Annotated in this window: 47 protein-coding genes (2 of these 47 only partly in view); 20 read left to right on the top strand and 27 right to left on the bottom strand. The window is 70.5% G+C overall.

Annotation, left to right across the window (positions count from 1 at the left end; translation table 11 throughout):
* The 3 genes in view from PPSIR1_RS03425 to PPSIR1_RS03415 are tightly spaced (at most 30 nt apart) and all read right to left on the bottom strand, a layout consistent with a single transcriptional unit that may run on beyond the window.
* Positions 1–773, bottom strand: partial view of a PAS domain-containing protein gene (locus PPSIR1_RS03425; protein WP_006969587.1) — the 5' portion only. Its footprint begins 121 nt before the window's first position; only the first 773 of its 894 coding nucleotides appear in the window; the start codon lies at positions 771–773; the stop codon falls past the left edge of the window.
* A complete protein-coding gene (locus tag PPSIR1_RS03420) occupies positions 770–1186 on the bottom strand; it encodes an STAS domain-containing protein (protein ID WP_006969586.1) in 417 nt (138 codons plus the stop codon). Before PPSIR1_RS03420 ends, PPSIR1_RS03425 begins: the two co-directional genes overlap by 4 nt.
* A gap of 30 nt (positions 1187–1216) precedes the next feature.
* Entirely contained in the window at positions 1217–1627 is a 411-nt protein-coding gene (locus PPSIR1_RS03415) for an ATP-binding protein (RefSeq protein ID WP_006969585.1), read from the bottom strand.
* A 315-nt stretch (positions 1628–1942) separates the two neighbouring features.
* Here PPSIR1_RS03415 and PPSIR1_RS47325 point away from each other — a divergent pair, with 315 nt between their 5' ends.
* Positions 1943–3754 (top strand): IgGFc-binding protein, encoded by a 1812-nt coding sequence (locus PPSIR1_RS47325; protein ID WP_006969584.1) that lies wholly within the window; start codon positions 1943–1945, stop codon positions 3752–3754.
* A gap of 102 nt (positions 3755–3856) precedes the next feature.
* On the opposite strand, the gene trxA is transcribed toward PPSIR1_RS47325, so the two are convergent.
* Positions 3857–4231 carry a thioredoxin gene (trxA, locus tag PPSIR1_RS03405; protein ID WP_006969583.1) on the bottom strand — a complete coding sequence of 125 codons (375 nt, stop codon included), beginning with the start codon at positions 4229–4231 and terminating at the stop codon, positions 3857–3859.
* 111 nt (positions 4232–4342) lie between these two features.
* Here trxA and PPSIR1_RS03400 point away from each other — a divergent pair, with 111 nt between their 5' ends.
* Together PPSIR1_RS03400 and PPSIR1_RS03395 are read left to right on the top strand one after the other, a co-directional pair.
* Positions 4343–6028, top strand: a complete 1686-nt coding sequence (locus PPSIR1_RS03400; RefSeq protein ID WP_006969582.1) for an acyl-CoA dehydrogenase family protein — start codon at positions 4343–4345, stop codon at positions 6026–6028.
* 202 nt (positions 6029–6230) lie between these two features.
* On the top strand, positions 6231–7373 hold the full coding sequence (locus tag PPSIR1_RS03395) for a vWA domain-containing protein (protein WP_157595161.1): 1143 nt from the start codon (positions 6231–6233) through the stop codon (positions 7371–7373).
* On the opposite strand, the gene PPSIR1_RS03390 is transcribed toward PPSIR1_RS03395, so the two are convergent.
* The 3 genes from PPSIR1_RS03390 to PPSIR1_RS03380 all read right to left on the bottom strand — a co-directional run bounded on the left by PPSIR1_RS03390 (position 7360) and on the right by PPSIR1_RS03380 (position 10497).
* Complete coding sequence (locus PPSIR1_RS03390) at positions 7360–8253, bottom strand: STAS domain-containing protein (protein WP_006969580.1); 894 nt, start codon at positions 8251–8253, stop codon at positions 7360–7362. The two genes, PPSIR1_RS03395 and PPSIR1_RS03390, sit on opposite strands and share 14 nt — an antisense overlap.
* Positions 8254–8388: 135 nt before the next feature.
* Positions 8389–9303, bottom strand: coding sequence for a hypothetical protein (locus PPSIR1_RS03385; protein ID WP_157595160.1), 915 nt, complete (start codon positions 9301–9303; stop codon positions 8389–8391).
* A gap of 228 nt (positions 9304–9531) precedes the next feature.
* Complete coding sequence (locus PPSIR1_RS03380) at positions 9532–10497, bottom strand: ferritin-like domain-containing protein (RefSeq protein ID WP_006969578.1); 966 nt, start codon at positions 10495–10497, stop codon at positions 9532–9534.
* A gap of 62 nt (positions 10498–10559) precedes the next feature.
* Between PPSIR1_RS03380 and PPSIR1_RS03375 the strand changes: the two genes are divergently transcribed.
* Complete coding sequence (locus PPSIR1_RS03375; protein WP_006969577.1) at positions 10560–11423, top strand: MBL fold metallo-hydrolase; 864 nt, start codon at positions 10560–10562, stop codon at positions 11421–11423.
* A 15-nt stretch (positions 11424–11438) separates the two neighbouring features.
* On the opposite strand, the gene PPSIR1_RS03370 is transcribed toward PPSIR1_RS03375, so the two are convergent.
* The gene (locus PPSIR1_RS03370) at positions 11439–12788 is read right to left on the bottom strand and encodes a S41 family peptidase (RefSeq protein WP_006969576.1); all 1350 of its coding nucleotides are present in this window, start codon (positions 12786–12788) and stop codon (positions 11439–11441) included.
* 488 nt (positions 12789–13276) lie between these two features.
* Here PPSIR1_RS03370 and PPSIR1_RS03365 point away from each other — a divergent pair, with 488 nt between their 5' ends.
* Both PPSIR1_RS03365 and PPSIR1_RS03360 read left to right on the top strand, forming a co-directional pair.
* On the top strand, positions 13277–13792 hold the full coding sequence (locus PPSIR1_RS03365) for a phage tail protein (RefSeq protein WP_045115294.1): 516 nt from the start codon (positions 13277–13279) through the stop codon (positions 13790–13792).
* 15 nt (positions 13793–13807) lie between these two features.
* The gene (locus tag PPSIR1_RS03360) at positions 13808–14323 is read left to right on the top strand and encodes a phage tail protein (RefSeq protein WP_006969574.1); all 516 of its coding nucleotides are present in this window, start codon (positions 13808–13810) and stop codon (positions 14321–14323) included.
* On the opposite strand, the gene PPSIR1_RS03355 is transcribed toward PPSIR1_RS03360, so the two are convergent.
* The 3 genes from PPSIR1_RS03355 to msrA are packed head-to-tail and all read right to left on the bottom strand — an operon-like array spanning position 14320 to position 16643.
* Entirely contained in the window at positions 14320–15246 is a 927-nt protein-coding gene (locus tag PPSIR1_RS03355) for an NAD-dependent protein deacetylase (RefSeq protein WP_086000975.1), read from the bottom strand. The two genes, PPSIR1_RS03360 and PPSIR1_RS03355, sit on opposite strands and share 4 nt — an antisense overlap.
* A 9-nt stretch (positions 15247–15255) precedes the next feature.
* Positions 15256–15960, bottom strand: coding sequence for an NADPH-dependent F420 reductase (locus PPSIR1_RS03350; RefSeq protein WP_006969572.1), 705 nt, complete (start codon positions 15958–15960; stop codon positions 15256–15258).
* Positions 15961–15986: 26 nt separating this feature from the next.
* Entirely contained in the window at positions 15987–16643 is a 657-nt protein-coding gene (msrA, locus tag PPSIR1_RS03345) for a peptide-methionine (S)-S-oxide reductase MsrA (protein ID WP_045115315.1), read from the bottom strand.
* Between the two features lie 117 nt (positions 16644–16760).
* On the opposite strand from msrA, the gene PPSIR1_RS03340 reads away from it, so the two are divergent.
* The gene (locus PPSIR1_RS03340; RefSeq protein ID WP_006969570.1) at positions 16761–18032 is read left to right on the top strand and encodes a hypothetical protein; all 1272 of its coding nucleotides are present in this window, start codon (positions 16761–16763) and stop codon (positions 18030–18032) included.
* Between the two features lie 15 nt (positions 18033–18047).
* Here PPSIR1_RS03340 and PPSIR1_RS03335 read toward each other — a convergent pair whose 3' ends face one another.
* Positions 18048–19301: a DUF4215 domain-containing protein gene (locus PPSIR1_RS03335; protein WP_157595159.1), complete on the bottom strand. Its 1254-nt coding sequence runs from the start codon at positions 19299–19301 to the stop codon at positions 18048–18050.
* A gap of 152 nt (positions 19302–19453) precedes the next feature.
* On the opposite strand from PPSIR1_RS03335, the gene PPSIR1_RS03330 reads away from it, so the two are divergent.
* Both PPSIR1_RS03330 and PPSIR1_RS03320 read left to right on the top strand, forming a co-directional pair.
* Positions 19454–20149, top strand: a complete 696-nt coding sequence (locus PPSIR1_RS03330) for a hypothetical protein (protein WP_006969568.1) — start codon at positions 19454–19456, stop codon at positions 20147–20149.
* A gap of 77 nt (positions 20150–20226) precedes the next feature.
* The gene (locus PPSIR1_RS03320; protein WP_086000974.1) at positions 20227–20964 is read left to right on the top strand and encodes an acyl-CoA thioesterase; all 738 of its coding nucleotides are present in this window, start codon (positions 20227–20229) and stop codon (positions 20962–20964) included.
* 12 nt (positions 20965–20976) lie between these two features.
* On the opposite strand, the gene PPSIR1_RS03315 is transcribed toward PPSIR1_RS03320, so the two are convergent.
* The 3 genes from PPSIR1_RS03315 to PPSIR1_RS03305 all read right to left on the bottom strand — a co-directional run bounded on the left by PPSIR1_RS03315 (position 20977) and on the right by PPSIR1_RS03305 (position 23722).
* On the bottom strand, positions 20977–22515 hold the full coding sequence (locus PPSIR1_RS03315; RefSeq protein ID WP_006969565.1) for a hybrid sensor histidine kinase/response regulator: 1539 nt from the start codon (positions 22513–22515) through the stop codon (positions 20977–20979).
* Positions 22516–22747: 232 nt separating this feature from the next.
* Positions 22748–23011, bottom strand: a complete 264-nt coding sequence (locus tag PPSIR1_RS03310) for a bestrophin family protein (RefSeq protein ID WP_006969564.1) — start codon at positions 23009–23011, stop codon at positions 22748–22750.
* Positions 23012–23026: 15 nt separating this feature from the next.
* Positions 23027–23722, bottom strand: coding sequence for an NAD-dependent epimerase/dehydratase family protein (locus tag PPSIR1_RS03305; RefSeq protein ID WP_006969563.1), 696 nt, complete (start codon positions 23720–23722; stop codon positions 23027–23029).
* Between the two features lie 85 nt (positions 23723–23807).
* Between PPSIR1_RS03305 and PPSIR1_RS03300 the strand changes: the two genes are divergently transcribed.
* The 3 genes from PPSIR1_RS03300 to PPSIR1_RS03290 all read left to right on the top strand — a co-directional run bounded on the left by PPSIR1_RS03300 (position 23808) and on the right by PPSIR1_RS03290 (position 26487).
* Positions 23808–25109 carry an IS110 family RNA-guided transposase gene (locus PPSIR1_RS03300; protein ID WP_157595158.1) on the top strand — a complete coding sequence of 434 codons (1302 nt, stop codon included), beginning with the start codon at positions 23808–23810 and terminating at the stop codon, positions 25107–25109.
* A gap of 537 nt (positions 25110–25646) precedes the next feature.
* Positions 25647–25976 (top strand): hypothetical protein, encoded by a 330-nt coding sequence (locus tag PPSIR1_RS03295; RefSeq protein WP_006969561.1) that lies wholly within the window; start codon positions 25647–25649, stop codon positions 25974–25976.
* A 4-nt stretch (positions 25977–25980) separates the two neighbouring features.
* Positions 25981–26487 (top strand): GAF domain-containing protein, encoded by a 507-nt coding sequence (locus PPSIR1_RS03290; RefSeq protein WP_006969560.1) that lies wholly within the window; start codon positions 25981–25983, stop codon positions 26485–26487.
* A gap of 8 nt (positions 26488–26495) precedes the next feature.
* On the opposite strand, the gene xdhB is transcribed toward PPSIR1_RS03290, so the two are convergent.
* Together xdhB and xdhA are read right to left on the bottom strand one after the other, a co-directional pair.
* Positions 26496–28892, bottom strand: a complete 2397-nt coding sequence (xdhB, locus tag PPSIR1_RS03285) for a xanthine dehydrogenase molybdopterin binding subunit (protein WP_006969559.1) — start codon at positions 28890–28892, stop codon at positions 26496–26498.
* The gene (gene xdhA / locus PPSIR1_RS03280; protein WP_198154445.1) at positions 28889–30448 is read right to left on the bottom strand and encodes a xanthine dehydrogenase small subunit; all 1560 of its coding nucleotides are present in this window, start codon (positions 30446–30448) and stop codon (positions 28889–28891) included. The genes xdhB and xdhA overlap by 4 nt, the downstream gene beginning before the upstream one ends.
* Positions 30449–31088: 640 nt before the next feature.
* On the opposite strand from xdhA, the gene PPSIR1_RS03275 reads away from it, so the two are divergent.
* Complete coding sequence (locus PPSIR1_RS03275; RefSeq protein WP_006969557.1) at positions 31089–36431, top strand: HEAT repeat domain-containing protein; 5343 nt, start codon at positions 31089–31091, stop codon at positions 36429–36431.
* Here the strand turns inward: PPSIR1_RS03275 and PPSIR1_RS03270 are convergent.
* On the bottom strand, positions 36423–37787 hold the full coding sequence (locus tag PPSIR1_RS03270; RefSeq protein ID WP_006969556.1) for an MATE family efflux transporter: 1365 nt from the start codon (positions 37785–37787) through the stop codon (positions 36423–36425). The two genes, PPSIR1_RS03275 and PPSIR1_RS03270, sit on opposite strands and share 9 nt — an antisense overlap.
* A 174-nt stretch (positions 37788–37961) precedes the next feature.
* Between PPSIR1_RS03270 and PPSIR1_RS49065 the strand changes: the two genes are divergently transcribed.
* Both PPSIR1_RS49065 and PPSIR1_RS47320 read left to right on the top strand, forming a co-directional pair.
* On the top strand, positions 37962–38699 hold the full coding sequence (locus tag PPSIR1_RS49065; protein ID WP_053335307.1) for a hypothetical protein: 738 nt from the start codon (positions 37962–37964) through the stop codon (positions 38697–38699).
* A 698-nt stretch (positions 38700–39397) separates the two neighbouring features.
* Positions 39398–39985 carry a hypothetical protein gene (locus PPSIR1_RS47320; protein WP_006969554.1) on the top strand — a complete coding sequence of 196 codons (588 nt, stop codon included), beginning with the start codon at positions 39398–39400 and terminating at the stop codon, positions 39983–39985.
* Here PPSIR1_RS47320 and ltrA read toward each other — a convergent pair.
* The 5 genes from ltrA to PPSIR1_RS03240 form a co-directional block, all read right to left on the bottom strand.
* Positions 39874–41175 (bottom strand): group II intron reverse transcriptase/maturase, encoded by a 1302-nt coding sequence (gene ltrA / locus PPSIR1_RS45545; protein WP_086000970.1) that lies wholly within the window; start codon positions 41173–41175, stop codon positions 39874–39876. The genes PPSIR1_RS47320 and ltrA overlap by 112 nt on opposite strands.
* Before the next feature lie 801 nt (positions 41176–41976).
* Positions 41977–44703: a M48 family metalloprotease gene (locus tag PPSIR1_RS03255; RefSeq protein ID WP_006969552.1), complete on the bottom strand. Its 2727-nt coding sequence runs from the start codon at positions 44701–44703 to the stop codon at positions 41977–41979.
* A 2-nt stretch (positions 44704–44705) separates the two neighbouring features.
* Entirely contained in the window at positions 44706–45377 is a 672-nt protein-coding gene (locus PPSIR1_RS03250; RefSeq protein WP_157595157.1) for a hypothetical protein, read from the bottom strand.
* Between the two features lie 54 nt (positions 45378–45431).
* Entirely contained in the window at positions 45432–45875 is a 444-nt protein-coding gene (locus tag PPSIR1_RS03245) for an SPOR domain-containing protein (RefSeq protein WP_006969550.1), read from the bottom strand.
* 308 nt (positions 45876–46183) lie between these two features.
* Positions 46184–46636 carry a hypothetical protein gene (locus PPSIR1_RS03240; protein ID WP_045115291.1) on the bottom strand — a complete coding sequence of 151 codons (453 nt, stop codon included), beginning with the start codon at positions 46634–46636 and terminating at the stop codon, positions 46184–46186.
* A 169-nt stretch (positions 46637–46805) separates the two neighbouring features.
* Between PPSIR1_RS03240 and hemB the strand changes: the two genes are divergently transcribed.
* From hemB to PPSIR1_RS03225, 3 genes are all read left to right on the top strand, one after another.
* Positions 46806–47792 (top strand): porphobilinogen synthase, encoded by a 987-nt coding sequence (gene hemB / locus PPSIR1_RS03235; protein ID WP_006969548.1) that lies wholly within the window; start codon positions 46806–46808, stop codon positions 47790–47792.
* A gap of 124 nt (positions 47793–47916) precedes the next feature.
* The gene (locus PPSIR1_RS03230) at positions 47917–49710 is read left to right on the top strand and encodes an AMP-dependent synthetase/ligase (RefSeq protein WP_053335306.1); all 1794 of its coding nucleotides are present in this window, start codon (positions 47917–47919) and stop codon (positions 49708–49710) included.
* A 113-nt stretch (positions 49711–49823) separates the two neighbouring features.
* Positions 49824–51248: an NYN domain-containing protein gene (locus PPSIR1_RS03225; protein WP_006969546.1), complete on the top strand. Its 1425-nt coding sequence runs from the start codon at positions 49824–49826 to the stop codon at positions 51246–51248.
* Positions 51249–51271: 23 nt separating this feature from the next.
* On the opposite strand, the gene PPSIR1_RS03220 is transcribed toward PPSIR1_RS03225, so the two are convergent.
* From PPSIR1_RS03220 to pip, 3 genes are all read right to left on the bottom strand, one after another.
* A complete protein-coding gene (locus PPSIR1_RS03220) occupies positions 51272–53335 on the bottom strand; it encodes a cation:proton antiporter domain-containing protein (RefSeq protein ID WP_006969545.1) in 2064 nt (687 codons plus the stop codon).
* A 322-nt stretch (positions 53336–53657) separates the two neighbouring features.
* Positions 53658–54029 carry a hypothetical protein gene (locus tag PPSIR1_RS03215; protein ID WP_006969544.1) on the bottom strand — a complete coding sequence of 124 codons (372 nt, stop codon included), beginning with the start codon at positions 54027–54029 and terminating at the stop codon, positions 53658–53660.
* 4 nt (positions 54030–54033) lie between these two features.
* Positions 54034–54984: a prolyl aminopeptidase gene (pip, locus tag PPSIR1_RS03210; protein WP_006969543.1), complete on the bottom strand. Its 951-nt coding sequence runs from the start codon at positions 54982–54984 to the stop codon at positions 54034–54036.
* 576 nt (positions 54985–55560) lie between these two features.
* Between pip and PPSIR1_RS03205 the strand changes: the two genes are divergently transcribed.
* A complete protein-coding gene (locus tag PPSIR1_RS03205; RefSeq protein WP_006969542.1) occupies positions 55561–56340 on the top strand; it encodes a hypothetical protein in 780 nt (259 codons plus the stop codon).
* A 4-nt stretch (positions 56341–56344) separates the two neighbouring features.
* Here the strand turns inward: PPSIR1_RS03205 and PPSIR1_RS03200 are convergent, their stop codons facing one another.
* On the bottom strand, positions 56345–56803 hold the full coding sequence (locus PPSIR1_RS03200) for a VOC family protein (RefSeq protein WP_006969541.1): 459 nt from the start codon (positions 56801–56803) through the stop codon (positions 56345–56347).
* Positions 56804–56945: 142 nt separating this feature from the next.
* Between PPSIR1_RS03200 and PPSIR1_RS03195 the strand changes: the two genes are divergently transcribed.
* Positions 56946–56986, top strand: the start of a protein-coding gene (locus PPSIR1_RS03195; RefSeq protein WP_006969540.1) for a hypothetical protein. It continues 205 nt past the right edge of the window; 41 of the gene's 246 nt are visible here — the first part of the coding sequence; its start codon is at positions 56946–56948; its stop codon lies off the right edge, out of view.

The raw sequence follows: 56986 nt of genomic DNA, 5'->3' as shown, positions 1-56986 counted from the left end.
CTGATGCCGCAGAAGATGATCCGCGTGCCGACGAGCAGCAGGGCGCGGTTCATCCGCGACAGGTGCTGGGCCGTCTGCGGGTGGAACTCGGCCGCGGTCAGGTCGAGGATCACGAACTGCGTCTCCGACTGGGTCACGCGCTCGAGCAAGGTCGAGATCATCGAGTTGGCGCGCTCGTCGTGGACGGCGCCGATGACCGGGAGGCACAAGATCCCCCGCCACACCTGGAGGATCGGCACGCCCAGCGCGTTGATGGTGTCGCGCTGCTCGGCGATCAGCGCCGCGGCCCGCTCGCGCTCCCGCTCTTGCAGGCGCCGCTCGGTCACGTCGGTGTGCGTGCCCGCCATCCGAATCGCCTGACCGTCCTCGTCCCACTCGCCCTGGCCGCGCGCGACGATCGTCCGCCAGACGCCGCCTTTGGACCGCATGCGGAACTCGACCTCGTAGGGCTCTCGCCGGCTCAGGTGGGCATCGATGGCGAGCTCGACCCGGGGCAGGTCCTCGGGGTGGACCCGGCCAAAGAAGCTGTCGGTGGTGTCGGGGAGCTCGTCCGCTTCGAAGCCGAGCATGCCCTTCCAGCGCGAGGAGAACTGGACCTCCCCGGTGTTCGGGTGCCAGTTCCACACGCCGTCATTGGTCGCCGCGAGGATCAGGTCGAAGCGGGTCTGAACTTCCTCGAACTCGGTGCGGAGCTGCTGGAGCTCCGCGTCACGTGCGGCGAGCTCCGCCCGCAGAGCCTCGAGCTCTGCCGCGTTCTCGCCGGAGGTGTTCAACCTTCGCGCTCTCCCAGCCGCTCGAGCCCGCTGCTCTTGTTGCTCTCGCGCGTGCGCGTGATGCCCATGGAGCTCAGGGCGTCCTCGAGGGTGGCGACGGTCTCGATGCCGCGCAGCTCGATTCCCATCGCCTCGAGGGTCATGGCGATCTCCGGGCGCATGCCCGAGAGCACCGTCTTGGCGCCCATCAAGCGCGCCGCCTGGGCCAGGCGCGCGAGCACCGAGCACAGGTAGCTGTCGAGGGTCCACACGCCGGACAGGTCGACGAGCACGCCAAAGCACTCGTCACGCTGGATCCGCTCGAGGACCTCCGTGACCAGGGCGTCGGCGTGGACGTCGCTGACGTCGCCGTGAAGGGGAACGAGGAGGCAATCCCAGAGCGGGATGCAGGTCACGCTTTCGCCCATGCTCATCGCCGAGTCTCCTCGCGGTGCAGATTCGAGTTACTTGCCATAGCGAAACTCCGCGCGCACATGGGTCCCCCGTGCGCTGGTTTGAATGTCGAAGTGGTCGGCGAGCTTGCGGCAGCCGATGAGTCCGCGACCCAGTCCGGTGCGGCTCTTGTAATTTCCGGCGAGGATCTCATCGAGGTTGGGGATCCCCGGGCCCTCGTCCTTCGCGACGATCACGATGCGCTGCTCGACGGTGTCGAGGGCGAAGCGCATCTCGCCCTTGCCCACGTAGCGGGCGATGTTGCGGGCGAGCTCGCTGACCGTGGTCACGACCTTCTGGGCGTCGTAGCCCCGCACCCCCACGAGCCCACACATCTGACGGATGACCGTGCGCGCGTGGCTGATGTCGGCGTCCGACTCGATCGGGAAGACGGAGTCCTCGTCGTCTTCGTATGCGGCCATGGCGGGGGGGAGAGCGGGCTGGAGTGAAGCGAGGCGCGGGGCTTTGCCGAACTCGGCGCCTAGCCAAAACACGGTACCACGGGGGACTGGACATGACAGCGTCCTTGGCCGCGCTCACTCGCTTTATGAGCCTTCCAGCGCGAAATCTCCCGCGTCTGTGATCTCCATCCCGACCCTTCGGTCGGGCGATCAGGGCAAACTGCCAAAAGCATCACAACGGATCTTTCTTTTCACATACCTGCCCGTAACAAACGTGCGTCTGCGTCGCTAAAAAGCTCCCTGCGCAATGCACTCGTCAGTGATAATGCCGGCGAGATGCGTAAGACCTGGCTCGAAATTAGTCTCCCCCTCCTTTCCATCGCCGCCCTGAGCACCGGCTGTACCGATGACGTCGTCGACGAGGCCGACGGCGGTCAAGACGAGATCGGTGCCACCGAGACCGTCGACGAATCTGCTGATGACACCACCACCGAGACCGGTGAGGAGTCCGGCACGATGGAAGGCAGCTCGGAAACGGCCGACGACACCACGGCTGACGACACCACCGCGGACACCACGGCCGACGATACCACCGCCGACGACACCACCGCGGACGACACCACCGCTGACGACACCACCGCGGACGACACCACCGCGGACACGACCGCCGACGACACCGCGGACACTACCGATACCACCACCGAGGACGAGGGCACCTTCTGCGAGCCCGGTCTGACGATCTGCTTCGACGCCGACAACACGCAGACCTGCGTCGACGACGGCTCGGAGTTCGGCGACCCCGTCCCCTGTGACCCGACCGAGACCTGTCAAAACGGCGTGTGCATCCCGCTGTGCGACGCGGTCGAGGCCGAGCCCAGCTCCATCGGCTGCTCCTTCTTCGCCAACCGCATGGACAACTACAACCCGGGCGACAACGACTCGCTCGTGGTCGGCAACATCGACTCGGTCAAGACCGTGTCGGCCCAGCTCTACTTCGTGCCCAACGGCTCGAACGTCGAGCAGGCCCAGGGCGCCCCGGTCAACATCCCGCCCGAGGGCACCTACACCTTCACCCTGACCAACGCGCAGATCGAGAGCCAGACCACGATCCGCAACGGCGGTGTCTACCGCGTCGAGACCGACATCCCGATCGTCGCCTACCAGCACTCGCCGATCGGCTCGGTGTTCACCAACGACGCGTCCATGCTGCTCCCCGAGCACGCCCTGACCGGCAACTACGTCGTCAACTCCTACCCCGCGACGGTCGGCAACTACCCCAGCTACTTCACGGCCATCGCGGTCACCGACGGCACCACGGTCAACTTCACCGTGCCCGAGGCCACCGCCGGCGGCGGCGGGGTCACGGCCCTCAACGCGGGCGGCAGCACCTCGGTGATGCTCAACCGCTACGACACCCTCAACGTCGTGGTCCAGCAGCAAAACGGCGGCGACGTCTCGGGCACCGTGGTCGAGTCGGACGGCCCGCTGTGGCTGGTCGGCGCGACCGAGTGCGCCAACGTGCCCAACAACGGCACCCTCTACTGCGACCACATGGAGGAGGCCAACCTGCCCCTCGAGTACTGGGGTCAGGAGTACGTCGGCGCCCACGTCCCCTACCGCTCGGGCAACGAGGACTTCCACTGGCGCGTCTACGGCGGTGAGGACGGCGTGCAGATCAACACCGACCCGGTCCAGGCTGGCTTCCCGCTGACCCTGAACAAGGGCGAGTGGTACCAGTTCTCGACCACCGAGAGCTTCATCATCTCGGGCGACGGTCCCTTCCTCCCGGTCCAGTACATGGAGGGCACCACGGGCGGCGCCGGCGACGGTGACCCCTCGCAGATCCAGTCCGTGCCCACGGAGCAGTTCCTCGACGCCTACGCCTTCGTGACCGGCACCGACTACCCCACGCACTACGTCCAGATCATCCGCCCCGCTGGCGGCGCGGACGTGCTCGTCGACGGCCAGGTCGTGGGCGACTACTACACCGTCGGCACCTTCGAGGTCGCCGACTACCCGCTCAACCAGGAAGGCACGCACTTCGCCAACTCGGACCAGCCCTTCGGCATCGTGTCCGTCGGCTACTCCCCGGCGACCAGCTACGGCTACCCCGGCGGCCTCAAGCTCCAGGTCATCAACCCGCAGTGAGCCCCGCGCCCGCTCCCGCTTCGGCGGTGGGCGGGCGACACGAAAAAAGGACCGGCCCTCGCGGCCGGTCCTTTTTGTTTGGGTGATGGCGAAGGCTCGGGCTCAGGCCTTCTCGGCGGCCTCTTGCTCGGCGATCTGCTTGTGGACCTCTTCCATGTCGAGCTCCTTGACCTGCTCGACCAGGCGGCGGAAGGCCGCGGGCGGCAGGGCGCCGGCTTGGTTGAAGACCAGGACCTTCTCGCGGAAGGCCATCAGCGTGGGGATGGCCTGGATGCCGAAGGAGGCGGCGAGCTCTTTTTGGGACTCGGTGTCGATCTTGCCGAACACGGCGTCCTCGTGCTTCTTGGACTCGGCCTCGAACACCGGCGCGAACTGGCGACAGGGCCCGCACCAGGTCGCCCAGAAGTCGACGAACACGATGTCGTTGTTGTCGATGGTCTCCTGGAAGTTTTCCTTGGTCAGTTCGATGGCGCTCATGGCGAGTTCTCCTTGTCGAGTTGTGGGCCTCGGGGGCAGGGCGGACTACGAGGTCCAGGGCGCGGGGTTACCCCCTCGGCGCGCCGAACACAAGGGGCGTACCATGGCCCCATGAGTCACCGGCGCCCGCTCACGCAGTTGCCCACCCACGCCGTCGCCAACCAACCCCCCGCCTTCGAGGGGGTCAACCTCTGGGCCAGTGATCGCGCCCTCCGCTCGGCCGTGGCGCGCGAGGGAGGAGCCGCGCACGCGGACGCGCTGCACGGCTTTGGCGCGCGGGTGGGCTCGGCCGAGGTCACCGCCTGGGGCTTCGAGGCCAACCGCGCCCGCCCCGAGCTGCTGACCTTCGATCGCTACGGCCAGCGCGTCGACGAGGTCCGCTACCACCCCAGCTACCACCGCCTCATGGCCCTCGCCGTCGAGGCGGGCATGCCCTCGGTCGCGTGGACCGAGGCGGACACGCCCTCGGGCCACGTCGCCCACGCGGCCTACGAGTTCATGATGGCCCAGGCCGAGCCCGGCGTGTGCTGCCCCCTGTCCATGACCTACGCCGTCGTCCCGGCCCTGCGCCACGAGCCCGCCCTCGCCGAGGCCCTCGTGCCCAAGCTCAGCGCCCGGGTCTACGACCCCGAGTTCAAGCCGATGACCGAGAAGGCCGGGCTGACCATGGGCATGGCGATGACCGAGAAGCAGGGCGGCTCGGACGTGCGCGCCAACACCACCCAGGCCCACCGCCTCGGCGGCTCCGACACGGACTATGAGCTCGTCGGCCACAAGTGGTTTTGCTCGGCGCCGATGTCCGACGCCTTCTTGACCCTCGCCCAGGCCCCCGGCGGCCTGACCTGCCTGCTCGTCCCCCGCTGGCGCCCCGACGGGACCCGCAACCCCTTCTTCATCCAGCGCCTCAAGGACAAGCTCGGCGACCACGCCAACGCCTCGAGCGAGATCGAGTACGCCGGCACCTACGCCCGCCGCGTGGGCGAGGAGGGCCGCGGCGTCCGGACCATCATCGAGATGGTCCACCACACCCGCCTGGACTGCATCGTCATGCCCGCCGGCATGCTCCGCCAGGCCGTCGCCAACGCCTGCTGGCACGCCCAGCACCGCGCCGCCTTCGGGGCCAAGCTCATCGACCAGCCGCTCATGCGCGAGGTCCTGGCCGACCTCATCGTCGAGAGCGAGGCGGCCACGGCCCTGGCCATGCGGGTCGCCCGGAGCTTCGACGAGGCCGGCCACGACGGAGCCGTCGGCGAACGGGCCCGGGCCTACTCGCGGCTCGCGACCCCCGTGGCCAAGTACTGGCTCAACAAGCGCCTGCCCGAGGCCGTGTACGAGGCGATGGAGTGCCACGGCGGCGCGGGCTACATCGAAGAGAGCGTCATGCCCCGGCTGTTCCGCCAGTCGCCGCTCAACTCGATCTGGGAGGGCTCGGGCAACGTCATCTGCCTCGACGTGCTCCGGGCCATGGGCCGCGAGCCGAGCTGCGTCGCCGCCGTGCTCGAGGAGCTGAACGCGAGCCGGGGCGGCGACCCGCGCTACGACGCCTTCGTGGCCGCGCTCGAGGATCGCTTCGCCCGCGTGGGCCGAGAGCCCGTGCACCCCCGCGAGGCCCGGCAGCTGTGCGAGCGCCTCGGCCTCGCCCTGCAGGCGGCCGTGCTCGTGCGCCACGGCGAGCCCGCGGTCGCCGACGCCTTTTGTGCCGGCCGCCTCGCGGGCGAGGGTCGCTGCTACGGCACCCTGCCCGCGGGGGTCGACATCGACGCGCTCCTCGAAGCCGGCCGCGTCCGACTGGACTGAGCGAACCGTTCCCGTGACAGAGGGGGGCCGCACGGGCGGGCGCCCCTGTCAAAAATTTGGTTTTTTGGGCTTGCAAGCACGCTCACATTGTGAGTAGATGTAATTGCTTGTCCTACATGTCCTACACGGACATCGCGGCCTGCCCGGACCCGCCATGAACGTCCCCAGCACCTCGAAGACCGCTCCGATCGCCCTCAAAGCCATGATTGTGCCCGCTCTGTGCCTGATCGCGGGAGCCTGCGGGCCCGACGAGGGCCGCCCCGACAGCTTCAGCGGGCTCGACGCCGGGGACGACGGGATCACCAGCCTCGGGGACGAAGGCATGGACGGCGACGACGAGATGGCCGACGAGGGCGGCCTCGAGGAGAGCGAGCCTGGAGAGGAAGGCGGCGCGCCCCTGCTCGACTTCGGCGGCGACCCGGACGAAGAGCCCGAGCAAGAAGAGTGCGCCAGCGTCAGCGCGGCCGCTCAGGCCATCAAGCTGCCGGCCGACATCCTGTTCGTCGTCGACAACTCGGGCAGCATGGAGTTCGAGAGCAACTCGGTCCAGGCCAACCTCAACAGCTTCTCGCAGCAGATCATCGCCAGCGGCGTGGACGCCCACGTGGCCCTGATCTCGAGCTACCCCGGCGACGGCCACGGCATCTGCGTGGACGCGCCGCTGGGCGGGGGCGCGTGCCCCAACAGCGACGACAACTACCCGATCTTCGAGCACGTCGACACCTTCGTGAACAGCCACAACGCCCTCGAGCGCGTGGTCGAGCGCTACGGCGACTGGTCGCCGATCATGCGCCCGGACGCGGTCAAGCACGTGGTCGTGGTGTCCGACGACGAGTCCAACCTCTCGGCCAACAACTTCGACGAGACCTTCCGCGGCCTCGACCTGGCCCACGAGGACTACCGCCTCCACGCGATCGTGTCCCTCGAGGACTGCCAGGCCGCCGCCGAGATCGGCGACACCTACATCGAGCTGGCCAACATGACCGGGGGCGTGCTCGCGGACCTGTGCGACCAGAACTTCGCCCCGGTGTTCGAGGCCATCTCCGAGGAGGTCATCGCCGGCTCCCAGCTCGCCTGCGAGTACGCCATCCCCGAGCCCCCGCCCGGCGAGAGCTTCGACCCCGACCAGGTCAACGTCCAGGTCCTGTCCGAGCAGGGCGAGGAGACCATCGGCCAGGTCGACGGCCCCTCCGCGTGCGGCCAGGTCAGCCAGGGCTGGTACTACGACGATCCCGAGAACCCCCAGAACATCGTCGCCTGCCCCCAGACCTGCGCGACCTTCCAGACCTACGAATTCGCGGAGATCATCATCGAGCTCGGCTGCGAGACCGTCATCGCGGAGTAGGCCCGACGAGGACCCGCAGCGCGGCGGCCAGGCTCTGGAACACCCGCAGCTTGCCAAAGTCGACCTCGAGGCTGACCATGGTCTGGGCGATCATCGGCGAGACCCCGGACAGGACGCACTCGCAGCCCAACAGGGCGACCGCGCGGATCAACCTGTCGATGTGCAGCACCGTCGACGCGTCGATCGCTTCGACGCCCGTGAGGTCGAGGATGGCGCTGCGGACCTGGGCCTGGCTGACCCGCTCGACCAGGGCCTCGGTGACCGCCGCGGCTCGGTTGGCGTTGAGCGGCCCGATCAGCGGCACGGTCAGCACCCCCTCCCACACCTGAACGAGCGGCGTCCCGAGGTTGTCGATGGTCTCCAGCTGAGCCCGGATGAGCTCGTCGTTGGCCACGCGCTCGCTGATGTCCATGATGTAGCCGTAGAAGTGGGTCGCGGCCCCCTGCCCGTCGCGCAAGACCACGGTGTAGTCGTAGATCCACAGCCACTCCCCGTCGCTGTGGCGCAGGCGGTAGGGGGCGTGCTCGAACCACGCCGCGCTCGCGCTGTTGTCCGCCACCTCTCGACCGACGCGCTCGATGTCGTCGGCGTGGATCAAGCTGGCGTAGGGCAGGCGCCCGCTGGCGAACTCTTCGGTGGGGTAGCCCGTCAGCGCCTCGACGTTGCCCGACACGAACTCGACGGGCCAGCCCTCCTCGTTGCGCCACCGAAACACGACCACCGGCCCGTGGGAGAACAGCGCCCGATCGGCCGGCCCGCCGAAGATCCGCCCGGAGAGTTCGTTGAGCTTCGCCGCGATGCTGGCCACCACTCCGTCCCCGCTCTCGTCGAGGGGCTCGACGGGCTCGCCTGCGAGCACCGCATCGAGAAAGCCCCCCATTCGTTCCAGCTTTGGGTCCTGCATCTCAAACGATGCTCGACCATCCCAGCGCCAACATCAACGCGAGCGCTCTCGGGAGAGCGAGTCCTCCACCCCAAGGCTCGGCCGAACTCACCAGCGAGCCCGGCTGCTTCCTCAGGGGGCTGGTGGTGATAGTGGCATGGGCTTCGCCAGCTTCATGCTGGCCTTGATGAGCTCGCTGCAGGCCTCCGCGGAGAGGCTGTAGTCGCCTGCCTCCGCCACGAAGTGCTCGACGACGGGGTGCCAGCGCGAGTCGCCGTGCTTCGCCACGAAGCTCGCGTGGGATGCCCGGACCCTGGCGAGGAGCTTCGGGCCGTCCAGTTTCCCAAGCTCGGTCAGGTAGAGGTAATCCCAGACCAGCTCGCGGGCTTCGTCGTGGCGGTCGGCGTAGGCCGGGCCCCCCGAGCTGCCCAGCGCCTCCCACCAGCGGATGAGCTCGACGATGTCGTCCGGCTCGCCGAAGTACATGCCGTCGTCGTAGCCCGCTCGCGCCTCGGCCTCGAGGGCGAGGCCTTCGAAGTACTGCTTCGCGGGCTTCGAGAGCGCGGGCTCGAGCAGCTCGGCGAGCTCGCGGTGGTCGGTGGCGAAGCCCTCCGAGCCCTCGCCCAAGTACACGGACACGACCGCGTTGGCCTCGAAGGCGTCCGCGACCGCGACCGCATCGGGGCTGAGCTTCGCCCCCTCGCAGCGCTCGGGATGCTTCTTGCATCCCATGGCCCTCTCGACCTCGGGGGTCGTCAGGGCGGCGATCTTGACCTCGAAAAAACTCAACAGGAGATCGATGTGCTTGCGCCGCAGGACCTCGTCGGGCTGCTTCGCGCGGCCGTATCGCTCGACGAACAGAGCGTTCGCAGCGGCGAGCACCCCCGCGTCGACCTTCAGCTCGGCGAGGGCTTCCGCGAAGGGGTCGGGCGGCTCGGCAGGCTCGGCGGTGGCGTCGTCCTTCGCAGCGTCGGGCGCGTCGGGGGACGCGTCGGCGTCCGGAGCCCGTGCAACCTCAGCCCGCGCGGGCGCGCTCGCGGGTGGCATGATCAGCGGCGGCTGAGGGCGAACCTGCTCGGTAGCCTCGCTAGGCTCCGCGGCGGCTGAGGGCTCGGCCTCCTCGGCGGGCGCTTCGGCTCGAGACGCGTCCGCCACCTCGCCCCCGGCGGGCTTGCACCCCAACAAGGCGACAACTCCAACGACGACCACACAACCCCCGCGCATATCACGCAGAGGTGTATCACAGCCCGACACGGGGTGCCGAGCGCGCCTCGTTCAGCCCAGCGAAGCCTTGTTCTGCCCGTGGCTGAGCAAGGCCTCGACGCAAGGCGCGACCAACTCGCGCAGCCCCTCGCTGCGCACGCGGACCCGCAGCTTCGCCGGCAGGCAGCCCCACGCGAGCATCAGGGCCTCGTCCGGCTCGTGGCCGCAGTCGCGCAGCTCGACCTCGAGGGCCGCGGGGCTGGCCTCGACGGCGGCCTCGACGAAGGCCGTCGCCACCCCCTCGTGGAACTCGGGGTACTGCTCGAGGGCCCAGGCGACGAAGGACCAGGCCAAGGTCGCGTGGCGGCCCTCGTCGTCGGCGATGGACTGCAGGCGCTCGGCCAGGCCCACCTCGGTGCTGCGCGAGGCCGCGATGCTGAACTCGAGGGCCGAGAGGGTCTCGCCGACGCAGCCCTCGGTGATGCAGGCCATCACGACGGACTCGAGGGACCCCTCGGTGGTGTAGGCCGCGTGGGTCTCGAGGGGGCCAAACTCGAAGCCGAGGCCGGCGAGCTCCTCGGCCAGTTCGAGGGCGATGTGCGCGTGCCGGACCTCGTCCTCGCCGGCGGAGCACGACGCTTCGACCAGGTGCGGCGGGGCCCCGACGGCCAGGAGCTGCGCGGTGAAGCGGGCGAAGCTGGCCACGGAGGAGTGCTCGTTTTGAGCCACGGAGATCCACCGCCGGGCGAGGTGGTGGCGATCGCCCCGGGTCAGCTGGGTGACCTCCCCGCGATCGCCCTCCCCGTCGAGGGAGCCGAGGGTGACCAGCGCGGCCGTGCGCGGCACGCCGTCGACGACGAAGGGCCGGCCCTCCCCCAGGCAAGGGCCGGTCTCGCCAGAGTGAGGCCCAAAGTGAGGTCCAGAGGCGGCCTGCGGGCGAGGTCGCGCAGCCCGACGGCGGGCGACCCCGCGGTGACCCTCGTTGATGGCCGCGGTGATCTGCGTACGCAGGTCCGCGATGGGCGAGCTCGAGCTCACCCTCGGAGCTTAGCAGGCCCGACGCCGAGGCCCAGACCCCTGGCCCCAGTTATGCTCGGGCCATGGAGCTCGCGCGCGGCGCCTGGAACCTGTCCCTGGACACCCCTACCCTGCCTCCAGCGACCGCGACCAACACCTTGATCCTGGGTCACGATCGCCTGCTCGTGATCGAGCCCGCGACGCCCCACGAACGTGAGCGAGCCCGCCTCGACGCCCTCCTCGACGAGCTCCGGGCACAGGGACGCACGATCGCGGGCCTGGCCCTCACCCACCACCACCCCGATCACATCGGCTACGCCGTCGAGCTGCGCGAGCGGTACGGCGTTCCGCTCCTGGCCCACCCCGAGACCGCCGCGCGCCTGCACTTCGAGGTCGACGAGACCATCGAAGACGACTGGACCATCGAGCTCGGCGGAGGCCAGCGCGTCCGCGCCGTGCACACACCTGGGCACGCGCCGGGGCACCTGGTGTTCTGGGACGAGGCCAGCGGGATCGCCCACGCGGGGGACCTCGTCGCCGGCGTGGGGTCGATCTTGATCGATCCCCGAGACGGGGGCGACATGACGACCTACCTCGAGTCCCTGCGGCGCATCGCCGAGGGCTGCCGGGTCCGGAGCGAGCGCGGCCTCGACAGCCGCCTCGTCCCCGCCCACGGCCCGGTCATCGACGACCCCGTGGCCCTGCTCGAGCACTACGTCCGCCACCGCCTCGCCCGCGAGGACAAGGTCCGCCAGGCCGTGCTCGCGGGCGCCCGGGACTTCGACGCGATCTTGGCCCAGGCCTACGCCGACACGCCGCCCTTCATCTGGCCCATCGCCGCCCACGCCCTCGACGCGCACCTGCGCAAGCTCGTCGACGACGGCGAGCTGACCCGCACCCCGGGCGCGCCCTCGAGCGCGGGCTACCCGGGGGCGAAGCCGGCCTGACCGCTCACCAGCTGCTCACCAGCTGTCGACGTCGTAGCGCGCTTCGGGGTTGGGCAAGGTCCGCTCGCCCACGGCCTCGAAGGGCGCCAGCCCCAGCACCGAGTTGGAGGGCGGCGCCGGCTGGGCGCAGGCGTCGTTCTCGATGAAGCCCAGGGCCGCGGCGAGCATGCCCTCCTCGGGGTCGCCGAGGAAGTGGAACACGTCGTCGGCCGCCTCGCAGTCCGGGCTCAGGCCGTCGAAGTAGTCGGACTGGCCGTCCGCGTTGACCAGGCGGAAGGACACCGGGTAGAGCAGCTTCTCGCAGAACTCGTAGCTGCGCGAGCCGACCGGCTTGCCGCCCGTGGTGCTGCCGACCAAGGTCACGTCGACGTAGGGGAAGAGCGCGTTGATGACCAGCTCGCTCGCCGACAAGGTCCGGCCGCTGGTGATCACGATGACCTTCTCCGTGGGCAGGGAGTTGTCGTAGCGGTCGATGTCCGCCGTGCGATCCTCCGTGGGCCCGAGGTAGTCGTTGTACTCGAAGCGGTAGGCCTCCTCGCCCTCGTGGTTGACCCCGAGCAACAAGCTCACGCTGCGCTCGGCCACGCTGATCAGCCCGCCGCCGTTGTAGCGCAGGTCCATGACCACGGTGGTCACGCCGGCCTCCTTGAACTGGGCGTAGGCCGCGTCGAGCTCGTCGTGGGTCGTGCCCACGAACTTGTCCATGACGAAGTAGCCCACCGTGGTGTCGTCGGGGCCCTCGAAGGTCTCGACCACGGGGATGCTGACGATGTCGATCCAGTCCTTGGTGATGGTCAGCACCTCGGACTCGCCCGTGGCGAGGTGCTCGATCTCGAGTTCGACGACGACGCCCGGATCGTTCGAGCCGTAGGCCTCGCTCCACAGCCCGCCCTCGTCGAGCTCGGCGACGGTGTAGCCCCCGGCCCCGACGATTCGGTCACCCCGGAGGATGCCGGCCATGGACGCCGGCGAGTTGTCGCTCACGAAGGAGATGCGGATGCTGTCGTCCTCCATGCGCTGCGTCTTGTAGCCGAGGCCGACGAACTTGCCCTCCATGAACAGCGCGTCCGAGGTGCTCTTGTCGGAGATCCGCGTCCAACGATCGTTCTCGTCGCGCAGCTCCCGGACCAGGTCCGAGGGATCCTCATAGGCCGTGATGTCGACGTCCTCGGGTACGGAGTCGCTCCACAGGTAGTTTTGGCGCATCACGTCGACCACGAACTGGTTTTGGGCCTCGACCGCCGTGCAGTCCGAGGGCGGCTCGACGTAGGTCGGATCCTCGACCTGGCAAGCACCCAACAGCAACACGGGGAGAGCGAGGAGCGACGTCGAGGAGGCGTAGGCAAAGATCGAGCGGCGAGACATGGCGATGACTGATTGAAGCACGAGCGTGGAAGAGTGGGCGATGGCGGACGCTCCGCAGGGCTGTGGGGCCGCTGACAGCCTCCTGGCTGGGCCTGCGCAGCGGCGTCGCGCGCTCGCGCGCGCAGCCCTGGGCCTTGGATCAGCGTGACCCTGGGGCCAACCACCGGACGGACTCCAGTGACAGCCCTGGTTTTCTGCGTGAGCGCTCGTCCCCCTCCAACGCCGCTCGAGCCCGGGATGTCACGGCCACGGGCGCAGTCGAACCTGCGCCGCTCGTTCCCGCCCCCGCGCCTGTCTGATCACACCCGCCCGCGGTGGGGCGCGTCGCAAAATCAGATTTGCGTTGGAAACTGTAACGATTCCACTGTGACCCTTCGCGAGCATTTCTCCGCCCAGCAGCGGCCTCGAGGTGCTAAGGTGCCGGCGGCCTCGATGGGCTCCCGCTGGGGGAGACCGGGCCATTGGCAGCATCAGGAGATTCGAAAGTCATGACCCCGTTCATTGGGATGATCGTTCAATTTGGTGGCAACTTTGCTCCGCGGGGCTGGGCCCTGTGCAACGGCCAGCTGCTGGCCATCTCGAGCCACTCTGCTCTGTTCTCGATCCTCGGCACCACCTACGGCGGCGACGGCCGGAGCACCTTCGGCCTCCCCGACCTGCGCGGGCGCGTGGCCATGCACGCCGGCACCGGCCCGGGCCTGACCCCCCGCAACCTCGGCAACAAGTCGGGCGCCGAGACGGTCACCCTGACCCGCAACCAGATGCCCTCGCACAAGCACGACGTCCAGGCCGTGCGCGTCGCCGCCGACGACGGCACCCCCGACAACGCCTACCTGGCCGCGCCCGCGGGCCTGGCCATCTACACGGAGACCGCCCCCAACGTGTCCATGGGCGACAAGTCCATCACCAACACGGGCGGCGGCCAGCCCTTCGGCATCGTCCAGCCCTTCCAGGTCGTCAACTTCATCATCGCCCTCGAGGGCACCTACCCCTCGCGCAGCTAGATCGGCGGACCCACCATGGAGCCTTTCATCGGTCTCATCGTCCAGTTTGGCGGCAACTTCGCGCCGCGCGGCTGGGCCCTGTGCGACGGCCAGCTGCTGTCCATCAACGCCAACTCGGCCCTGTTCTCGATCCTCGGCACCACCTACGGCGGCGACGGGGTCTCGACCTTCGGCCTCCCGGACCTGCGCGGGCGCGTGGCCATGCACGCCGGCACCGGCCCGGGCCTGACCCCGCGCCAGCTCGGGCAAAAGACTGGGCACGAGTCGGTCACCCTGACCACCAACCAGCTGCCCTCGCACAGCCACGACCTCCGGGCCGTGCGCGCTGGCGCGGACGATCCCACCCCCGACGGCGCCTACCTGGCCGCGCCCGCGGGCATCTCCATCTACACGGAGACGAGCCCCAACGTGTCCATGGGTAGCAACTCCGTGAGCCACACGGGCGGAGGCCAGCTGGTCAACATCGTCCAGCCCTTCCAGGTCGTGAACTACATCATCGCGCTGCAGGGCCTCTACCCCTCGCGCAATTAGTCCGCCCCGGACGATCCGATCAGGCGCGCGCCGAGGCGAGGCAAGAACTCGCCCAGGCGCGCGTCGATCTTGAGGCTCGCCAGCGGGTCGCCGCGCGTGGGCCCGGCGTTGATGATGGCCACGGGGATGCCCCGGGCCTTGGCCCGCTTGACGAAGCGCAGGCCCGAGAACACGGCCAGCGACGAGCCGAACACGGCCAGCACCTCGGCGTCCTCGACCATGGCGTAGGCCTGGTCGACGGTGGCCTGGGGCACCTGCTCGCCGAAGAACACCACGTTGGGCTTGAGCAGGCCGCCGCAGGCCTGGCAGTCGGCGACCTGGAAGCGATCCACCGGGTCCTCGAGCTCGGCGTCGCCGTCGGGGGCCATGGCCGCGTCGAGGTGGCGCCAGCTGGGGTTGAGGCCGAGCAGTCGATCCTGGAGCGCGTCGCGGCCCTCGATGGTCTGGCAGCTCAGGCAGCGGACCTCGGCCAGGGCGCCGTGGAGCTCGACCACCGCCCGGCTCCCGGCCTGGTGGTGGAGGCGGTCGACGTTCTGGGTGATCAACCCCGACAACACCCCGGCGGCCTCGAGCTGGGCCAGGACGCGGTGGGCCGCGTTGGGGCGGGCGCGGGACAGCTTGGGCCAGCCGACCACCGCCCGGGACCAGTAGCGCGCCCGGGCCTCGGGGTCCTCGACGTAGGCCGAAAAGCGGATCGGGTTGCGGGCCCGGGCGCGGGTGCCCTCGCCGCGGTAGTCGGGGATGCCGGACTCCGTCGAGCAGCCCGCCCCCGTCAACGCGACGACCCGACGGCCCGCGCACAGCTCGGCGAGGGCCTCGAGGGCCTCGCCCGGCGCGGGCCCGAGGCTCGGGACCAGGGCCAGGCCCTCGTCGCCCGTGCCGTCGCCCACCCGGGAGCGGATCGCAGCCTCGTCAGCAGCCATCCGCGCCCGTCAGCCCTCGCGCCGCACCAGGCACAGACCAAAGTCGCGCCCCTGGCCGCCGACCATGGCCAGGTGGATCCACAGCACCGCCGCGTTCTCGACCAACCCGGCGTTGCGCAGCGGGCCCGCGTCCACGGGGCAAAAGCCCGAGCGCAGCGCGATCTCGGCGACCCGCGCCTTGGCCCCCTCGTCGTCGCCGGCCATGAACACGTCGATGCCCCTGCCGCCGAGCTCCGGGTCCTCGTGGAACTCCGCGCCGAAGCCGTTGAAGGCCTTGACCACGACCGCCGGCTGGGCGAGGGCCTGGAGCGCCTGGGCGTTGGAGCCGGCCTCGGGCGGATCCCACACCGGGCCCTTGTCCCAGCGCACCGGGTTGGTGCAGTCGACGAGCACCTTGCCCATCAGCGGCCCGAGGCTCGAGACGGCGTCGAAGAGCGCGCCGCCGGGCACGGCCAGGAAGATGAGCTCGGCCTCGCGCGCGGCCTTCATGGGGCTCTTGGCCTCGACGGACACGCCCCCCGCCGTGGCCCGCACCTGGTCGAGGAGCTCCGAGAGATCCTTGTCCCCGCGCACGCCAAAGCGGATCGGGTAGCCGGCGCTGGCGAAGCGCTTGCCGAGGGCCGCGCCGACGCGGCCCGTGCCGATGATCGCGACCGGAGCAGCCGGAGCAGCCTGAGCAGTTGGGGCGACCGGAGACTGTTCAGCGCTGGACATGGTCGTCAGTGTCCCGCACTCGGGGCTCAGGTGTCCAAGCCCGTCGGGCAGGACACGCCGGTGCCCCCGAGCCCGCAGTAGCCGTTGGGGTTCTTGCCCAGGTACTGCTGGTGGTAGTCCTCGGCGTAGTAGTAGGGCGGCGCGGCGCGGATCTCCGTGGTGATCTCCCCGTAGCCCGAGCCGAGCAAGGCCGCCTGGAACTCGGACCGCGAGGCCTGGGCCTGGGCCAGCTGGGCGTCGGAGTAGGTGTAGATCGCCGAGCGGTACTGGGTCCCGACGTCGTTGCCCTGGCGCATGCCCTGGGTCGGGTCGTGGCTCTCCCAAAACACCTTCAAGAGCCGCTCGTAGCGGATCTTGGCCGCGTCGAAGACGACCTGCACGACCTCGGTGTGCCCGGTCTGCCCGCTGCACACCTCGCGGTAGGTCGGGTTCTTGGTGTAGCCGCCCGCGTAGCCGACGGAGGTCGAGTACACCCCCTCGAGCTGCCAGAACTTGCGCTCGGCCCCCCAAAAGCAGCCCATCGCGAACACGGCGAGCTCGAGGCCCTCGGGGAAGGGCGGGACCAGGCGGTTGCCGTTGATGAAGTGCACCTCGGGCACGGCGATGGCCTGCTCCCGACCCGGCAGGGCCTCGTCGGCCGCGATCAACTCCAGCTTGCGGGGGTCGGTGAGGAAGCGGAACATCGCCGGCAGCATAGCCCCTGGGGGGCTTGGCGCCATCCCCGACCCCGCCCGCCTCGGCTCTGCGACCGGCGAGGGGCGCGACCAGCCACCGCGGGCCAATTGTCGATACTCTGGGGCATGACTTGCCCTGCCCCCCGCCCCCGTCCCATCGGCGCCCTCGGTCTGGCGGCGCTGCTGGGCCTGTCCGCCTGCCCCGGCTCGGGCGCCGACGACGAAGGTGACGACGCCGACGAGGGCGGCGAGACCGTCGGACAGGGCGACGACTGGTGCCTCGACGTGGGCTTCGACCCCGGCGAAGCCCTCGGCGCCGTCGGGCGCGAGGTCCTCGCCCCCCTGCCCAGTCAGGTCGCCGACGTCACCTGCACCCCCGACACCTGGGCCGGCCCCGACACCCCCCAGCTCGCCCCCACCTGGACCGTGATCCTCGACGAGTTTCGCCCCTTCGGCGGCAGCCGCATGGTCGCGCACCCCGAGGGCGGCGTGGTCATCGTCGCCCCCAACCTGTTCACCCGAGTCTCGGACAACGGCGACATCGCGTGGGCGCAAAGCGGCGGCTACCTCGAGCTCTCCGGCCTCGCCCTGACCATGGACCCCGACGGCACCATCTTGGTCGGCGCGAGCTCGTGGAGCGAGCCCAGCCCCGACCCCGTCGAGCGCTTCGACGGCCAGGGCAACTCCCTGGGCGCCGCCAACATCCCCTTCGCCTCGCCCAACGCGGAGATCTGGGGGCTGAGCTTCGACGGCGAGGACCTGCTCGTCGCCTGCTTCGACAACACCATGGACGACTTCCAGGCCCCGACCCTGCTGCGCGTCGCCCCCGACGGCACCGAGCTGCTGCGCAAGGCCAGCTTCCAGGTCAGCCCGGGCCCCCTGGCGGTGACCACCGACGGCCAGGTGCTGTTCGGCAACTTCATGCTCTCGGCGACCACCGGGGCCGTCGTCGGCCAGCTCACCCTCAGCGACAGCGGCTTCCCCAACGCGGCCTCGACCGCCGGCGAGGACCTGTGGGTCGCGGGCTCGGGCGCCGACCTGACCCTCGCCAAGGTCAGCGGCTTCAACGTCGAGCGCTCCCTCGACGCCCACGATCGCTACGGCGCCTCCGACCGGGCCCGAGACGTGGCGACCACCCCCGACGGGGGCGCGGTGATCGTCGGCCGCCAGCGCATCCCCTCGACCCCCTTCGACCTCGAGTGGACCGACGACCACGCGGTGATCATCGGCGCCGACGCGGACGGCAACGCGCTGTGGATCGACCGCCCCGCCGTGTACGCCGAGGCGACGAACGTGGCCGTGTCGAGCGACGGGGCCGTCTACGTCATGGGCTTCGCCGAGCCCGTCGACGGCAACCCCGACGCCGCGCCCCGCTGGCTGCGGCGCTACGACCCCTGACGACCCTGACGAGCGCTAAAAGGCCTCGACGCACAGCCCATAGCGGTCCGTCGCGTCGTTGCCAAAGGCGCACCAGTTCGCCTCCTCGGCCCCGCACGAGCCGTTGGACCAGGTCCCGCCCAGGTACTGGTAGAGGCCCCACATCGGCTCGCAAGCCCCCGGGTTCGCGCCGTCGCAGAGCATCTGCGACATCTTCATCATCGGGTTGCTGCAGTTGGTCTCGTTGCCGGTCTGCACGCACACGTCGTCGTTGAACTGGCAGCCCACCGGGCCCGAGCACGGGACATCGAGGTTGCAGGCCGTGCACGCGGCCGCGATGTTCTCGTCGCTCATCAGGCCCTCGACCGGCACCTTCCAGTAGCTGTAGCCGTTCCAGTCCTCGACGAAGATCTCGCCCGCGCAGTTGACCGTGCAGTTGTTGGAGCAGGTGTCGTCGTCGACGGCGTTGCCGTCGTCGCACTCCTCGGCTCCCGCTTGCAAGAAGCCGTCGCCGCAGCTCGCGGACTCGCAGGTCGAGAGGCAGCTGTCGGTGTCGACCTCGTTGCCGTCGTCGCAGGCCTCGCCGGCGCTGGCGTTGACCGTGCCGTCGCCGCAGCTCACCGCCGTGCAGTCGGCGTCGCAGGTCTCGGTCTCGCCGCCGCCGTCGCACTGCTCGACGTCCTCGTGCACGAAGCCGTCGCCGCAGCTCGCGTGCATGCAGGTCGAGGGGCACGCGTCGGTGTCGACGTCGTTGCCGTCGTCGCACTGCTCGCCGTCATTGACGATGCCGTCGCCGCAGCTCGCGAGCACGCACGCGTTGGAGCAGGCGTCGTCGTCGACGGCGTTGCCGTCGTCGCAGCCTTCGCGGGCGGCCGTGTTGACCACGCCGTCGCCGCACTCGGCGAGGGTGCAGTCCTCGTCGCAGCTGGCCGACTGGCCGCCGTCGTCACAGTCCTCGCCGTCCTCGACCTCGCCGTTGCCGCAGACTGGCTCGCCGCCGGTGTCCGTGTCTTCGGAGCCCATCTCCTCTTCGGAGCCCATCTCCTCTTCGGAGCCCGTCTCCTCCATCCCCATGTCCGTGCCCGTCCCCTCCGTGTCCGCGTCGTCCGTACCCACGTCGTCCGTGCCCACGTCGTCCGTGCCCGCCTCCGTCCCGCTCGACTCGCTCGACTCGCTCGACCCGCCCGACTCGCTCCCGACCTCGTCGTCGCCCGAGCTCGTCTCGGACACGTCGTCCGTGCACGCGAGGGACAGGGACAACAAGACCATGGGCAAGAGCTCGCGTCGCATCGAGCAATTAGTAGCCCACGCAGGCCGCCACATTCGGGGGGCTAGGAAAGCGTTCGCCGCGCAGCTTTGCCTCGCGCAAAGGGGGTTGGGCGAGCCACCAAAGTTGCCCCGGCATTAATCCGATCCGACCGCAGCGGGCACTTCTCGGGAGCATGACGACCGAGCTCCACGGACGCCTCCAGATCCGCCCCGCGCGTACGCCCCAGGAGTGCCTGGCCACGGCTCAGTTGGCCTGCCAGACCCTGCACGAGGCGTGTCGGGGCGAACCCTGGGCACAGCACCCTGCGCCAGACTCCGCCATCGAGCTCGCGCTCGCGGCTTCCCTCACGGTCGCGGCCTGGCGCGGTGAACAGCCCGTCGCCACCGCCAGCATCCACCGCCGAGATCCCGCCCGCGCGCGCGCCGATCGCACGGACTACGGGCTGCCCTGCGAGCGCGTCGCCACGATCCGCCCCGGGGCCTTTGGCTCGGCGGAGCTGGTTCACGGCAGCTACGCCGCGTGCCTGCGACCGTGGCGGGGCCTCGGTCTGCTCGATCGCATCCTCGATGCACTGTGCGCCGCAACACGAGATTGCGCGGTGCTGACGGTCGCGGCGACCTGGCTGCGCACCCCGGGGGAAGCCGCGGGTCTGTGGGCTCGCCTCGCGCAGTCCAACCCCCAAGCCGGACGGCGCGTCCTGGCCCGCGACCCCCACACGAGCGTCGCCGGGCACCGCCCCGTGGACGGACCGATCCCCTGGCTCATCGCCTACTACCGACGCGTGGGCTTCGAGCTCGCGGGCGAGCCGATCTTCATGAAGGCCTACGGCATGTACGCCCTGCCGATGGTGCTGCCGCCCCGAGCCTAGGCTTCCTCCCAGGCCCCGCCCGCGCCGACGACCTCCGCGCGGCCTCCGTCGAGCTCCTCGAGGCGGCGCTGATCGAGATGGCCGATCCCCTGTACGCCCGCCTGTCCATGGAGCCCCTCGCCGAGGGTCACCGCGACCCAGCGATCGGAGCCATGCTCGAGCGCACCCAGGAAGACCTGGTCGCGCACATCACGACGATCCTCGACGCGGCCCGGACAGACGGCGCCGCGCCTGCGCGCCGTGCTGACCCGCATCGTCAACGGCCTGTTCGGGTGAGTTCGGGTGAGCCCGGGCGGCCGATCGTGGTGCATCATCCGGCCATGTTCGGCTACCTGATGCGCATCGCGCCCGCCGTCCTTCGCTCGCGCCTCAACGTCGACGGCAGCCTCGTGTCCCGCGTCGACCGGCGCGTGCGCTTCGCAGAGCTCGACATCAACCGGCACATGAACCAGGCCGTCTACGCCCAGGTCATGGAGATCGGGCGCACGGACTGGGTGCTCCGCTCGCGCGGCTGGGATCGCTGGCGGGCCCAGGGCATCCACCCCGTCGTCGCCAACCAGCACATCATCTACCGCCGGGAGCTGAGCCTCGGCACCCGCTACACCATCGACTCCCGCGCCATCGGCATGAACGGGCGCCTGCTGGTGATGCGCAGCCTGATCCTCGTCGGCGACCAGGTCCACGCCAGCAACGACGTCGAGATGATCTTCATCGGGCCCAAGGGCGTGCTGTCCGAGCGCGAGACCCTGGCCGTCTGCGACGGGCTGTTCACGACGCCGCTGCCCGTCGAAGACTGGCGCGTGCAGTCGGACTGAACTTTCTGCTCGCTAGCTCGCCAGCTCGGAGCTCGTCTCCAAGCACGCCCGCGCGGCCGCTTCGCGCAGCGCCGGCAGCAAGCTCGAGCGGGTCAGGGGCTTGGCCAGCACCCGGCCCTGGTGGGCCTCGACGAAGGCCCGGGCTCGCTCCGTGGTCGCGCCCCCGGTCATGAACCAAAGCCGCTCGAGCAGCTCGGGGCGCTCGGCCTGGAGGCGATCGTGGAGCTCCATGCCGGTGCAGCGCGGCATCATCAGGTCGCAGACCACCAGGTCCACGGCGCTGCGCTCGAGGTGGGCCATGGCCGCGCCCGCGTTGGTCACCGTGGTGCACTCGTGGTGGCTGTCGAGCAGGCGAGCCAGGGTCTGGCGCACGCCCGCGTCGTCGTCGACGACCAGGATCTTCAAGCGCGCGCCCACGCCCAGGGACACCATCCCGCTGGACTCCTGAGCTCCGGTCCACACCGGCAGACGCAGGCGGAAGGTCGTGCCCACGCCCTCGACGCTGTCGACGCTCAAGCTGCCGCCGTGGTGACGCACGATGCTCGCGCACACCGGCAGGCCCAGGCCTGTGCCGATCCCGATGGGCTTGGTGGTGAAGAAGGGCTCGAAGATCTTCGCCCGCACCGCCTCGCTCATGCCCGCGCCGTCGTCGGACACGCTGGCCACGACCGCGTCGCCGTCCCGGACCAGGCGCAGCTCGATGCGCCCCTTGCCCTCGGCCATGGCCTGGGCCGCGTTGACCAGCAGGTTGATGAAGATCTGCGCGAGCTTGCCCGGGTTGCCGCGCACCCGCGGGACCAGCTCGACGTGACGGACCAGCTCGATGTCGTGGCCGAGCTCGTGGCGGCACAGCTTGAGCGAGGTGTCGAGGACCTCCTCGAGCTTCACGGCCTCGAAGGTGTCGTCCTGATCGCGCACGAACAGCTTGAGCTCGCCGACGACGTCGCGGATGTGCTCGGCGCCCTCGAGGGCCTCGCGCAGGCTCTCATCCATGCTCGCGCGCAGCTGGGCCCAAGCCGCCGCGCTGGGCGGCGCCTCGCCCTGGTCCGCGAGCTCGTCCCGGGTCAGCTCGAGGTTGCCGAGCACGAAGGTCAGCGGGTTGTTGACCTCGTGGGCGACGCCCGCGGCCAGGGTCCCGACGGTCGCCAGGCGGTCGGCCCGGCCCAGCTGCGCCTGCATCTCGGCCTCGACCCGGGCCCGCTCGCTCTCGACCCGCATCTTGGTCTCGGCCTGCAGGCGCTGGCGCAGCGTGCTCGAGTAGCCCAGCAAGATGGTGACCGCGCCCGCGAGCACGTGGCCGGGGATGAAGAAGGGATCGATGGCCAGCACGGCCAGGGGCGCGAGGCCGCCCAAGGCTCCGCACAAAAACGAGAAGGGCAGCGACGCGACCGCCGCCACGACGCTGGCGCGCAGGCCCAGCACCCACGCCGTCGCCATCATCGGCACGGCCGCGAACATGCCGATCGGCTGGCCAAAAACCAGGCTCGACGCGATCATCCCCACTGCGGCAAACAGCCACGTAGCGACGAGCCAGGCCAGCTTGCGCTCCACCCTTCGGTTGTAGCGCCAAAGCCCGACGCGGATGGGCGAGCGCGGCAGACTCGATCGAGAACACCACGAACAATCGCCCTGCGAGCTCCTGAGCCTTCCCCTTCGAGAGGCGCCCCTCGAACCACACACGAGCGAGGCCCCCGCCGCGCACAGGCGCCAGCGGCAACCAGCTCGAACGCCAACACCTTGGGGAAAATGGCCCCAGCCCCCAGCGACGGATCCGGGCGGTCGGTCAGTACAGCACGTCGCCCACGGGCTGTTCTCCGGGAGGTAGTTCGGTCTCTCCGAGCATCTGGCGCAAGTCGATCTCGATGGTCCGACACAGGGCGTTCATCGGCACGTCGTTCATGCCCGCCTCGAAGGGGTCCTCGCTCGCATCACCCACGAAGTCCATGGTCTGGAAGACGAACGCGACCAGCGACGAGGACAGCACCAGCCCGACCATCGCGACCCAGCTCCCGCCGTCGCGGATGTGGAAGTTCTCGAAGTCGAACACGGCGGCGGGACTCTATCAGGCGGGGAGGTCGGGCGGACTCAGCCCGAGGATGTCGCGGTTCTCGAGGAAGGGCGAGGCGTGCGAGCCGGCGCCGTGGAGACCGACCTCGACCATGGCCTCCGCCAGCCGCCGATCGGTGATCACGGAGCCCGGCGCGAGGCGACGCAGCACCGGGTAGATCCGCCGGGTGATGCGGTAGCTCAGGCCCGGCTCCTCCCGGGGCTCGCTCGGGTAGATGTAGCCGGGACGGAAGGAGTGGAAGCGGCCCAGGCCGAGCGCGCTCAGCCCCGCCTCGGCCGCGCCCTTGTAGCGGGCGAAGGCCATGCGGCTGCGCCCCGAGGGATCGGACCCCGCTCCGCTGAGCAGACAAAAGCTGGCCGAGGGGTTGACCTCGGCCAGCACGCCCGCGAAGGCCAGGGTGTGGTCGACGGTGATCGCCCGGAACAGCTCGTCGGGGACGGCCCCGGTGTAGACGCCGATGCAGTAGAGCACGGCGTCCTGCTCGCGCAGAACATCGGCAAGGGCCGCGCAGTCCGAGAAGTCTCCATGCAGGATCTCGCGCAGCTCGGGGTGCTCGCGTCCCACCCTGCGCCGCCCGACCACCGTGACGGCCCCGACCTCCGGGTGGCCCAGGGCGTAGTCGAGGGCCTGCCCCCCGACCATCCCCGTGGCGCCCGTGATCAGCACTCGCTTGCCCGCAGCCTCGCTCATGCCCGCTAGTCAGCTGTAGAAAGAGGGGGATGCCTCATACCCAGGTTTTTTGCCTGGGCACTCAAAGAAGTCGGAGGTCATCCCCATGTCCAAGCGTAAATACCGAGCCACGAAAATCCAAGGCCTAGATCTCACCAAGCTGAGCGCCGAGCTCGACACTGGACGGGTGATCGTGGCGATCGACGTCGCCAAGGAGGACTTCTACGCGGCCATCGTCAACCACAAGGGCCAAGTCCTGCTGATCGTGAAGTGGATTCATCCGGCCGAGTCCAGGACCTTCCTCGCGCTGGTCGAGCACCTTGGCGGCCCCAAGCGCGTCGAGGTCGTCATGGAGCCCAGCGGCGTCTACGGCGACGCGATCCGTGCTGCTCTCGACCGAGCAGGCGTCGCCGTGTTCCGAGTCAACCCCAAGCGGGTCCACGATGCAGCCGAGGTCTTCGATGGCGTGCCGAGCCTCCACGACGCAAAGTCAGCCACCTTGATCGCCAAGCTCCACCTCGGGGACATCAGCGAGCCGTGGCCGCTCGAGCCGGAGCATCAGCGTCGATTGGCCGCTGTGCTGAGGGTCTTGGAGGTTCACGAGAAAGAAGTCGGGCGAAATCGAAATCGCCTCGAAGGCCTGCTCGCAAGGCATTGGCCTGGGGCCTCATCGATCATGTCGATGGACTCGGCGACGATGCTCGAGACCCTGATCGAGTTTGGCGGACCGGCGGCGCTCGTCGAGCGAGAAGACGAGGCCCGCGAGCTCATGCGAAGGGTCGGCGGAAACTTCCTCGCCCAAGACAAGATCGACAAGCTGATCGAGTCGGCGCACTCGAGCCTTGGCGTTCCTCAGCTCGACGAGGAACTCGAGCTCGTCAGCACGATCGCGTCCGAATGTCGGCGACACCAAAAGGCCGCCAAGAAGGCCCGTGCGAAGGTCGAGAAGCTCGCCTTGCTCGAAGGCTCGGCGACGAAGGCGATGGCGCCGGTCGTCGGCAAGGCCACCTCCGCTGTCCTCGTCGCAGGCGTCGGCTGCCCGACGAAGTACGATTGCCCCGCATCCTATGTCAAAGCCCTCGGGCTCAACCTCAAGGAGAAGAGCTCGGGCAAGTCCAAGGGCGGCTTGCACATCACCAAGCGCGGCCCTGGGATCGCCAGGCTGTTCCTCTACCTCGCTGTACTCCGCTTGATCCAGCGCGATCGGATCGTCCGAGCCTGGTACGCCAAGAAGGTCTCCCGCGACGCAGGGCGAAAGCAAAAAGCCCTGATCGCGCTCATGCGAAAACTGGTCAGCGCCTTGTGGCACGTCGCTCACGGAGCTGTCTTCGACAGCAAGAAGCTCTTCGACGTCAGCCGCCTGAAGCTGGCCCCAACCACCGACGAGGTGCCACAGCCCAGCACCTGACGAATTCCATTCGATGACACCGGTCCGACGGAGGACCTCCAACTTCTAGTCCTGGCCCATCGAGGTCCGAACGCTAGTCCCGAGGCCTCCTGAGGACGACTTACCGGCCCAATGCCCAACGAAGCTGATCCGGTGCCGCCCTGAGCGGACACCTCATGTCTGAGAGCTTCGGCCTACCCGGTCGGTCAACCTCCGGTCCTGGTCCCTCATCGTTCCCAACCATCACCACACGCGATCACCTCCGAGGTGCGCTCTGCTCGCACCCCGCCAGATCTCGCGTGCCCAGTACCCCGCATCCCGCTCGCGTCAGATTCCTCTTGACGCACTATGAGAGCCTAGACCGAGCCCAGGGAGCGCCACTGTCGATCTGCGCCAATCGACTCGCGCAGCGCGCCAACCTTCTGGTCAGGGTGGCGCCGAACTCGCTGAGATTCAAAGGCCAACAAAGCGCATTTGAATCCGAGTGCCGCCTTTTCAATGGCACTGGTTCCACCCCGATTACGTTGCGCTTACCGCAAAATAGTCGTTGTCTTCTGCATGCTGATTTGCGAGAGTCGCAGGGTGACTCAAGGCTTGGAAGAGCGCGATTTTACGCGCCCGAAGGCCAGCGATCTCGTCGATTCGCTGACCACCGTGCTCGGCTCTGGCGCGGCACAACTCGCGCTGACCCGGGCCGTACGCGAGGCGAAGCTCCGCTCGGAGATCGGCGCCGAGCTCCAGGAGCAGCTCGCTCACCTCGACCTCGAGGAGCTCATCGTGCTATCCGAGACCATGACCCGGCAACGGGGTCTCGTCAGTGTGCTCGCGCGCTCCTTCGCGATTCGCGCACATAGCTATGCCGCCATCGAGCGCACGGAGCACGGGTGAAATCATGACAGACTTTAGCCCTGCCGAGCTCGCCCGCTTGCGCGAAATCGCCGCCCTCGATCTCGTCGAGCCCATCGAGGACCCGCAGCTGCAGACCCTGGTCGAGCGCGCAGCCCGCGAGCTCGACCTGCCCATCGCAGCCCTGTCGATCGTGCTCGACTCCTCCCAGCTGTTCATGGCCAGCACGGGCCTGGGTAGCTGGCTCGACGAGGTCCAGGGGACCCCCGTCGAGTGGTCCTTTTGCCGGCACGCCGTGGCCTCCAAGACCCCCTTTCAGGTCGACGACGCCGAGCAGCACGAGCTCGTCGCCCACAACCCGCTGGTCACCCACGACGGCGTGCGCAGCTACCTGGGCATCCCGCTGATCACCGCCAAGGAGGAGGCCGTCGGGGCGCTGTGCGTCATCGGGACGTGCCCGCGCGAGTTCAGCACGGGCGACGTGGCGCGGCTGCAGACCATCGCCGAGGCCGTGGCCGAGCGCCTCGAGGCCCGGCGAGCCGCGACCGCCTGAAGCCTCGCCTACTCGGCCGCGCTGACCTGCTTGGCTCGGCCCTCGCGCACGCCCTCGATGGCCCAGTACACGGCCTCGGGCGTGCTCGGGCAGCCGAGCTCGACGGGCGCCGCGTTCGACTCGGCCGCGAACGCAGCCACGGCTTCGCGCAGGGCCTCGCGCACGGAGATCGCCAGCATGAAGGGCGGCTCGCCCACGGCCTTGCTGCCCTTGACCACCGCCGGCTCCGCGGCCATGGGCAGCAGCTCGACGTGGAAGGCCTCGGGGCACTCGCCGAGGGTCGGGAGCTTGTAGGTCGACGCGCCGCGCGTCGCCAGGCGCCCGTCCTCGGCCCAGATCAGCTCCTCGGAGGTCAGCCAGCCCATGCCCTGGATGAAGCCGCCCTCGATCTGGCCGCGGTCGATGAGCGGGGAGATCGAGCTGCCGACGTCGTGGAGGATGTCGACGCGGCGGAGCACGAACTGGCCGGTGAAGCCGTCGACCTCGACCTCGCTGACGGCCGCGCCGTAGGCGAAGTAGTGGAAGGGCTTCCCGCGCCCCGCGGCCTCGTCGTAGTGGATCGCGGGCGTGCGGTAGTAGCCCGCGGCGAACAGCGAGACCCGCTCGAGGTAGGCCTGCTGGGCCAGCTCGACGAAGCCCAGGCTGCTCGCGCCGTGATCGGGGTGGCCCGGGGCGCACCAAAAGGGGAACACGCGGCCGCCCGCGAAGCGCAGGTCCATCGGCGGGACCTGCAGGCGACGCCCGGCGACCTCGGCCATGCGCTCGCGGATCTGGGCGCAGGCCCGCTCGACCGCCGCGCCGTTGAGGTCCGAGCCCGAGGACGCCGCCGTGGCGGAGGTGTTGGGCACCTTGTCCGTGCGCGTGGGCATGAGCCGGACCTGGTCCAGGGTCACGCCGAGGCCGTCGGCGGCGATCTGCAGCATCTTGGTGTGCAGGCCCTGGCCCATCTCCGTGCCGCCGTGGTTCACCTGCACCGAGCCGTCCTGGTAGACGAGCACGAGCGCGCCGGCTTGGTTGAGGAAGCTGGTCGTGAACGAGATGCCGAACTTGACGGGGGTGATGGCCAGGCCGCGCTTTTCGTGGGGGTGGCTGGCGTTGAACTCGGCGACGGCGGCCCGGCGCGCCTCGAAGTCCGCCGACCCCATCAGCCCCGACCAGATCCGAGGGATGCGCTCGGCGTCGCGGACGAGCTGGCCGTAGGGGGTGCGGTCGCCCTCGGCATAAAAATTGAGCGCCCGGACCTCGTGGGCCGGCTTGCCCACGGCCTGGGCCACGCGCGCGAGCATGTCCTCGCCCGCGACCATGCCCTGGGGCCCGCCGAAGCCCCGAAAGGCAGTCTGCGAGGTCTTGTGGGTCCGCAGCACCCGGCCGACCACGCGCAGGTTGGGGATCCGGTAGCAGTTGTCGCAGTGGAACAGCGCCCGGAACATGATCGCCTTGGACAGATCCAGGGAGTAGCCGCCGTCGCTGTAGAGCTGGAGGTCGAAGGCGACGATCCGGCCGTCCCCGTCGTAGCCCGCGCGGTAGCGGGCCAGGAAGGGGTGGCGCTTGCCCGTCATCGTCATGTCGAGCTGCCGGTCGTAGCGCACGCGCACCGGTCGGCCCGTCTTGTGGGCGCCCAGGGCCGCGACCGCGGCGACGGGGTTGGCCTGGACCTCCTTGCCTCCGAACGCGCCGCCCATGCGCAGGGACTGGCAGGTGACCCTGTTGCGGTGCAGGCCGAGGACCCGGGCGACGACCTCCTGGGTCTCGCTGGGGTGCTGCGTCGAGCTGTGCACGAACACCTCGCCGGCCTCGTCCCAGCACGCGATCGCGGCCTGGGTCTCGAGGTAAAAGTGCTCTTGCCCGCCGATCTCGAGCTCGCCCTCGAGGGTGTGGGGCGCCGCCGCCAGGGCGGCCTCGACATCGCCGCTGTCCCCACTTTCGATGACCAGCGCCTCGGTCAGGAAGCTCTCGGCTGCGATCGCCTGGCGCATGGTGGTGATCGCCGGGAGCGGCTCGTAGTCGACGACGACCGCCGCCGCGCCGAGCTTGGCGGCCTCGAGGGTCTCGCCGAGGACCCAGGCCACGGCCTGGCCGCAGTGCATCACCTCCTCGGGGAACAGGGCCTCGTCGTGGGCCACGGGCCCGACCTCGTTGGCCCCGGGCACGTCGGCCACGGTCAGCACCGTGACCACGCCCTCGATGGCCAGCGCGGCCGCGTCGTCGATGGCCGCCTGGCTCAGGCGCGCGTGGGCGTGGGGGCTCTGCACGGGCCACGCGTGCAGGGCGTCGGCGTAGCGCGGGAGCAGGTCGTCGGTGTAGTGCGCGGCACCGGTGACGTGGCCGACCGCCGACTCGTGGGGCAGGGCCTTGCCGACGTGGGGGGTCACGGGGACGTTGGGGGGAGGCTCGGAGCTGCTCACGCGTTCGCTCCCTTCTGGGGTCGGGGGGGCAGGACGGGCAAGACCACGCTCGGCGGCGGCTGGGGGCCGAGGCGCCGGCCGGCCTGGGTCTCGTGGAAGAATTTTTCGAAGGTCCGGGCGAGCATCGCCTGGCGGTAGGCCGCGCTGCCCCGGTGGTCGCTCAAGGGCGTGAAGCTCTCGCGCAGCTGCGGGGCGAGCTCGGCCACGGTCTCGGCCGTCCACGGCCGGCCGACCAGGGCCTGCTCGACGGCCTGGGCCCGCACGGGCGTCGCCGCCACGCCGCCGTAGGCCAGGCGCGCGCGCGTGACCGTGTTGGAGGCGGGGTCGAGGTCGACGGCGAAGGCCGCCGCGACCGTGGAGATGTCGTCGAGGACCCGCTTGCTGACCTTGTAAAAGTGCGCGTGGGTCGGGGCGCGGCGGGGCACGATGACCGCGCGCAGGAGCTCACCGGGGGCGAGCGCGGTCTGGCGGTAGCCGGTGAAGAACTCGACCAGCGGGAGCTCGCGCTCGCCTCGCTGCGACGCCAGCACCACGCGGGCGTCGAGGGCCAGGAGCGCCGGCGGGGAGTCGCCGATGGGCGAGGCGTTGACCAGGTTGCCGCCCAGGGTCGCGCGGTTGCGGATCAGCCGCGAGGAGAACAGCGGGAACAGCTCGTCCAGGAGCGGCAGGGCGCCGCCGAGGCGGTGCTCGAGCTCGCTGAGGTTCAGCCCCGCGCCGATGCGGATCTCCTCGCCGCCGAGCTCGAGGGTGCGCAGCTCGTCCACGGCCTCGAGCGCGATCAAGGTCGGCCAGCGCCGATCTCGTTGGTTGACCTCGACGACCAGGTCGGTCCCGCCCGCGATCAGCTTGGCCGCGGGCTCCTCGGCCAACAGCGCGAGGGCGCCCGCGAGGCTCGCCGGTCGATGCAGCCGCCGCGTCCCCCCACCTCCGGGCACGTCCTCGCGCACGAGGCTGGCCTCCCCCAGCGGCGCCAGGGGCTGGCTCAGGCGCGCGCGGAAGCCATCGTCCTCGGCGGCCAGCGGCAAGCTGCGCATGGCCTCGCGGATGGGTCGGTAGCCAGTGCAACGACACAAGTTGCCGGCGACGCTCTCGGGATCCCAACGCAGGCCCGGCTCGCCCGATGGGGTCAAGCTCGCCTCGCGGCGGTAGTACTCGGCGAACATGCTGACCACGAAGCCGGGGGTGCAGTACCCACACTGGGATCCCCCGAGCTCGACCATGGCCCGCTGGACGGGGTGCAATTCGGCCACCGAGGGCCCCGCGGCCCGCCCCGCCGACCGTGACCCTGGCTGGGGGCTCAACCCCTCGACGGTCCGCAGCTCGGCGCCGAGGACCGAGCCCACGAGGGTCAGGCAGGCGTTGACGGCGACGTAGCGCGGGCCTTCGTGCTCGAGGCGCAGCACGACCACCGCACAGGCCCCGCACTCCCCCTCGGCGCAGCCTTCTTTGGTCCCGACCAGGCCACGATCGCGCAGAAAGTCGAGGAGCGTGGTGTGGGGGTCGATGCCCTCGACTTCGAGGGACTCGCCGTTCACCGTCAGGCTTGGAGCGGACACGCTCAGAATTCTATCAGCTTCCGGCTTGCGCCCCCTTCGGCGGCCGTTTATTACCTGAGCGTTGGTGATGACTCCCCGCAGGAGTGTGCCCCATGTCGCTGAAGTAACTCCATCACTTGGCTGACAAATCAGTTTCCCGCACGGAGAGCGCCGCTTTGGTGCACCCGCCCGGGAGAGCCAAGACGCCGAGCCCATCCCCTCCCCCGCGAGCCTTCGCGGACGGGGAGCGGCTCACGACCACGCCAGTACGGGGGCTTCTCAGGTGGGAGCAGCCAGGCGTGGTGTCCGGGACCCCTTCAACCACCTTGGTGTCCCAGTGGACCGGCGAGCACCCCTCGCCGTAGAGCTTCCGCTCTCGCCGTACCGTCGATCTCGATAGCCTCGACGAGCCCGTCTCCTCCGAGTGGAATCGGAGCGGACACTCCCCTCGCCGAAACCATCGACTCTCCCGCGCCCGCGAGTCTCCGGGTGGACTCGGATCGATACCGACGCCGAACGATGGGCCCCTGGCCTGTTCCCGTCGCCACCAGATCTGTCCCCCACCCGGGCCCCCGCGTCCCTCAGCGGCCTCTCCTCGTCCCTTTTTCGCACCCGCGCCGCTCGACCCGAGCGCCCGCGGGTGCGATCGTTTGGCACCCCCGTGCGCGACCTCGACATCTGGCAGACCCTCTCCCGTGCCGAGCCGAGCACCCCGGCCGCGGACCTGCTCCCCGCCCTCGACAGCCTCGCTAGCGCCGGCCGCAAGGAGCCGACCATCCTGGCGATCAACCTCGGGGGTGTGCGATCGCTGTGCAACCACGACGATCCCCAGGTGCGCGCGGGGGCGTGTCGGGTGCTCGGCGGGGTCGAGGGCATCGAGGGGCTGCGGGCCCTGATCGGAGCCCTCGACGACGACGCCCCCGAGGTCCGCGAGGCCGCCGCCCGGGGCCTCGCGGCGAGCTTTTCGGCGCCCAAGGACCCGCGCTGGATCCACCTGCTCTTCCACCCCCGCCCCGACGTCCGCCGCCTGGCCCTGCGCTCGAGCCACGGCAGCGTCAAGGCCCAGGGCGTGTACCTGCGCTGCGACGCGGACCCCGAGAACGCCGAGCTGGCGCGGGCGCTGCCCTGGCCCGAGGGCGGCTTCGCCCTAGCCCTGGCCCTGTTCCGCAGCGGCCACGCCACGGCCGGAGAGGTCGTCGCCCAGCTCGCGCGCAGCAAGGACGAGCTGCCCAGGCTGCTCGCCCGGGGGCCTGGGCGCAGCCTCGAGCAGGCCGAGGCGCTGCTCGGGTGGATCGAGGGCGCTGGGAAAGATGCTGGGAAAGATGCTGGGAAAGATGTTGGGAAAGCCCCCAAATCTCGACCTGGGCAGCCGGTCGACGCCGAGGCGATGGCGGCGGCCTTCGGCGAGGACCCCCACCTCGAGAGCCTCGCCCTGCTGCTCAGCGCCCACCCCCAACCCGCGGCCCTGCGCGCGCTGGTCCAGGCCATCGGCCCGCGCACCATCGACGCCGCCGTCCAGACCCGGCTGTGCGCCGCCCTGGTTCAGGTCGTGCTCGAGCACCTCGGCGAGCTCGAGGGCGAGGACGCCCCGCCGGCCCTCGTCGCCCTCCTCGACGTCGCGGTCCGCCTGCGCCCGCGCCTTTGCCTGGCCCGGCGGCTGCCCGCGGCCTTGCTGCGCAGCGTCGCCCGGGGGCTCCAGCCCATGCCCCGGGCGGGCCAGCGCGCCCGGGCCAAGCTCGTCGCCAAGCTGGTCCGCTCCCCGCTGTGCCGCGGGCCCGCGGGCGAGCTGCTCCTCGACGTGGCCCTCGGGCTGATGTGCCTCGGCGGCCGGCCCAGCGTCGTGCGCCTGCTCGAGCTCATCCCCCGCGCCGAGGTCACCCGTCGCCTCGCCCAGTGCCCGCAGCCGGCCCTCGGCGAGTGGGGCTACATGTGCCGCCTGGTCGAGTCCGACGAGCAGGCCGCGGAGCTCCTGAAGCTCTGCGGCCGCGCCAACGCCCAGCGCATGGCCGAGCTCCGCGCGATCGCCCTGGCGGCGTGGGGCACCAAGGTCGAGCGGACCCGCCTGATCGTCCGCGGCCTGGGCCGGGCGGCCCTGCGCCAGCTCGGCGAGGGCCTCGTATCCCTCGCCGAGGCCGGCGTCCTCCCCCGCCTCGACAAGCTCTCGCGCTGTATCCACGTGTTCGTCAAGGAGCTCGAGCCGGCGACGGCCGCCCAGCTGCTCCAGTCCCGGCTGCGCCGCCTGCCCCTGCACACGGGCGAAGGCGACAGCCCCGTGATCCGCACCGGCGAGTTCGAGCTCGTCCACGCCCTGTTCAAGGTCCTCCCGCCCCCCACCCTCGAGCTGCTGCTGTCCGGCCTCGAGCTCGACGCGCTCTCGGCCCTGGGCCGGCGCATCGCGTCCGAGGACCTGCCCCTGCTCCCGAGCCTGGTCCAGAGCATCGCCAACGCCCTGGCCAAGCGCGAGGAGGAGCCGGCGCGGGCCCTGTCCCGGGAGCTGCTCCTCGCCCTCGCCCCGCCGATGCCTTCGGCGCACCGGATCAGCAGCCGCAGCAGCGTCGCCTCGCTGAGCTCCGCCGAGGTCGAGGCCATCGCCATGGTCATGCCGGCGGACCTCGAGCGCGCCCTCGCCCCCGCCCTCGCCGGCCCGAGCATCGGCCTCGCCCCCGCCCTCGCCCGGCGCCCCGACCCCGCCCTGCTCACGACCCCGGTCCCGGCCATGCGCGCCGCCGCCTGCGTCGCCCTGCTCGGCTCCCACGACTCGCTGACGCTGATCGCCGAGCAGTTCGATCGCTTCTGGGACGCGGCGGACTCGGAGTTCGAGAGCGCGGTGGTCGGCGCGGCCGTCAACACCTGGCAGACCGCCCGCGAGCTCGGGCCCCTGGGCCACGCGTGGATGCACTGCTGGGAGCAGCACGCGTTCGCCTTCGGCGAGTGGCTGCGCAGCTTTGGCAGCGCCAAGGCCAACCCCGCCGACAGCGCCCGCTTCCGCGCCGCCCTCGAGCGCTGCGCGAGCTTGCCCTCGCCCATCCTGCGCCGCCGCGCGTGGATGGCCGCGTCCCGGGTCGTCTCGCTGTGGGCGACCCGCGATCGCGGGCGCGGCGAGTCCAAGCTCGAGGCCGTCGACGACCCCGAGCTCCCGGCCTTCCTCGTCGATCAGCTCGACACCGACCTCGGCCCGAGCGCGGCCCAGCTGCTCGTCAGCCTGCACCTGGCCCGCTGCTGCCGCGCGGCCCTCGACGCCCAGCGCCCCCGCGTCCTCGCGTCCGCCGTCGACTACGACCAGGTCACCCGCCACACCCTGTCTCGCTGGGTCCGCATCGACGGCCTGCCCAACCGCACCGTCGCCGCCCGGGCCGAGCGCACGCCCGTGCGCGAGAGCCTGCTCGGGCGCGTGCGCATCACCGAGGACCTCGAGCTGCTGCGCGCGTCGGCCCTCGACCGCAACGCGATCCTGGTCAACGAGGCGGTGCTGCGCCTGCTGACCCTCGGCGGCCGCGGCGAGGGGGTGCTCGCCGAGCTGCTCGAGGCCACCGTCCCCGCCGAGGGCTCCGCTCCAGACGAGGCCGCCGAGCGCACCTTCCCCCCGCGCATCGACGTGCTCATGGACAGCGTCCCGCTGTGGGAGGACCCCGCCGCCATCGCCCGCCTGCGCGCCCTGGTCGAGCGCCCGGGCATCGACGCCGAGCTGCGCTTTCGCCTGAGCATGGCCTTCGCCGAGCGCGGCGAGCTCGAGCGGGTCCCCGCCGCCCTCGAGGCCGCCCGCAGCCCCGAGGGCACCTCCCGCAACCCGGGGTGGTTCCGGGCCAGCGACTGGCAGGCGCTCACCCAGGTCGCCGAGCTCGACGCCATCGCCGACGCCCTCGTCGACAGCCCCCACCCCCACGCCTACCGCCTCGCCGTCGAGCGCTGCGTGGCCAAGACCGACTCGAGCGCGGTCCCGGCCCTGCGCCGCTTCCTCGCCGTCGACAGCTGCCGCCCCTCGGACCTGCGCCGCGGCGCGGCCCTGACCTTGCTGTCCAAGTCCGACGAGACCGGGCTGCCCGTGCTCATGGCTCAGGCCTGCGCCGCCCAGCGAGACCGGGGCGTCGGCTGGCTCCGCGGCCTCGGCCCCGAGCTGTCGGGGCGCGTGGCCGCGGCCATCGTCGACGCGGCGCTGATCGGCGGCAAGTCCAGCTGCCTCGAGTCCCGGGCCCTCGGCGTCGCCCGGGCGTGCGCGGGGCCAGCGGCCAGCGAGTCCCTGCGCCGCCTGCTGCTCGACGGCCGCGACGCGAGCGTGCGCCCCCAGCTGATCCGCGCGACCTCCAACTTCCGCGAGCGGCGGCTGCGGATGCTCGACGTCGCCGAGATGTTCGCCTGGGGCGTGCGCCGTGGCCTCGAGCTGACCGGCGGGCTGTTCAGCGTGCACATGACCGAGCGCCGCGAGGACTTCGGCTACACGCGCATGAACGAGGCGCGCATCTACGTCTCGACCCTGCCCTACCTGGCGAGGGCCCGCCACGGCCGGCAGATCGTCGAGGCCCTGATCCTGCACGAGTTTGGCCACCACATGTTCCACGGCGGCGAGGCGGGCGAGGCCGTGTGGAAGCGAGCCCAGGCGCAGGGGCTGCACGGCGTGCTCAACCTCGTCGCCGACGAGCACCTCGAGCGCAACCTCCGGGCGCTCCGGGCCGACTACGGCGATCGCCTCAAGCGCCTGGGCGCCCACGCCTTCCAGCACGCCGAGCGCGAGTTCGAGTGCAACTGGCTGCTGACCGCCCTCGGGCCTGCGGCCTTCGCCACCTTGACCACCACCGAGCTGCGCCCCGCCTTCGACCCCACCAGCGTCCGCGCGCACCGGGGCACGCTGCTGCGCCAGCTCGAGCGCAGCGGCAGCGCCTGGGCCCGCTTCGCCCGAGCCCTGCGCCTGGGCCTGGGCAACCGCCACGACGATCCCCGCGTCGCCGAGGCCCTGACCCTGTTCACGCCCAGCTTCCGCCGCCTCGACATGGAGGGGCTGTGGGCCATCACCGAGCGCCTCGCCGAGCTCTTCGCCCACGAGCTGCCCACCGCGGACCTGTGCGGCGGCCACGAGACCCTGGGCGCGTCCGAGCGCGAGGCCCAGGTCCGGGGCGAGAACATCGGCGACGAGGATCTTCAGCAGGAGGTCGAGCGCATCCTCGACCCCCGGCGCCAGCCCGAGTCGGCGGCCAAGCAAGCCGGCAGCGACGGGCCGCCGCGCCTGGCCATCAACGTCAGCGGCGAGGTCGACTTCGACCGCATCACCCGCGTCGAGCGGCTCTCGCCCCGCCCCGACGAGCACCGCCGCGTCGCCGCCGAGGTCAAGCGCCACGCCAACCACCTCGCCGAGTTCTTCGCCAGCATGGGCGTCGCCCTGGTGCCCAAGCGCGGGCGCATGCGCGGGCGCAGCTTCGACCGCGGGCGCCTGACCGCCGTCGTCACCCGCCAGGACCCGCGCATGCTGATCGCCCGGGAGCCGCAGATCACCACGGACCTGTTCATCGGCGTGGTCATCGACTGCTCGGGCTCCATGCGCCTGCGCGACCACATGGAAAAGGCGATCCGCTTCGGCGTGCTCTTGGCCGAGGCCGCCGCCCCCGTCGACAACGTCGACGCGCGCTTCTTCGGGTTCACCGATCAGCTCATCTACGACGCCGGCGACGCCCGCCGCTGCGCCGTGACCTCGCTCGTGACCGGCGGGGGCAACAACGACGCCGCCGCCCTGGCCCACGTCGCCAAGGTCGCCATGGCCTCCCGGCGCAAGGCCAAGCTGCTCGTGATGATCAGCGACGGCCTGCCCACGGAGTGCAGCGTCGACGCCCTGCGCGGCCTGGTCCTCCACCTCACCCGACGCCACGGGATGATCTGCGCCCAGGTGGCCGTGCGCGCCCTCGAGGAGGTCTGCTTCCCCCACTACGTGTCCCTCGACGCCGAGTCCGTCGAGCTCGCCACGCACCGCTTTGGCCTGCTGATCAGCAAGCTCGCCCGCCAGGCGCTGTCAGGCTGAGGGCTGGCGCAGGGTCCCGGGCACGGCCGCGGCCAGGGTCAGGCCGCGGGCCGCCATGAAGGCGATGAGCGCGAACCACAGCATCGAGGGCCCGCCGCCCGCGTAGCGCGAGGCCAGGGCCAGGGGCAAAAAGCCCACGCCAAAGGACAGCAGCATCGCCCGAGACAAGGTCCGCCCCGCGGCCAGGCCGATGAAGTAGCCGTCGAGCACGTAGGCCAGCGAGCCGAGCAAGAGCACGACCACCAGCCAGCCCCGGGCCGCGACGACGGTGGCGAGCAGCTCGGGCTGGTCGGTCAGCAGGCCAAACAGGCCCGGGAAGGCGATGAAGGCCCCGGCGAAGGCCGCCCCCGTGCCCAGGCCCCAGCGCAGCGCGAGCAACAGCAAGCGGCGCAGCCCGCCGCGGTCGTCCCGACCGGCGGACTCCCCCGTGAGGCTCTCCGTGGCGTGGGCGAAGCCGTCGACGAAGTAGCTCGCCAGGCCGAGGACCCGCAGCAGCAGGGCGTTGGCCGCGAGCAGGGTCGAGGAGAAGGCGGCCGAGAAGTTGGTGAAGATCGCAAACGCGCCGATCAGCGCCAAGGTGCGCAGCCAGATGTCGCGGCCGAGGCTGAGCAGCGGTCGCAGCCGCGTCCAGCTCAGGACCTCGGAGGCATCGGGGGATCGCGCGTCCGCGTCACCCGATGCTCCATCCGCGAGCTCCCGCCAGGCCCGACGCGCGATCGGCAGGGCCACGAGCAGGCTCGCCACCTGGCTCGCCATCGTGGCCCAGCCCGCGCCCGCGGCCCCCCAACCCCACTCGACGATGAACAGGTAATCCAGCGCCACGTTGGTGCCGTTGCTGACCGTCGCGAGCACGAGGATCGGCCGCGTGCGCTGCAGGCCCAACAGCCAGCCGGTCACGCAAAAGTTCAGCAGCACCGCCGGCGCCGCCCAGATCCGTGCGTCGAAGTAGGCCCGCGCCGCGGCCTCCACCGCCGGCTCGCCGTCGAGGACCGCGAAGGCCAGCCAGGCCACGGGGCCCTGCGTCGCCAGGATCAGCCCCGCGAGCACGCAGGCGATCAGCCCCGCGCGCAGCAGCAGCGCCCGCACCTCCCGGACCTCCCCGCGCCCGAAGGCCTGGGCGCTCAGCCCCGTGGTCCCCATGCGCAGGAAGCCAAAGGACCAATAGAGCATGTCGAACACGACCCCGGCGAGGGCGACCCCGGCGAGCGGCTCGAGCACCTCGAGGTGGCCGAGGATCGCCGCGTCGACGAGGCTGGCGACCGGGACCATCAGCGAGGCCACGATGCTCGGCACGGCCAGGCCGAGAAAGCGTCGGCGCAGGCCGGGCGCGGCTTCGTGGTCGGGCGGCTCGGCCATGGCCGGGGCTATAGCAAATCGAGCTTGGAGGGCGAGCCAGCTCCGTCGGGCTCCGCAAAGCCCGCACGCCGAGCCCAGACTCCGCTATCATCGACGCGCTGCCCGTCGGATGCATGACCCGCCGGGCGAACCCCATTGGACTACGAACTCCTCACTTTCGAGAGGAAGGCCCCCATGTTCTCGCGTACCCACCGCTCCTCCCCCCTGTCCCCCATCGCCCTGTGCGGGCTCCTGGCACTGAGCCTCGCGGCCTGCGGCGAAGATGAATCCATCGGCGCCTCATCCACCGGCGGCAACGACGAGGTCGGAGAGGCCGGAGACTCCGGGACCGCCAGCGACGACCAAGAAGGCGGCAGCGCCGATCAGGACTCGTCGACGGACGCAGACTCCACCGCCGAGGACACCGACGGCACCATGGACTCCACCACGGACGGCGGCATGGACACCACCACCGACGGCGGCATGGATACCACCACCGACGGCGGCATGGACACCACCACCGGCGGCATGGACACCACCACCGACGGCGGCATGGATACCACCACCGACGGCGGCATGGACACCACCACCGGCGGTATGGACACCACCACCGACGGCGGCATGGATACGACCACCGATGGCGGCATGGACACCACCACCACCGACGGCGGCATGGACACCACCACCACCGGCGGCGATCCGATCTGCGACCCGGATCTCATGGACATCCCCTGCCTCACCTGCATCAAGGACTCGTGCTGCACCGAGATCGTCGCTTGCCTCGATGACGGCCCGTGCACCTGCGCCTACGACTGCGTGAGCATGGGCGGCGATCCCCAGACCTGCCAGATCAACTGCAACGCCTTCAACGGGGCCTCGAACGCCCTGCTCCTGTGCGGCCAGCTCAACTGCTCGGCCGAGTGCATCCCCTGAGATCGCCCAGATCACCCACAAAGTCGTCTGACGCCGCTTTGCCCGCCGCAAAGTGGCGTCATTCATTTAAGACCACACAAAGGGCCTCCCACACCTCTAATGCCAACACAGTGGCCTCCTTGGGGCACTGCGGCCTCCTGCCTCAGCTCTCCCTGTGGCATCTTGCCCCGATGGGCACTATAGGAACCTTCAGGGATGAGCGAAGACGATCTTCACCGCCAAGAATTTCAGCGAGGCTGAAATCTTTTAGGCAGAATGTGCAAAAACGAGCATTGTTCAGAGCGCACTTGACTATCCCGTGATCGCCTTCGCCCATGCAATTCTGCCGTATTTCCTAGAATAACAGCGTATGGAGCGTGATTCACAAGTACGTGTTGGCCTTAAGCGCAGGAGAGTGTGTGCCAAATCGCCCCAATTTTCAGCGTGCTTTACGCCGCCGACCACGCAAATCCAGCCCTGCTGGATTTTTTTGATATATCTGTTGAAAATCGAGCTTCCCCGGTGTAAACCAAGAGTCGACGAGATCAGAGCGCCTCCCCGCTGCGGCTCCAAGGACGGAGTAATGTGATTCAGCGAGCAGGTAACAATGCGTACACTCCAGGATTGGGAGTGATGATTTGGTCTACGGACCGCCAGCACACGGACGTGCTGGGCCAAGGATGGTGATGCAGGTCGGGCCAACTCGTCGACGGAGCCAAGTGATGCGCTACATCCGGATGTACAAGGGCAATGAAGACGGCGGTCCCGGGGTCACCCTCTACGAGATCGACGAGCACGGCTGGGTCTACCGGCAGCTTCAGGTCCACTCCGAAGGCGTCCGCTTCTCCCCGGAGGACATCCTCCTGCGTCGACCGGTGAGCGTGGGCTACATGGCCAGCCACCCCGACGCCGAGGAGATCAGCGCCGAGGAGTTCGAGCTGCACTGGGCCGAGTTCGACCATCGCCGTCGCTTCCGCCGGAGCATCCCGAACCCGTGGCGCTGCTGGCGGGGCAGCCTCGGCGACTTCGAGCTGCGCTGGATCCCCGCGGGCGCCCACCCCGGCGGCCCCTGGGTGCGCGTCCCCGGCTTCCTCCGCCTCTACGTCCACGGCACCTCGGACGACGCCTGGTCGGTGCAGCGCCAGCTCTTCCTCGAGCGCGAGGTTCGCTGGACCGCGCCCGTCGCCAGCGAGGTCTACGCCGCGGACGACGTCCCCGTGCGCCAGGTCGTCGACGGCCCCGGCCTCGCCGGCGCGCTGTGGACCGAGAGCGGGCCGATGCAGGCCGCGACCGTCGCCCTGGCCTGAGCCAACGCGCTCTCCCGAACGAACAGACCGACGCGGCCCCGGCCCCGTCGGTCTGTCGCGTTTTTTGTCCACCCCTCGACGTCTCGGAGTCCTCGTCGGCTTTCTGTCAGCCCGAAGTACCTCCACCACCCCTGCAGGTAGCGTTGCAGCTGCCACACCACCTGCTCCACACGCCGTCCGCGACGCTTGTTCGTAAGCTCGCGGACGCGCTCCTTCATCCTTTCCATGGACTTGCTCGCCACCCCGATCTTCGTCTCGCCCTTCTTGTTGACCCACAGGTCAAACCCCAAGAATGGTCGCTCGTAGACCCGAGCGACCGTGCTCTTCGACTCGTTGACTCGCAGCCGCAGCTTGGCGAAGCGCTTGATGAGCGCGCCCATCACCCGCTCCCCCGCTCGCTTCGACCGCACGAGCACCCGGAGGTCGTCCGCGTAGCGGACAAACGCGTGGCCGCGTCGCTCGAGCTCCTTGTCCACCTCGTCGAGGTACACGTTCGCAAGTAGAGGCGACAGCGGTCCGCCTTGCGGCGTCCCTCGCCTCTGCTCCACCTTCACCCCGTTGACCATCACGCCGGCCGAGAGGTAGCGGCGGAGCGTCCTGAGCAGTCGACGGTCCTCCAAGCGCTTGGCTAGCCGCCCCATCAGCATGTCGTGGTTGACCCGGTCGAAAAATTTCTCCAGGTCGATGTCCACGACCCACACTCGCCCTTCGGTCACGTAGTCCCGCATCTGCGAGACCGCGTCGTGGGCCGAGCGGCCCGGCCGAAAGCCGTAGCTGTGGTCGCTGAAGGTTGGATCCAGCCGCGGCTGGAGGACTTGCAGGATCGCCTGCTGGATCACACGGTCGCCCACCGTCGGGATGCCGAGCTCGCGCTCGCCTCCCCCGCGCTTGGGGATCTGCACCCTTCGCACCGGCTTGGGTTCGTAGCTGCCCGCGAGCAGCTGCTCGCGCATCCCAGGCCACTGCTCGCGCATCCACCTGGGCAGCTCTTCGACCGTCATCCCGTCGATGCCAGGACTTCCACGGTTTTGCCTGACTCGTTTCGCCGCGCGCTCGAGGTTGCGGTGGTCGACCACCTCTTCCATGAGCGCGCGCGTGCCTGGGCCCTCGTTTCCGGTCCTCGCCGACGAGGCCTCCTCGCTCCCCTCGGGCGTCCCGGATCCACCGGTGGCCCACAGGGGGAGCTCCATTTGTTTGGACGTCTGAGGCATGGTCTCGTCGAGATTCTCGGGCGTCGTGCCCTCGCTATCGTTCGGTCCTTGTGGCGCCCTTCGACGCCTTTCGTGACCTCTGCTGACTTCTCGCTCCGCGTGCGTGACCACGTGGCCCTTTCAGGCCCCTAGAGCGAGAGCTCCCCGGGTAAGGACACCGGCCTTCCCAGCGCGATCGCCGGATGCACGTGACGCCGTGTTCGGCCACGAAGAGCTTCGCGTTCACTCGCACGCTCGCCCTCGGCGCCCCGCCTCTGATCCGGTTTCTGTGCGTCGACCCGCTGGTTCGTTTCACGCTTCTTTCAGACCCTCAGTCGCCCTCGGGCCCTTACGCTTCCCTTTCTTCGTTCGTGGCTCCTTGGAGGAGGACTTTCACCTCCAGGTCGGTGTCCATGCCGGGCACACGAACCCACGCCCCCGCGAGCGGGGGCGACCACATGCCTTCTCCAAGGCACGAACTCCATTGCCCACCAAGCCAAAGCGGAGGAGCGGAGCGACGAAGCGTCCCCGGTGCAGGAGCGCCTGTGGGGGCAAAGTAGAACTCAGGGACTGTGAGTAAATCACAGTCCCTGTCTATTTTAGCCGTCGTGGACGACGCCACGCCCTCCCTGCCCCACGTCCACGACTCAGAGATTGTCAAGGAATCCACGCCCCCGCTCGCGGGGGCGACCACCAGCCTTCTCGAAGGCACGAACCCCATTGCCCACCAAGCCAAAGCGGAGGAGCGGATAGCGACGAAGCGCCCCCGGTCCTCAGATGCCTGTGGGGGCAGAGCAGAACTCAGCCGAAGCTCGCCCGGCGCAGGCGGACGTAGTCCTCGGACAGGTAGAAGCTCAGCAGCGCCGCGACGCGCACGGCCAGATCGTCGAGGCGCGCCCGCTCGCGCTCGTCGTCGGGGCGGGTCTGCCGGGTCAGGCACGCGCGCAGGCCGTGGCTGACGACCAGGGGCCACTGGCTCAGGTGCGCGGGGTGGACCGCGAACATGCCGCGGATCGCCGCCCGCGGATCGCCGCACGCGACCAGCCCTGCCCGATCGGCGGTCAGCTGCATGACCCGGTGCGCGGCCACGAGCTGGCTGTTGTCGCTGGCCAGGCTGTGGCTGTCCCGGGCCGCCAGCTTCTTGCGCCAGCGGTTGATGGCCGGCGCGCCGACCTTGTCGAGCAGGTGCTTGGCCGGCGCCTTGAGGCCCTTGAGGATGGGCGCGGCGGCGATCACCATGCCGAGCCCCGAGAGCCCCAGGTCGAGGGTCCCGGACCACACCTCGGTGCTCGTGACGCGGCTGTGGCCAAAGCGCAGGTGGGCGAGCTCGCAGGTCACCGCGAAGCGCAGCGCGGCCTCGTCGAGGTGGGCGTGGTTGTCGGGGTCGAGGTGGTCGCCGCCGAGGAGCATGAAGGCGGTGCTGCCCTCGTAGGCGCGCAGACCCACGGACTTGTCGCCCCGGGATACGAAGGGCTCGACGCCGCCGAGGCCGAGCAGCACCGAGGCGTCGGCGAGGGCCCGGGACAGCGCCGTGGCCTTGGCCAGGTTGGCGCGCTCGCAGTAGCTCTTGAGCTGGGAGCAGTCGGGCACGGTGACCTTGGCGAGCATGCCCTGGAGGCGGCCGAGCACGCCGTCCTCGCGCGCGGCGGGGTGGCGCAGGAGCTCGAGCTCGTCGGCGGCGAGGGGTCGAGCGCGGAGCTTGCGTTCGCTCGCCGCTTCGTCCGCGCCGGGGCGCTCGCTGAGCTCCGGCGCGGGCAAGCCCGAGCTCCCGATGAAGGGCATCTGCTCGTCGGCGAAGCCGTCCTCGTCGAGCATCGCGCGCACGAACTCGGCCCGCTCGCGCAGCCTCAGCTCGCCGAACTGCTCGTCCGCGCCGGCGTCACCGTCGATGGCCGCGAGCAGGGTCTCGATGCGCGTCGAGACCAGGGGCTGGAGCTGCGCGAGCTCGGCGAGGGCGGGGACGTGGCCGTCGCCCAGCTCGCGGTGCGCCGCGGCGGCGAGCTCGTGGAGCTCGACCCGGATGGTCTGCCCGCCGCGCTCCGCCGACACGGGCAAGAGGTCCTGGAGCGCCTCGCTGGGCAGGGCGTCGCGGCGCTGCTCGAGCACGTCGAGGGCGCGCTGGGCCTCGCCCAGGGCCAGCAGGTGCTCGACGAGGACGAAGTCGAGGACCGCAGCGCCGACCAGGTCGTGCTCGTCGAGGCGCGCTTGCATCAGCGGCCGGATGGTCTCGTGCAGGGGCAGGGCCAGGGCGCTCGCGCTCGCCCCCAGCTCGCACAGCAGCTCGACGACGAGCTCGCCGCGCACGGGCCCGACGGACCAGGCGCGCCACCACTGCAGCAAGGCCTCGCGCGCGGGCGGCTCGCTGCCGCCGCGGCTCAGGGCCTCGAGGGCGTCGACCAGCGCCGGGCCGTGGCGCCTGCGCAGCCGCGCCCGACGCTCTTCGAGGCTCAGGTGCTCGCCGACCTCGGACTCGATCACCGAGCGGTCGACGGACAACTCGCCCACGGGCTCGACGAGCAGGGCGAGGGTCAGGGCCGCGTAGGCGTCGCGGTCGGCGAGCTGGCTCAAGACCGCCGCCGCTCGCTGGCCAGCGACGGAGCTCGGCCGGAACTGGCCCACGAGCCACAGCGCCCGCGCCAGCTCGCGCAGGCGCGCGTCGCCGTGGCTCGCCGTCAGCTCGGTGAGCGCGGAGACGCTGGCCTCGGCGGTCAAGGGGACGCGGTTGTCGAGGGGCGCGCCCTCGCTGAGCACCCCCAGGACGCCGCCGCCGATGCGCCCCGGCGTCCACGACAGCGGCGCGTCGTCGATGCTCTGCGACCACAGGTCACCGACGGGCGAGACCGCGGCGAGGGCCTGGCGGCGCTCGGTGATGACCAGGACCCGGGCGCTCGCCGAGCCCGGGCGCACGGGCGAGTCGGCGAAGCGCTCGAGCTCGTCGGTGCGCAACCACGCGAGCAGGCGCTCGTCGGCGTCGAGCCAGCGCAGCAGCCACGCCCGCTCCCGAGCCTCGATGGTGTCGACGAAGGGGCCGTCCCAGCTCCACGGGCCGTCGGGGTGATCGAGCTCGCCGCGTTCTTGGGCCCAGCTGCGTTGGGCGTCGGCGCTGGGCGCTGGGCGCTCGCCGAAGGCCCGGCCCACGCGGACCTTGGCGATCATCCGCTGCGCCTGCTCGCCCCGCCCCCAGGGCACGGCGAAGCGCCACGGCTCGGCCTCCAGGCGATCGCCGAGGGTTCGGCCGAGGTAACGCAGCGAGCGACCCGCGGCCAGCAGGTCGACGGGCTCGGCCTCTGGCGATCCGGGCGGCGCGTCGGTCAAGATCAAGAACAGGCCGGTGCGCGTGCGGCACAGCGTCGCCCCGCTCCGGCCTCCGCTCGCCAGGCGCACCGAGCCCCCGAGGCGCAGGGCCTCGACGAGCTCTCCGTGGCCCGCCTGTCGCAGGCGCTGCGCGGGCTCGGTCGGGACCGAGGCGTCGGGCGAAGCTCGCCCGCGCCGATCCGCGTCGACCGGCTGCTCGGCGCCCTCGCTCACGACTACTCAGCCGCCTCGCAGGGACCCCGGTAGGCGTACTGACGCCCGGGGCACGAGCCCGAGCTCTGGAAGTCGTTGCCGTTGCAGCTGCAGTAGGGGGCCAAGTCGGCGGTGCAGTCGGCCGTCCCGCAGGTCCCCTGGCTCATGGGCGCGCAGCCCTCGAGGCCCTCGCCGAGGCACTGCCCCGAGGCGCACTGGCGGCTGTCCTGGCACGGCTCCCCGTCGGCGAGCTTGGGCTCGCAGGGTCCGCGGTACTCGAAGCGATCGCCCGGGCAGCTGCCCGAGGTCTTGAATTCCTTGCCGTCGCAGCCGCAGTAGGCGACCAGGTCGCGGGTGCACATCCGGCCCGCCGGGTCTTCGACGCAGCGGCCCTCACCCTCGCCGCAGCCGACCCCCTCGCAGATCCCCCCCTCGCCGCAGTCGGCGTGGGTCGAACAGGACGCGCCCTTGGGCAAGTCCGGCCCCTGGCTGGTGGCGCCGGACGAGTCGCCGCCGTCGCCCTCGGCACCGGCGTCGCCGTCGTCTTGCTCGACGACGAAGCTCCCGCCCGAGTCCGCCGAGTCGGCGTCGTCGTCGGCCTTGCCGTCCGAGGTCGGCGAAGAGCTCGACTGCACCGAGGTGGTGCAAGCGAAAGAGAAGAGCGCGAGGATGAGCAAGCCGTGACGCTTCGGCACGAGAGTGAGGGTAGCATCCCCGCCCAGCGGGCCACCCGCCTCGGCGGTGCGCCCTCAGCAGCCCACCAATCGATCCAGGTCTTCCGGCGACACGAAGGCCTGCAGGCCCCCGTCCTCGAGGCGCGTCCGGGCGACCTCGGCGGCCTCGTAGTCGTCGAAGGGCCCCGCGAGCACGCGGTGCACGGGCGGGAGGCCGTCCTCGCCGGGCAGGGTCTCGACGAGCACGAAGCTCGGCGCGGGCGCGCCGAGGGTCTCGCCGACCCGATCCGCGAGGCGCTCGGCGCTGCCTGGATCGGGGACCACGTCGACCTGTAGCCACAGCTGCGTCGATCGCCCTAGGAGGTCAGGGCGTTCGGGGGGCTCGGCGGCCTCGCGGCTGCGCTCGACCAGCGCGGCGATCTCGAGGCCCAGATCGGTCCCGACCCCCTCGACGCGCTCGGCCAAGAGCGCGGGCGTGGGCAAGAGCGAGGCCAGGAACATCCACAGCGCGAACAGCATGCCCAGCTACAGTTCAACACGCGTGCCAAGGCTCGAAGGCCCCAGCAGCGGCCCTCTGCGCCCTCGCAGCGGCGACCGACAGCATTGCCATCATCACGTTCGCAATCATCGCGAACGCGTTCTCCCTGTCCTCAGAGGGTCGGCCAAAACGAGTTTGGCCAACCCTCTGTCTACTTTAGCCGTCGTGGACGACGCCACGCCCTCCCTGCCCCACGTCCACGACTCAGGGTCTGTGGATAAATCCACAGCCCCTGGCTATTTTAGCCGTCGTGGACGACGCCACGCCCTCCCTGCCCCACGTCCACGACTCAGAACTGCGAACGCGCGTTCGCTCCGAACCACAGCACCGGATCGAAGCGCAACTCCGCCACAGCCGCCCGCGGCAACAGGGCGAGATCGAAGCCGAAGGCACCCCCCCGATCGTCGAGGCTCAGGCGCAAACCAGCGCCGAGGCTCGCCCGACCCAGGCCCGCGCCGGTCCGGAACTCCCAGTGCTTGTTCGGGTCCATCGGCTCCCCGGTCAGCGAGCCGAGCAGGCCCAGGTCCGGCGGCGGCATCAGCTCGGTGGGCAGCGCGAGCACGAGCCGGGCGCTCTCGGGCTGCAGGTGCAGGTTTGGCCGGGCGCCGCGGACTTCGAGGGCCGGGGTGTCGAGCTGCAAGGGCGAGGCGGCCTGGGCGGGGAGCGACAGCCCGAGGCACAGGCACAGGCCGGAGAGGACCCCCGCGACTCGTGCACTGGCGAAGTCGACCACGCGCTCCACGACGGGACCATCATAGGCCAAGTCCGCCCGCGCTTGGGCGGCAACCAGCGCGAACGTCGTCGGCCCCGAAGAACGCCCGTTCTCGCCCGCGAGGGCGCCGCTACAAACGCGCCACAAAGCCGGGCCAGGCATGGACGCCGCGCGAAAACCATCCCACAGTCGTCGGCCCATGCCGCGCCTCGATCTTCCCTCCCGCCCCCGCCGCAACCGCAAGAGCGCGGCCATCCGCGACGCGATTCGCGAGACCTGGCTCGGCCCCGAGCACTTCATCTACCCCCTGTTCATCCACGAGGGCGGCGAGGACATTGCGATCACCTCGATGCCGGGCAAGTCCCGGCTCAGCCCCGCGGGCCTGCTCGCCGAGGTCGACCGCGCCGTGCAGCTCGGCATCCGCTCGGTCGTGCTCTTCCCGGCCATCGACGAGTCGCTCAAGACCGACGACGGCCGCGAGGCCCACAACCCCGAGGGCCTGATCCCCAAGACCATCGCCGCCCTCAAGGCGCGCTGGCCCGAGCTCATGGTCGTCACCGACGTCGCCCTCGACCCCTACTCGAGCGCCGGCCACGACGGCCTGGTCGCCCCGGACGGGCGCATCCTCAACGACGAGACCGTCGAGGTGCTGGTCGAGCAGGCGCTGTGCCACGCCCGCGCCGGCGCCGACATCATCTCGCCCTCGGACATGATGGACGGCCGCGTGGGGGCCATCCGCGACGCCCTCGACGACAACGGCTTCACCGAGGTCTCGATCCTCGCGTACACGGCCAAGTACGCCTCGGCCTTCTACGGGCCGTTCCGCGACGCCCTCGACTCCGCGCCCAAGCACGGCGACAAGAAGACCTACCAGATGGACCCCGCCAACGTCCGCGAGGCCCTGCGCGAGGTCGAGCTCGACGAGGAGGAGGGCGCGGACATGATCATGGTCAAGCCGGCCGGGGCCTACCTCGACGTCATCCGGGCGGTCCGCGAGGTCACCCCGCTGCCCATCGCCGCCTACCAGGTCAGCGGTGAGTACGCCATGCTCAAGGCCGCTTCCGAGCGGGGCTGGCTCGACGAGCGCAAGGTCGTGCTCGAGAGCTTGATGGCCATCCGCCGGGCGGGCGCCGACTTGATCCTCAGCTACTTCGCGCCCGAGGCCTCGGCCTGGCTCGCCGAGTAGACCCGGCGCCCCTCTGAGCGCCGTTCACCACGCCCAAACGGGGCCCAAACGGGCCCTGAGCGGGGGATCTCTGAAGACTCGTCGCGCTACCCGAGCGACCCCCCTTCGTGGTAGGGGTCGTTCGATGAGTGACGCGGCGATGCGAGATTTGCCCCCCAAGACCGTGATGCAGACCCTGGACGCGGCGGCCCAGACCTACGCCAGCCAGCCCGCCCTGCGTTGGAAGACGAGCTCGGGGCGCTGGGCCGAGACCAGCTGGAAGGACTACCGCGCCGAGATCCACCGCGCCGCGAAGGGGCTCATCGCCCTGGGCCTCGAGCCCGCAAAGGGCGTGTCGCTGATCGGCTTCAACTGCCGCCAGTGGATGATCGGCAACATCGCCTCGATCCACGCGGGCGGCGTGCCGGTCGGCATCTACACCACCAGCTCCGCGGAGCAGTGCCACTACATCGCCAGCCACTCCGACTCCAACATCGCGATCGTCGAGAACGCCGAGCAGCTGGCCAAGTTCCTCGAGATCCGCGAGCGGCTCCCGGATCTGAAGGCCATCGTGATGATGAACGGCGAGCACGACGACGCCGACGTGCACTCGTGGTCGGCCCTGCTCGAGAAGGGCGACAGCCTCGAGCAGTCGGCCCTCGACGAGCGCATGAGCGCGCAAAAGCCCGAGGACATCTGCACGCTCATCTACACCTCGGGGACCACCGGCAACCCCAAGGGCGTGATGCTCAGCCACGACAACCTGAGCTGGACCTCGGCCTCCGCCGCCTCGACCATGGAGATCGAGGAGGGCGCCCAGTTCCTCAGCTACCTGCCGCTCTCGCACATCGCCGAGCAGGTCGTGTCGATGTACGTGCCCATGCAGATCGGCGGGTGCAGCAACTTCGCCGAGAGCATGGAGAAGCTCGGCGACAACCTGCGCGAAATTCGGCCCAACGTGTTCCTGGGCGTGCCGCGGGTGTGGGAGAAGATCCAGGCCAAGATGATGGAGGCCGGGGCGAAAAACTCCGGGCTCAAGAAGAAGATCGCCGCGTGGGCCCGCGGGGTCGGGCTCAAGGCCGCGGCCGCCAAGGAGCGCGGCGAGGCCCCGCCGCTGGCCTACGGCCTCGCCGACAAGCTGGTGTTCTCCAAGGTCCGCGAGCGCCTCGGCCTCGACAACAGCCGGCTCAACGTGACCTCCGCGGCGCCCATCGCCAAGGAGACCCTCGACTTCTTCGCCAGCCTCGGCGTGCTCATCAACGAGGTCTACGGCATGAGCGAGTGCACCGGCCCGGCCACCATCTCGACCCCCGACAAGTTCCGGGTCGGCTGGGTCGGCTGGGCCCTGCCCGGCGCCGAGGTCAAGATCGACCACGACGGCGAGGTCTGCATGCGCGGCCGCAACGTGTTCAAGGGCTACTACAAGAACCCCGAGGCCACGGCCGAGGCCATCGACGCCGAGGGCTGGCTGCACTCCGGCGACATCGGCACCCAAGACGGCGACCTGTTCAAGATCACCGACCGCAAAAAGGACCTGATCATCACCGCCGGCGGCGAGAACATCGCCCCGCAGGTCATCGAGGGCAAGCTCAAGAACATCGTGTGGGTCAGCCAGGCCGTGGTCGTGGGTGACCGGCGCAAGCACCTGTCGGCGCTGCTGACCCTCGACGAGGACAAGTTCGACGAGATCCTCAAGCAGTCCGGCAGCACCGCCGAGACCCTGTCCGAGGCCGCCGAGGACGACAAGGTCCGCCAGTGGCTGTTCAGCTCGGTCCAGGAGGTCAACGGCGGCCTCGCCCGCGTCCAGCAGATCAAGAAGATCACGATCTTGCCCAAGGACCTGAGCATCGAGGGCGGCGAGCTGACCCCGACCATGAAGATCAAGCGCCGGATCATCCGCGACAAGTACGAGGCCCAGATCGAGGCCTTCTACGCCTGATCGCCCGCCCCCGACGAGGACCCGCGCGCTATCTGCCGGGTCCTCGTCGCGCGTTTTGTGCCCCCTGTTTCCACCTTTTTGATTTTGCCGCACCGACCGAATGGAGAGCACCGATGGCTGCCAATGACCGCATCGCGATGTTCATCGACTTTGAAAACCTCGTCTATGGGCTCGAGAACACCGAGCAACACGAAGGCCGGGCCGACATCGCCCTCGACGTCGAGCGCCTGGTCCGCTTCGCCCGCGACGAGGGCCGGCTGATCGTCGCCCGGGCCTACGCCGACTGGCGCAGCGCGAGCGTCCGCCAGCACCAGCGCGACCTCTACGTCCAGGGCATCGAGCCCATCAACGTGCTCGGCCGGCGCCACGGCAGCGAGGTCAAGAACTCCGTCGACGTGGCCCTGGCCGTGGACGCCGTCGAGTCCCTGTTCGAGCGCGACTACGACACCTTCGTGCTGATCTCCGGCGACCGCGACTTCCTGCCCCTGCTCCGCTGCATCCGCAGCCACGGCAAGCGGGTCGTGGGCGTGTCCGTGCGCGAGTCGGCGTCTCGGGACCTGCCCAACCTGTGCGACCGCTTCGTGTTCTACCGCGATCTGTGGGCGGCCTACGGCGTCGAGGAGCGGACCGAGGGGGCCGTCAGCGAGGTCCAGATCCGCGACTTCGCCGTGCTCAAGGAGCGCATCCACCAGCTCCTCGTCGAGGAGGTCGGGGCCGGCGGCGTGCTCGGGGCCACGCTCAAGCCGATGATCCGCAACCGCATCGACCCGGGCTTCGACGAGACCCGCTTTGGCTACCTCAAGTTCTCCAAGCTGCTCGAGGCCATGCCGGAGATGCTGCGCTGGGAGTACACCAGCGACGCCCACGGCGGAGACATCCGCGTCTACCCCATCGAGCGCACCGACACCCAGCCGCCGACCACGGCCGCCCCCGCGCCGCTGCCCGCGGCCACCCACAGCCCGACCACCGACGCCAACGCCAGCCGCACGGAGACCCCCTCGGCCAGCCTGCGCTCCCGCCCGGTCCCGCGCACCATGCCCCTCGACGCCTTCCTGAGCCGCTCGCGGGGCAAGCTCGACCGCACCGGCTTGCACCTCGAGCGCCGCGATCGCCTCGACGCGCTCGAGAGCATCTTCGCCGCCTTGCCGCAAAAGGACGAGTTCATGTCCCAGGCCGAGATCGTCGAGAACCTCGAGGGCCGGCGCACCGCCAACGGCCGGGAGCTCGCCCACGAGTCCCTGCGCCGCTACCTGTGGGCGCTCTACCAGTCCTTCGTGTTCGACATCCACCCCGACGACCGCGGCCTGCACCACCTCCAGCGCCGCCTGCAGCTCAAGACCGAGTTCCGCTCGGTCAGCGCCCTGGCCGTGCGCCTGGACCAGAGCCTGATCTACAAGGTCTGGGAGCTGCTGCCCGAGGCGGCGGAGGACCGCCTGGCCTACACCGTCGAGCTGCTCGAGTACGGCGACGAGGAGGAGCAGCGCGCCCTGGCGACCAAGCTGCTCGAGCGCGTCGAGAACACCCGCAAGATCTTCTAGGCCCCACGAAGCCCACCCCCTCCTCAGGTCGCGGCGGGCGGCCCCTCGGGCCCTCGCTCGAGCAGCTCGCGGGCCGCCGCCACGGCGTGGGTCGCCCCCGCGAGGATCATCGTCACGCCCGCGTCGACGCGGTCTTGGCCCGAGGGCATGGCCCGGGTCTCGCCCTCGTGGGAGATCGCCAGGACCGTCGCCCCCGTCAGGGCCCGGAGGTTGAGCTCGGCCAGGGTCCGGCCGCAGGCCCACGCGTGCGCCGAGATGAGCACCGCCTCGGTCGCGCCCAGGCCCGGCAGCAGGGCGTCCGCGCCAGCGATGGGGGCGGCGTCGTGCTCGTCAGTCATCTGCCGCTCGACCAGGGCGACGAGCGCGGCCGTGCCCGCGCGGACGTGCCCCTGCAGGTTCGTCGCCGAGCGCCAGAACACCACCCCCAGGCCGAGCCCGAGGACCCCGAGGACGAGCAGACCGACGGAAGAGCCGACGAAGGGCGTCACGAACAGCACCACCGGGGTGCTGACGGCGAGCACGACCATCGACTGGAGCGCGACCACGAAGGCCCGCCGGGGCGCCGCGGCGAGGTCGAGCTCGCCGTCGAGGCGGACGGGCAGGACCCGGTCGGCCAGCAGCTGGCCGACGCGCCGGGCGGTCCTCAGCATCGTGATCACCAGGGGCAGGCTCACGACCAAGCCGGCCGCCGCGACGAGCAGCCCGGCCCACGGCTCCCCCGCCCCCGTCCACGCCTCGACCTGACCGCTGAGCACGCCGCGAAAGTACGCGACCAGCAGCCACAGCGAGAGCACGACGACCCCGTCGATCACCAAGACCGCGGCGGCGCTGCGCAGGTGCGAGCGCCGGCGGGGCTCGCCCCCCTTGGCCCGCGCGGTCTCGAACCACGACTCGCACAGGCAGGCGAAGGTCTGCAGCGGCCGGGGCAGCGCCCCGTCGACCACGGTAGCGACTCGATCCGACACCCGCGCGAGCAGCGGGGTCGTGAACGCGGTGATCACCGCGACGGTGACCACCACCGGCTGGAGGAAGGGCCCGACGAGGCCGGCGGAGGCCCCGATCGCCGCGATGATGAACGCGAACTCGCCGATCTGCCCCAGGGACAGCCCGGCCGTGACCGAGCGCCGCACGCCGTTGCCGCTGAGGATGCCGGCGGTGCTGACCACCACGAACTGACCGACGATCACCACCGCCGAGACCAGGACGGCCAGGCCGAAGTAGTCGACGGCGACCCGCGGGTCCACCGTCATCCCGACCGAGACGAAGAACACCGCGCCGAACAGATCGCGCACGGGGTGGACCAGGGCCTCGATCTGGTGGCCGCGCCCCGACTCCGCGACGAGGGTGCCGGCCAGGAAGGCCCCGAGCGCGACGGAGTAGCCGAGCGACTCGGCGAAGTGGGCGAGGCCGAAGGCCAGCGCCGTCGACAGGACGACGAGGGCCTCGGTGCTGCCCCGGTCGACGACCCAGCGGACCAGGCGCGGGACCACGAACAGCCCCGCGACGGTCAGGACCAGCAGCAGCGCCACCAGCTTCACGAGCACGGCGCCGATCGCCGCGGGGTCGAGGCTCGCGCCCGAGGCCAGGGTGGTGAGCCCGGCGACGAGCAAGATCGCCGCGAGGTCCTGGACCACGAGCACGCCGAACACCAGCTCGCGGACCCGCGGCTCCGGGGCCCGCTCGTCGAACACCTTGGCCACGACCATGGTGCTCGAGATGGCCACGCAGGCCCCGAGGAACACCGCGTCCATGAGCTCGAAGCCGAGGACCCGGGCGAGGCCCCAGCCGAGCGCCATCATCGCGCAGACCTGGGCGCCCCCGGCGAAGCCAGCCACGGGGAGCACCTTGAGCAGGCGCCGGACGCTGAACTCGAGCCCCACGGCGAACATCACGAGGACCACGCCGAACTCGGACAGGGCCGCGATCCGCTCCGTGTCCGCGAAGATCGGGATGGGGATGTAGGGGCCGACGATCAGGCCGGCGAAGAGGTAGCCGAGCACGCTCGACTGCCCCAGGCGCTGAAACACCAGGCTGACCACCGCCGCGACGCCCAAGACGATGGCCAAGTCCGCGACGAGGTGGTGCATCGCGCCTGTATTGCGGACGGCCTCGAGACTTGCAAGCCCCCCAACGAGAGGACCAACAGCGTCAGCTCGCAGGGGGTCGGCCAAAACGAGTTTGCCCGACCCTCTGTCTATTTTAGCCGTCGTGGACGACGCCACGCCCTCCCTGCCCCACGTCCACGACTCAGGTTTAGCCGTCGTGGACGACGCCACGCCCTCCCTGCCCCACGTCCACGACTCAGGTTTAGCCGTCGTGGACGACGCCACGCCCTCCCTGCCCCACGTCCACGACTCAGGTTTAGCCGTCGAGGACGACGCCACGCCCTCCCTGCCCCACGTCCACGACTCAGTTGGTGATGCTGCCGCCGAGTTGGAACACGGGCAGGTAGAGCGCCGTGATCACCCCGACGCCCAGGCCCAGGGCCGTGACCGCGGCGATGACCACGGCGATGGTTCCGCGCCCGCCCTCTCGATGGGCCCCGCGGACGCCGAGGACCACGGCCAGGCCCGCGAGCAGCAGGGCGAGGAAGAAGGGCGCGCCGCCGAACACCAGGCGCGTCGCGGCGGGCAGCTCCCCGCCGAGCTCCCGGAACATCACCGCGAACTCGGGCAGCACGCGCAGGCGAAACCAGCCGACCTCGATGACCGTCGCCAGCGCCAGCACGATCGTCGCGCGCAGCCGCTTGTCGTCGGCGTAGCTCCGCTCGTCCTCAGCCATCGGGCTAGCGGTACTCGTCCGTGGCCTCGACGAGGGCCGAGATGATGCCGGGCTCGAAGGCCGAGTGCCCCGCGTCGGGGACGATCACCAGCTTCGAGCCAGCCATGCGCTCGTGCAGGTCCCAGGCGTTGCGCATGGCACAGATGACGTCGTAGCGCCCGTGGACGATGGTCGTGGGGATGTCGGCGATCGCGGCCGAGCCCTCGAGCAGCTGGCTGTCTCGCTCGAGGAAGCCGGCGTTGACGAAGTAGTGGCACTCGATCCGCGCGAACGGGAGGGTGAAGGTCGCGTCCTCGCAGTGCGCCTCGACGTCGGGGTCGGGCAGCAAGGTCGCGACGCGGCACTCGTAGAGGCTCCACGCCGTCGCGCAGCGGTTGCGCTCGACGGGGTCGTCCCCGGTCAAGCGCCGGTAGTAGGCGCCGATCAGATCGCCGCGCTCGGCCTCGGGGATCGGCTCGAGGAAGTCCGCCCACGCGTCGGGGAACAGCCGCGCCGTGCCGCCGCCGTAGAACCAGTCCATCTCGGGCTTGGTGAAGGTGAAGATGCCGCGGAGCACGAGCTCGGTGACCCGCTCGCGGTGGGCCTGGGCGTAGGCGAGGGCCAAGGTGCTGCCCCACGAGCCGCCGAACACCTGCCAGGCCTCGATGCCCAGGTGCGCGCGCAGCTTCTCGATGTCGTCGACGAGCTCCCAGGTGGTGTTCCCCTCGAGGCTCGCGTGGGGCCGCGAGCGCCCGCAGCCGCGCTGATCGAGGAGCACGATGCGGTAGACGGCGGGGTCGAAGAAGCGCCGGTGCTTGGGGTCGGTGCCGCCCCCAGGCCCGCCGTGGAGGAAGACCACCGGCTTGCCCTGGGGGTTGCCGGACTGCTCCCAATAGAGCTCGTGGATCGGCGAGACTCTCAGAAAGCCACTCTCGTAGGGCGTGATCGCGGGGTACAGGGAGCGCAGCTGCGGCACGGGGCCAGCTTGGCAGAGCCCGCTGCGTGCGTCCAGCGCGGTGGATGGGGGCGCGCGTCATCGCCCCGTCGGGCGAGCAACCAGCGGTGCGTGCCATCGGATCGCGACCTACGCATGCGGCCACAAAAGCAGCCACAGCGGGGTTTTCAACGGCTTTTGGCGACACGGCCGCGGTGGGGTTGGGGGCGGCGTGGGACCCCCCGCACGAGGCAGCGCGCCCCAGGGGACAATCTGCGATCCCTGCGCACCCGTGGGCTTTGGCGTGCGGGCTCATCGAGGCACTCGGCGCGCCCCGAGCTGCGCTCCGACCACGAAGGTGTGCGGCCCGGTCCCCCGATCACGCCCAGATCGACGCTGCGCGAACGCAGCATCCCGCGGCCGAGTCTTTTGGTCACTTCGCCCCACTGACACCTCCCGCCCCGATCCCCGCGCGATCGCGGCCCGACGCCCGCGCGCACGATTGTTTCGCGGCTCAATTCGCCGCGCCCTCGTTGCCGCGCCTCGCGTTCCGCCTACGGTGGATCTGTGACACGACCCGCCAACGGATGGATCAGGGTCAACGTGGGAGGCAAGGAAATGCGCCGCTTGGACATCGTCGAACAGCTCGCTCAATACCTCGAGACTCTGGACTGGGACGCCACCACGCGCGACCTGATCCGGCGCGTCCAGGGGCACAGCCCCATCGCCGTCGAGCTGCTCGCCTACGAGAACCTGCGCTCGCCCACGCTCGAGGCCCAGCGCGTCGCGGCGATCCAGCTCCGGGTGCTGCGCAGCTACGCGGCCGAGCTGCGCTGGCTGGCGGCGCTGAGCGAGAGCGAGCCCCTGCGCCCGAGCACCCGCGCCGCCATCGGTCACCTGCTGGCCGAGCTCAGCGACCTGCCCGGCTCGCCCGGCTCGCCCCGCCTTCCAGAGCTGCTCGAGTCGGCCTTCCTCTACCACGCGCTGTTCGCCAAGCTGCGCCCGTGGCTGCCTCCGGTGGCGCGAGCCTTCGAGCACGCCGAGGTCCTCGACCTGCTCGCCCTGGCCCTCGAGCCCGCGCGTCAGACCGAGCTGCGCCCGCGCTTCGAGGCCCTGTGGGCCATGTTCCACCGGGTGATCCAGCTGCCCTCGACCAAGCTCGCGCTGCTCGACGGGGCCCGCCCCGATCGCCTCGCGCGGACCATCAAGGAGCTCGCCCTCGAGCGCATCGAGATCGCCCCCGCGCCGCCCTGGAACTCGCCGAGCTGGGCGATGCCCTGGCTCGCCGGACGCAACGCTCCGCTGCGCGCCCTGGCCAGCAACTCCGCCCCCGACCTGCGCGACGTCGACTCGACGGCCGAGCGCGCCGTGGCGCTGCTCAGCCTCGACTGCGGCTAGGCGGCTAGCTAAATAGCCCCGCCGGCGCCTGCACCAACTCGATCAGCACCCCCTGGCCGCCCTGGGGGTGCGCTTCGTTGCCCTTGGGGTGGATGAAGCACACGTCGTGGCCGGCCGCGCCCTTGCGGATGCCGCCCGGGGTGAAGCGCACGCCCTGAGCCGTGAGCCACTCGACGGCCGCGGGCAGGTCGTCGACCCACAGCCCGATGTGGTTGAGGGCCGGCTGGTGGACCCGCGGCCGGGCCTCGGGGTCGAGGGGCTGCATCAGGTCGATCTCGACGACGCCCGTCCCCTCGCCCACGCGCAGGATGTCCTCGTCGACGTTCTCCTGTTCGCTGCGGTACTCGCCGACGCGCTCGACACCGAGCAGGCCCACCCACAGCTCGCGCAGGGCGGACTTGTCCTGGCCGCCGATCGCCACTTGTTGCAGTCCGAGGATCGAGAAGGGTCGCTCCGAGCTCATCGCGGCGGAGCATAGCGACGCCTGGAGAAGACGAAAGCAAGCGAATTCGACTTTCGCTTGCGGATGCGAAACGTGCGCATCTTCAAGTCTCGAGCGATAAAATGGTTTTGAAAACAGATTTCAATTTCGATAAGTTCGCTTCATGTCTCACCGTCACGCCCTCGAGCTCCTCGCCGCCGACCG

The organism is Plesiocystis pacifica SIR-1, from assembly GCF_000170895.1.
In the GTDB taxonomy this organism is placed as follows: domain Bacteria; phylum Myxococcota_A; class Polyangia; order Nannocystales; family Nannocystaceae; genus Plesiocystis; species Plesiocystis pacifica.
This window is presented reverse-complemented; position numbering and strand designations above follow the sequence as displayed.

What these genes read in the sequence shown, in the direction of transcription:
- PPSIR1_RS03420 (WP_006969586.1), bottom strand. Translation starts at nt 1,186, where the DNA reads ATGAGCATGGGCGAAAGCGTGACCTGCATCCCGCTCTGGGATTGCCTC.
- PPSIR1_RS03415 (WP_006969585.1), bottom strand. Translation starts at nt 1,627, where the DNA reads ATGGCCGCATACGAAGACGACGAGGACTCCGTCTTCCCGATCGAGTCG.
- PPSIR1_RS47325 (WP_006969584.1), top strand. Translation starts at nt 1,943, where the DNA reads ATGCGTAAGACCTGGCTCGAAATTAGTCTCCCCCTCCTTTCCATCGCC.
- trxA (WP_006969583.1), bottom strand. Translation starts at nt 4,231, where the DNA reads ATGAGCGCCATCGAACTGACCAAGGAAAACTTCCAGGAGACCATCGAC.
- PPSIR1_RS03400 (WP_006969582.1), top strand. Translation starts at nt 4,343, where the DNA reads ATGAGTCACCGGCGCCCGCTCACGCAGTTGCCCACCCACGCCGTCGCC.
- PPSIR1_RS03395 (WP_157595161.1), top strand. Translation starts at nt 6,231, where the DNA reads ATGATTGTGCCCGCTCTGTGCCTGATCGCGGGAGCCTGCGGGCCCGAC.
- PPSIR1_RS03390 (WP_006969580.1), bottom strand. Translation starts at nt 8,253, where the DNA reads ATGGGGGGCTTTCTCGATGCGGTGCTCGCAGGCGAGCCCGTCGAGCCC.
- PPSIR1_RS03385 (WP_157595160.1), bottom strand. Translation starts at nt 9,303, where the DNA reads ATGCCACCCGCGAGCGCGCCCGCGCGGGCTGAGGTTGCACGGGCTCCG.
- PPSIR1_RS03375 (WP_006969577.1), top strand. Translation starts at nt 10,560, where the DNA reads ATGGAGCTCGCGCGCGGCGCCTGGAACCTGTCCCTGGACACCCCTACC.
- PPSIR1_RS03370 (WP_006969576.1), bottom strand. Translation starts at nt 12,788, where the DNA reads ATGTCTCGCCGCTCGATCTTTGCCTACGCCTCCTCGACGTCGCTCCTC.
- PPSIR1_RS03365 (WP_045115294.1), top strand. Translation starts at nt 13,277, where the DNA reads ATGACCCCGTTCATTGGGATGATCGTTCAATTTGGTGGCAACTTTGCT.
- PPSIR1_RS03360 (WP_006969574.1), top strand. Translation starts at nt 13,808, where the DNA reads ATGGAGCCTTTCATCGGTCTCATCGTCCAGTTTGGCGGCAACTTCGCG.
- PPSIR1_RS03355 (WP_086000975.1), bottom strand. Translation starts at nt 15,246, where the DNA reads ATGGCTGCTGACGAGGCTGCGATCCGCTCCCGGGTGGGCGACGGCACG.
- PPSIR1_RS03350 (WP_006969572.1), bottom strand. Translation starts at nt 15,960, where the DNA reads ATGTCCAGCGCTGAACAGTCTCCGGTCGCCCCAACTGCTCAGGCTGCT.
- msrA (WP_045115315.1), bottom strand. Translation starts at nt 16,643, where the DNA reads ATGTTCCGCTTCCTCACCGACCCCCGCAAGCTGGAGTTGATCGCGGCC.
- PPSIR1_RS03340 (WP_006969570.1), top strand. Translation starts at nt 16,761, where the DNA reads ATGACTTGCCCTGCCCCCCGCCCCCGTCCCATCGGCGCCCTCGGTCTG.
- PPSIR1_RS03335 (WP_157595159.1), bottom strand. Translation starts at nt 19,301, where the DNA reads ATGCGACGCGAGCTCTTGCCCATGGTCTTGTTGTCCCTGTCCCTCGCG.
- PPSIR1_RS03330 (WP_006969568.1), top strand. Translation starts at nt 19,454, where the DNA reads ATGACGACCGAGCTCCACGGACGCCTCCAGATCCGCCCCGCGCGTACG.
- PPSIR1_RS03320 (WP_086000974.1), top strand. Translation starts at nt 20,227, where the DNA reads ATGGCCGATCCCCTGTACGCCCGCCTGTCCATGGAGCCCCTCGCCGAG.
- PPSIR1_RS03305 (WP_006969563.1), bottom strand. Translation starts at nt 23,722, where the DNA reads ATGAGCGAGGCTGCGGGCAAGCGAGTGCTGATCACGGGCGCCACGGGG.
- PPSIR1_RS03300 (WP_157595158.1), top strand. Translation starts at nt 23,808, where the DNA reads ATGTCCAAGCGTAAATACCGAGCCACGAAAATCCAAGGCCTAGATCTC.
- PPSIR1_RS03295 (WP_006969561.1), top strand. Translation starts at nt 25,647, where the DNA reads ATGCTGATTTGCGAGAGTCGCAGGGTGACTCAAGGCTTGGAAGAGCGC.
- PPSIR1_RS03290 (WP_006969560.1), top strand. Translation starts at nt 25,981, where the DNA reads ATGACAGACTTTAGCCCTGCCGAGCTCGCCCGCTTGCGCGAAATCGCC.
- PPSIR1_RS03270 (WP_006969556.1), bottom strand. Translation starts at nt 37,787, where the DNA reads ATGGCCGAGCCGCCCGACCACGAAGCCGCGCCCGGCCTGCGCCGACGC.
- PPSIR1_RS49065 (WP_053335307.1), top strand. Translation starts at nt 37,962, where the DNA reads ATGTTCTCGCGTACCCACCGCTCCTCCCCCCTGTCCCCCATCGCCCTG.
- ltrA (WP_086000970.1), bottom strand. Translation starts at nt 41,175, where the DNA reads ATGGAGCTCCCCCTGTGGGCCACCGGTGGATCCGGGACGCCCGAGGGG.
- PPSIR1_RS03245 (WP_006969550.1), bottom strand. Translation starts at nt 45,875, where the DNA reads ATGCTGTTCGCGCTGTGGATGTTCCTGGCCTCGCTCTTGCCCACGCCC.
- hemB (WP_006969548.1), top strand. Translation starts at nt 46,806, where the DNA reads ATGCCGCGCCTCGATCTTCCCTCCCGCCCCCGCCGCAACCGCAAGAGC.
- PPSIR1_RS03230 (WP_053335306.1), top strand. Translation starts at nt 47,917, where the DNA reads ATGAGTGACGCGGCGATGCGAGATTTGCCCCCCAAGACCGTGATGCAG.
- PPSIR1_RS03225 (WP_006969546.1), top strand. Translation starts at nt 49,824, where the DNA reads ATGGCTGCCAATGACCGCATCGCGATGTTCATCGACTTTGAAAACCTC.
- PPSIR1_RS03220 (WP_006969545.1), bottom strand. Translation starts at nt 53,335, where the DNA reads ATGCACCACCTCGTCGCGGACTTGGCCATCGTCTTGGGCGTCGCGGCG.
- PPSIR1_RS03215 (WP_006969544.1), bottom strand. Translation starts at nt 54,029, where the DNA reads ATGGCTGAGGACGAGCGGAGCTACGCCGACGACAAGCGGCTGCGCGCG.
- PPSIR1_RS03205 (WP_006969542.1), top strand. Translation starts at nt 55,561, where the DNA reads ATGCGCCGCTTGGACATCGTCGAACAGCTCGCTCAATACCTCGAGACT.
- PPSIR1_RS03200 (WP_006969541.1), bottom strand. Translation starts at nt 56,803, where the DNA reads ATGAGCTCGGAGCGACCCTTCTCGATCCTCGGACTGCAACAAGTGGCG.